This window comes from Bradyrhizobium tropiciagri, assembly GCF_001189845.1.
Taxonomy (GTDB): Bacteria; Pseudomonadota; Alphaproteobacteria; order Rhizobiales; family Xanthobacteraceae; genus Bradyrhizobium; species Bradyrhizobium tropiciagri.
The window spans coordinates 1-53832 of record NZ_LFLZ01000021.1; the positions used below are offsets into that span (position 1 = coordinate 1).

At 63.8% G+C, this 53832-nt stretch carries 64 protein-coding genes and 1 pseudogene (1 of these 65 only partly in view); 30 read left to right on the forward strand and 35 right to left on the reverse strand.

Translation table 11 applies throughout. The annotated features are described in order from the left end of the window. Positions 1-138: 138 nt before the first annotated feature. From AKN84_RS18130 to AKN84_RS18145, 4 genes are all read right to left on the reverse strand, one after another. Positions 139-756, reverse strand: a complete 618-nt coding sequence (locus tag AKN84_RS18130) for a hypothetical protein (protein ID WP_050422137.1) — start codon at positions 754-756, stop codon at positions 139-141. Between the two features lie 11 nt (positions 757-767). Continuing rightward, complete coding sequence (locus AKN84_RS18135) at positions 768-1292, reverse strand: (2Fe-2S)-binding protein (RefSeq protein WP_050422039.1); 525 nt, start codon at positions 1290-1292, stop codon at positions 768-770. Next, positions 1289-4063 carry a xanthine dehydrogenase family protein molybdopterin-binding subunit gene (locus AKN84_RS18140; protein ID WP_050422138.1) on the reverse strand — a complete coding sequence of 925 codons (2775 nt, stop codon included), beginning with the start codon at positions 4061-4063 and terminating at the stop codon, positions 1289-1291. The genes AKN84_RS18135 and AKN84_RS18140 overlap by 4 nt, the downstream gene beginning before the upstream one ends. A gap of 142 nt (positions 4064-4205) precedes the next feature. After that, complete coding sequence (locus tag AKN84_RS18145) at positions 4206-5297, reverse strand: hypothetical protein (protein ID WP_050422139.1); 1092 nt, start codon at positions 5295-5297, stop codon at positions 4206-4208. Positions 5298-5578: 281 nt separating this feature from the next. On the opposite strand from AKN84_RS18145, the gene AKN84_RS18150 reads away from it, so the two are divergent. Then, positions 5579-6283, forward strand: a complete 705-nt coding sequence (locus tag AKN84_RS18150) for a GrlR family regulatory protein (RefSeq protein WP_050422040.1) — start codon at positions 5579-5581, stop codon at positions 6281-6283. A gap of 72 nt (positions 6284-6355) precedes the next feature. Here AKN84_RS18150 and AKN84_RS18155 read toward each other — a convergent pair whose 3' ends face one another. Continuing rightward, a complete protein-coding gene (locus AKN84_RS18155) occupies positions 6356-6799 on the reverse strand; it encodes a DMT family transporter (RefSeq protein ID WP_050422041.1) in 444 nt (147 codons plus the stop codon). A gap of 162 nt (positions 6800-6961) precedes the next feature. Between AKN84_RS18155 and AKN84_RS18160 the strand changes: the two are divergent. Beyond that, a pseudogene (locus tag AKN84_RS18160) lies at positions 6962-8583 on the forward strand (ABC-F family ATP-binding cassette domain-containing protein). 1 nt (position 8584) lies between these two features. Here the strand turns inward: AKN84_RS18160 and AKN84_RS18165 are convergent. Then, the gene (locus AKN84_RS18165) at positions 8585-9217 is read right to left on the reverse strand and encodes a DapH/DapD/GlmU-related protein (protein ID WP_050422042.1); all 633 of its coding nucleotides are present in this window, start codon (positions 9215-9217) and stop codon (positions 8585-8587) included. Between the two features lie 75 nt (positions 9218-9292). Beyond that, positions 9293-10267 (reverse strand): glycerophosphodiester phosphodiesterase family protein, encoded by a 975-nt coding sequence (locus tag AKN84_RS18170; protein WP_050422043.1) that lies wholly within the window; start codon positions 10265-10267, stop codon positions 9293-9295. 254 nt (positions 10268-10521) lie between these two features. Between AKN84_RS18170 and AKN84_RS18175 the strand changes: the two genes are divergently transcribed. Continuing rightward, on the forward strand, positions 10522-11397 hold the full coding sequence (locus AKN84_RS18175) for an MBL fold metallo-hydrolase (protein ID WP_050422044.1): 876 nt from the start codon (positions 10522-10524) through the stop codon (positions 11395-11397). A gap of 30 nt (positions 11398-11427) precedes the next feature. Here the strand turns inward: AKN84_RS18175 and AKN84_RS18180 are convergent, their stop codons facing one another. From AKN84_RS18180 to AKN84_RS18190, 3 genes are read right to left on the reverse strand one after another with little or no spacing between them, the layout of a single operon-like run. Further along, on the reverse strand, positions 11428-11622 hold the full coding sequence (locus tag AKN84_RS18180; protein WP_050422045.1) for a hypothetical protein: 195 nt from the start codon (positions 11620-11622) through the stop codon (positions 11428-11430). Between the two features lie 38 nt (positions 11623-11660). Beyond that, entirely contained in the window at positions 11661-11963 is a 303-nt protein-coding gene (locus AKN84_RS18185) for a PilZ domain-containing protein (RefSeq protein ID WP_050422046.1), read from the reverse strand. 8 nt (positions 11964-11971) lie between these two features. Then, the gene (locus AKN84_RS18190) at positions 11972-12778 is read right to left on the reverse strand and encodes a DUF2336 domain-containing protein (RefSeq protein WP_050422047.1); all 807 of its coding nucleotides are present in this window, start codon (positions 12776-12778) and stop codon (positions 11972-11974) included. Positions 12779-13052: 274 nt separating this feature from the next. Between AKN84_RS18190 and AKN84_RS18195 the strand changes: the two genes are divergently transcribed. Both AKN84_RS18195 and AKN84_RS18200 read left to right on the forward strand, forming a co-directional pair. After that, complete coding sequence (locus AKN84_RS18195; protein ID WP_244485250.1) at positions 13053-14024, forward strand: AraC family transcriptional regulator; 972 nt, start codon at positions 13053-13055, stop codon at positions 14022-14024. Positions 14025-14095: 71 nt separating this feature from the next. After that, positions 14096-14341 (forward strand): PilZ domain-containing protein, encoded by a 246-nt coding sequence (locus tag AKN84_RS18200; RefSeq protein ID WP_050422048.1) that lies wholly within the window; start codon positions 14096-14098, stop codon positions 14339-14341. Between the two features lie 110 nt (positions 14342-14451). Here the strand turns inward: AKN84_RS18200 and AKN84_RS18205 are convergent, their stop codons facing one another. Next, positions 14452-14700 carry a hypothetical protein gene (locus AKN84_RS18205; RefSeq protein ID WP_050422049.1) on the reverse strand — a complete coding sequence of 83 codons (249 nt, stop codon included), beginning with the start codon at positions 14698-14700 and terminating at the stop codon, positions 14452-14454. A gap of 150 nt (positions 14701-14850) precedes the next feature. On the opposite strand from AKN84_RS18205, the gene AKN84_RS18210 reads away from it, so the two are divergent. Continuing rightward, positions 14851-15612, forward strand: a complete 762-nt coding sequence (locus AKN84_RS18210) for a nitroreductase (protein ID WP_244485252.1) — start codon at positions 14851-14853, stop codon at positions 15610-15612. Between the two features lie 227 nt (positions 15613-15839). After that, positions 15840-17003, forward strand: coding sequence for an acyl-CoA dehydrogenase family protein (locus AKN84_RS18215; RefSeq protein ID WP_050422050.1), 1164 nt, complete (start codon positions 15840-15842; stop codon positions 17001-17003). A gap of 154 nt (positions 17004-17157) precedes the next feature. On the opposite strand, the gene AKN84_RS18220 is transcribed toward AKN84_RS18215, so the two are convergent. Next, the gene (locus tag AKN84_RS18220) at positions 17158-19239 is read right to left on the reverse strand and encodes a methyl-accepting chemotaxis protein (protein WP_050422051.1); all 2082 of its coding nucleotides are present in this window, start codon (positions 19237-19239) and stop codon (positions 17158-17160) included. A gap of 164 nt (positions 19240-19403) precedes the next feature. After that, positions 19404-19655 (reverse strand): hypothetical protein, encoded by a 252-nt coding sequence (locus tag AKN84_RS18225; RefSeq protein WP_050422052.1) that lies wholly within the window; start codon positions 19653-19655, stop codon positions 19404-19406. A gap of 177 nt (positions 19656-19832) precedes the next feature. Here AKN84_RS18225 and AKN84_RS18230 point away from each other — a divergent pair, with 177 nt between their 5' ends. Together AKN84_RS18230 and AKN84_RS18235 are read left to right on the forward strand one after the other, a co-directional pair. Next, positions 19833-20423: an NADPH-dependent FMN reductase gene (locus AKN84_RS18230; RefSeq protein ID WP_050422053.1), complete on the forward strand. Its 591-nt coding sequence runs from the start codon at positions 19833-19835 to the stop codon at positions 20421-20423. A gap of 33 nt (positions 20424-20456) precedes the next feature. After that, positions 20457-21239: an SDR family NAD(P)-dependent oxidoreductase gene (locus AKN84_RS18235; protein WP_050422054.1), complete on the forward strand. Its 783-nt coding sequence runs from the start codon at positions 20457-20459 to the stop codon at positions 21237-21239. 13 nt (positions 21240-21252) lie between these two features. Here AKN84_RS18235 and AKN84_RS18240 read toward each other — a convergent pair whose 3' ends face one another. Then, positions 21253-21633, reverse strand: a complete 381-nt coding sequence (locus AKN84_RS18240; RefSeq protein ID WP_050422055.1) for a hypothetical protein — start codon at positions 21631-21633, stop codon at positions 21253-21255. Positions 21634-21873: 240 nt separating this feature from the next. On the opposite strand from AKN84_RS18240, the gene AKN84_RS18245 reads away from it, so the two are divergent. Beyond that, complete coding sequence (locus AKN84_RS18245) at positions 21874-22440, forward strand: L,D-transpeptidase (RefSeq protein ID WP_128970976.1); 567 nt, start codon at positions 21874-21876, stop codon at positions 22438-22440. 74 nt (positions 22441-22514) lie between these two features. Here AKN84_RS18245 and AKN84_RS47400 read toward each other — a convergent pair whose 3' ends face one another. Further along, on the reverse strand, positions 22515-23594 hold the full coding sequence (locus AKN84_RS47400; protein ID WP_050422056.1) for a hypothetical protein: 1080 nt from the start codon (positions 23592-23594) through the stop codon (positions 22515-22517). Between the two features lie 372 nt (positions 23595-23966). On the opposite strand from AKN84_RS47400, the gene AKN84_RS18255 reads away from it, so the two are divergent. The 3 genes from AKN84_RS18255 to AKN84_RS18265 all read left to right on the forward strand — a co-directional run bounded on the left by AKN84_RS18255 (position 23967) and on the right by AKN84_RS18265 (position 26694). Beyond that, positions 23967-24524, forward strand: coding sequence for a septal ring lytic transglycosylase RlpA family protein (locus AKN84_RS18255; protein WP_128970953.1), 558 nt, complete (start codon positions 23967-23969; stop codon positions 24522-24524). A gap of 290 nt (positions 24525-24814) precedes the next feature. Further along, the gene (locus tag AKN84_RS18260) at positions 24815-26383 is read left to right on the forward strand and encodes a serine hydrolase domain-containing protein (RefSeq protein WP_050422057.1); all 1569 of its coding nucleotides are present in this window, start codon (positions 24815-24817) and stop codon (positions 26381-26383) included. Positions 26384-26487: 104 nt separating this feature from the next. Then, on the forward strand, positions 26488-26694 hold the full coding sequence (locus tag AKN84_RS18265) for a hypothetical protein (RefSeq protein WP_050422058.1): 207 nt from the start codon (positions 26488-26490) through the stop codon (positions 26692-26694). 39 nt (positions 26695-26733) lie between these two features. Here the strand turns inward: AKN84_RS18265 and AKN84_RS18270 are convergent, their stop codons facing one another. Next, positions 26734-27462, reverse strand: a complete 729-nt coding sequence (locus AKN84_RS18270) for a class I SAM-dependent methyltransferase (protein ID WP_050422059.1) — start codon at positions 27460-27462, stop codon at positions 26734-26736. A gap of 177 nt (positions 27463-27639) precedes the next feature. Between AKN84_RS18270 and AKN84_RS18275 the strand changes: the two genes are divergently transcribed. Both AKN84_RS18275 and AKN84_RS18280 read left to right on the forward strand, forming a co-directional pair. Beyond that, positions 27640-27825 carry a hypothetical protein gene (locus AKN84_RS18275; RefSeq protein WP_128970955.1) on the forward strand — a complete coding sequence of 62 codons (186 nt, stop codon included), beginning with the start codon at positions 27640-27642 and terminating at the stop codon, positions 27823-27825. A gap of 148 nt (positions 27826-27973) precedes the next feature. Next, positions 27974-28495 carry a DUF1993 domain-containing protein gene (locus AKN84_RS18280; protein WP_050422147.1) on the forward strand — a complete coding sequence of 174 codons (522 nt, stop codon included), beginning with the start codon at positions 27974-27976 and terminating at the stop codon, positions 28493-28495. A 74-nt stretch (positions 28496-28569) separates the two neighbouring features. On the opposite strand, the gene AKN84_RS18285 is transcribed toward AKN84_RS18280, so the two are convergent. The 7 genes from AKN84_RS18285 to AKN84_RS48080 all read right to left on the reverse strand — a co-directional run bounded on the left by AKN84_RS18285 (position 28570) and on the right by AKN84_RS48080 (position 31752). Then, entirely contained in the window at positions 28570-28806 is a 237-nt protein-coding gene (locus AKN84_RS18285) for a hypothetical protein (RefSeq protein WP_021079644.1), read from the reverse strand. Positions 28807-29152: 346 nt separating this feature from the next. Continuing rightward, complete coding sequence (locus AKN84_RS48075) at positions 29153-29326, reverse strand: hypothetical protein (RefSeq protein ID WP_167351858.1); 174 nt, start codon at positions 29324-29326, stop codon at positions 29153-29155. Between the two features lie 9 nt (positions 29327-29335). Then, positions 29336-29566: a DUF6894 family protein gene (locus AKN84_RS18290; protein ID WP_050422148.1), complete on the reverse strand. Its 231-nt coding sequence runs from the start codon at positions 29564-29566 to the stop codon at positions 29336-29338. Positions 29567-29707: 141 nt separating this feature from the next. Then, the gene (locus AKN84_RS18295) at positions 29708-30052 is read right to left on the reverse strand and encodes a tRNA-binding protein (protein ID WP_050422060.1); all 345 of its coding nucleotides are present in this window, start codon (positions 30050-30052) and stop codon (positions 29708-29710) included. After that, entirely contained in the window at positions 30052-30678 is a 627-nt protein-coding gene (locus AKN84_RS18300) for a LysE family translocator (RefSeq protein WP_050422061.1), read from the reverse strand. The genes AKN84_RS18295 and AKN84_RS18300 overlap by 1 nt, the downstream gene beginning before the upstream one ends. Before the next feature lie 17 nt (positions 30679-30695). Next, positions 30696-31568 (reverse strand): pyridoxal kinase PdxY, encoded by an 873-nt coding sequence (gene pdxY, locus AKN84_RS18305; protein ID WP_128970956.1) that lies wholly within the window; start codon positions 31566-31568, stop codon positions 30696-30698. 10 nt (positions 31569-31578) lie between these two features. Then, entirely contained in the window at positions 31579-31752 is a 174-nt protein-coding gene (locus tag AKN84_RS48080; protein ID WP_016840760.1) for a hypothetical protein, read from the reverse strand. A gap of 503 nt (positions 31753-32255) precedes the next feature. Here AKN84_RS48080 and AKN84_RS18310 point away from each other — a divergent pair. The 6 genes from AKN84_RS18310 (at position 32256) to AKN84_RS18335 (ending at position 36690) form a co-directional block, all read left to right on the forward strand. Next, on the forward strand, positions 32256-32501 hold the full coding sequence (locus AKN84_RS18310) for a hypothetical protein (RefSeq protein WP_050422062.1): 246 nt from the start codon (positions 32256-32258) through the stop codon (positions 32499-32501). Between the two features lie 85 nt (positions 32502-32586). After that, entirely contained in the window at positions 32587-33249 is a 663-nt protein-coding gene (locus tag AKN84_RS18315; protein WP_050422063.1) for an FMN-binding negative transcriptional regulator, read from the forward strand. A 564-nt stretch (positions 33250-33813) separates the two neighbouring features. Next, positions 33814-34542, forward strand: a complete 729-nt coding sequence (locus AKN84_RS18320) for an ROK family protein (protein ID WP_050422064.1) — start codon at positions 33814-33816, stop codon at positions 34540-34542. Between the two features lie 130 nt (positions 34543-34672). Next, positions 34673-34933, forward strand: coding sequence for a PepSY domain-containing protein (locus AKN84_RS18325; protein WP_050422065.1), 261 nt, complete (start codon positions 34673-34675; stop codon positions 34931-34933). Between the two features lie 185 nt (positions 34934-35118). After that, positions 35119-36402 carry a cystathionine gamma-synthase family protein gene (locus tag AKN84_RS18330; RefSeq protein WP_050422066.1) on the forward strand — a complete coding sequence of 428 codons (1284 nt, stop codon included), beginning with the start codon at positions 35119-35121 and terminating at the stop codon, positions 36400-36402. 27 nt (positions 36403-36429) lie between these two features. Beyond that, complete coding sequence (locus AKN84_RS18335; RefSeq protein WP_347337347.1) at positions 36430-36690, forward strand: putative quinol monooxygenase; 261 nt, start codon at positions 36430-36432, stop codon at positions 36688-36690. 66 nt (positions 36691-36756) lie between these two features. Here the strand turns inward: AKN84_RS18335 and AKN84_RS18340 are convergent, their stop codons facing one another. Continuing rightward, positions 36757-37107, reverse strand: a complete 351-nt coding sequence (locus AKN84_RS18340) for a zinc ribbon domain-containing protein YjdM (protein ID WP_050422067.1) — start codon at positions 37105-37107, stop codon at positions 36757-36759. 248 nt (positions 37108-37355) lie between these two features. Here AKN84_RS18340 and AKN84_RS18345 point away from each other — a divergent pair, with 248 nt between their 5' ends. After that, positions 37356-38534 (forward strand): S1C family serine protease, encoded by a 1179-nt coding sequence (locus AKN84_RS18345; RefSeq protein WP_050422068.1) that lies wholly within the window; start codon positions 37356-37358, stop codon positions 38532-38534. A gap of 90 nt (positions 38535-38624) precedes the next feature. Here AKN84_RS18345 and AKN84_RS18350 read toward each other — a convergent pair whose 3' ends face one another. Next, positions 38625-39614: an LLM class flavin-dependent oxidoreductase gene (locus AKN84_RS18350; RefSeq protein WP_050422069.1), complete on the reverse strand. Its 990-nt coding sequence runs from the start codon at positions 39612-39614 to the stop codon at positions 38625-38627. A 45-nt stretch (positions 39615-39659) separates the two neighbouring features. Further along, positions 39660-40922: a hypothetical protein gene (locus tag AKN84_RS18355; protein WP_128970957.1), complete on the reverse strand. Its 1263-nt coding sequence runs from the start codon at positions 40920-40922 to the stop codon at positions 39660-39662. Between the two features lie 212 nt (positions 40923-41134). Here AKN84_RS18355 and AKN84_RS47785 point away from each other — a divergent pair, with 212 nt between their 5' ends. The 8 genes from AKN84_RS47785 (at position 41135) to AKN84_RS45655 (ending at position 47306) form a co-directional block, all read left to right on the forward strand. Then, positions 41135-41728, forward strand: coding sequence for a hypothetical protein (locus AKN84_RS47785; protein ID WP_050422071.1), 594 nt, complete (start codon positions 41135-41137; stop codon positions 41726-41728). Between the two features lie 134 nt (positions 41729-41862). After that, positions 41863-42990, forward strand: a complete 1128-nt coding sequence (locus AKN84_RS18365; RefSeq protein WP_050422149.1) for a metallophosphoesterase — start codon at positions 41863-41865, stop codon at positions 42988-42990. A gap of 149 nt (positions 42991-43139) precedes the next feature. Continuing rightward, positions 43140-43424, forward strand: coding sequence for a hypothetical protein (locus AKN84_RS18370; RefSeq protein ID WP_050422072.1), 285 nt, complete (start codon positions 43140-43142; stop codon positions 43422-43424). Between the two features lie 208 nt (positions 43425-43632). After that, entirely contained in the window at positions 43633-43905 is a 273-nt protein-coding gene (locus AKN84_RS18375) for a DUF2312 domain-containing protein (RefSeq protein WP_050422073.1), read from the forward strand. Positions 43906-44158: 253 nt separating this feature from the next. Beyond that, positions 44159-44557 carry a lysozyme inhibitor LprI family protein gene (locus tag AKN84_RS18380; protein WP_244485263.1) on the forward strand — a complete coding sequence of 133 codons (399 nt, stop codon included), beginning with the start codon at positions 44159-44161 and terminating at the stop codon, positions 44555-44557. Between the two features lie 218 nt (positions 44558-44775). Next, positions 44776-45690 (forward strand): hypothetical protein, encoded by a 915-nt coding sequence (locus AKN84_RS18385; RefSeq protein WP_050422074.1) that lies wholly within the window; start codon positions 44776-44778, stop codon positions 45688-45690. A gap of 1136 nt (positions 45691-46826) precedes the next feature. Next, a complete protein-coding gene (locus tag AKN84_RS18395) occupies positions 46827-47072 on the forward strand; it encodes a helix-turn-helix domain-containing protein (protein ID WP_128970958.1) in 246 nt (81 codons plus the stop codon). Positions 47073-47159: 87 nt separating this feature from the next. Continuing rightward, complete coding sequence (locus tag AKN84_RS45655; RefSeq protein ID WP_128970959.1) at positions 47160-47306, forward strand: hypothetical protein; 147 nt, start codon at positions 47160-47162, stop codon at positions 47304-47306. Positions 47307-47420: 114 nt separating this feature from the next. Here AKN84_RS45655 and AKN84_RS45660 read toward each other — a convergent pair whose 3' ends face one another. The 9 genes from AKN84_RS45660 to AKN84_RS48550 form a co-directional block, all read right to left on the reverse strand. After that, positions 47421-47573 (reverse strand): DUF1127 domain-containing protein, encoded by a 153-nt coding sequence (locus AKN84_RS45660; RefSeq protein ID WP_128970960.1) that lies wholly within the window; start codon positions 47571-47573, stop codon positions 47421-47423. Positions 47574-48395: 822 nt separating this feature from the next. Next, a complete protein-coding gene (locus AKN84_RS18405; protein WP_050422078.1) occupies positions 48396-48608 on the reverse strand; it encodes a hypothetical protein in 213 nt (70 codons plus the stop codon). Further along, complete coding sequence (locus tag AKN84_RS18410) at positions 48605-48982, reverse strand: hypothetical protein (RefSeq protein WP_050422079.1); 378 nt, start codon at positions 48980-48982, stop codon at positions 48605-48607. Before AKN84_RS18410 ends, AKN84_RS18405 begins: the two co-directional genes overlap by 4 nt. A gap of 332 nt (positions 48983-49314) precedes the next feature. Continuing rightward, positions 49315-50070: an ATP-binding protein gene (locus AKN84_RS18415; RefSeq protein ID WP_050422080.1), complete on the reverse strand. Its 756-nt coding sequence runs from the start codon at positions 50068-50070 to the stop codon at positions 49315-49317. Between the two features lie 64 nt (positions 50071-50134). Beyond that, positions 50135-50533: a cytochrome o ubiquinol oxidase subunit IV gene (gene cyoD, locus AKN84_RS18420; RefSeq protein WP_050422081.1), complete on the reverse strand. Its 399-nt coding sequence runs from the start codon at positions 50531-50533 to the stop codon at positions 50135-50137. Continuing rightward, entirely contained in the window at positions 50530-51144 is a 615-nt protein-coding gene (locus tag AKN84_RS18425) for a cytochrome (ubi)quinol oxidase subunit III (protein WP_347337349.1), read from the reverse strand. The genes cyoD and AKN84_RS18425 overlap by 4 nt, the downstream gene beginning before the upstream one ends. A 14-nt stretch (positions 51145-51158) precedes the next feature. After that, entirely contained in the window at positions 51159-53147 is a 1989-nt protein-coding gene (gene cyoB / locus AKN84_RS18430) for a cytochrome o ubiquinol oxidase subunit I (RefSeq protein WP_050422083.1), read from the reverse strand. Beyond that, positions 53144-53560 (reverse strand): COX aromatic rich motif-containing protein, encoded by a 417-nt coding sequence (locus AKN84_RS48545; RefSeq protein ID WP_050422084.1) that lies wholly within the window; start codon positions 53558-53560, stop codon positions 53144-53146. Before AKN84_RS48545 ends, cyoB begins: the two co-directional genes overlap by 4 nt. Further along, positions 53557-53832: the 3' portion of a cytochrome ubiquinol oxidase subunit II family protein gene (locus AKN84_RS48550; protein ID WP_050422085.1), read on the reverse strand. It continues 189 nt past the right edge of the window; the window shows 276 of its 465 coding nt (coding positions 190-465); its start codon lies off the right edge, out of view; the stop codon is at positions 53557-53559. Before AKN84_RS48550 ends, AKN84_RS48545 begins: the two co-directional genes overlap by 4 nt.

Below are 53832 nucleotides of genomic sequence, written 5' to 3' on the forward strand. Positions count from 1 at the left end.
CCGCAAACTCGCTATCGCCGGACGTGCGGAGACAGCCCCTCCACCCACCCTCTCCCCATAAGAACGGGGCGAGGGAGCGCAGCGTCACCGGGGTTGCTATTCGATCTGATCTCTTTGTGTTCTAGCTCGGCTGCGCGCTCACGGCGCCGGGCAGGCTGCGCCGGTCTTCACCCAGGCCTCGACCAGCGCGCCGGCCTGCGCTTGCGTGCCCGGTGCCGGCGAGCGGCCGAAGCCGGGATGCCAGGCCCAGCCGACCAGCGTGTCCTTGCCGATATGCTCGATCAGCTCCTCGACCTTGCGGCCGCCATTGCGTGCGGGATCGCGGATCTGGGCGCAGATTTCGCCGACCGTCTTGCCGGCCCACGCCATCTCGCGTGGCGCAAGGTGCCATTCCGGGTGACCCGGCACGCGGCCGGGATCGAAATTGGCGTGCTGGTGGCAGATCGAGCAGCGCATCGCGTTGCTGCCATGGCCATCGGTGCCGCGCGTGACCGGCGGCTGGTGCATGCGGCTGATGTCGCCCTGCCGCGGGCTGTCGCCGGCGGGATGGCAATTGGTGCAGCGCGGATGCGTCAGCACCTTGCCGAGCTCGGTGAAGATCGCCGCGGAGCGCTGCTCGACATTGTCGATGCCGGCAAAGCTTTCCGGCGAGGCAAGGGCGTGGCTCGCGCTCTCCGATGCTGCATAGCCGGCGCACAGGCTGGTCGCGAGCGCTGTCACGACCGCAATGATCCGAAACCGCGTGTCCGATGTCATCGCGCGCGGGCTCACTTGTTGGCGGTCAGATAGCGGTTGGAATCGGCGAGGATCACGTCGCGCACCGCCTGGTGATATTTGATGTAGCCGGTGCAGCGGCACAGATGGCCGTCGAGCGCATCCGCGATGACGGTTTCGAGCTGGTCCCGCGCCACTGGCTCTCTTGCGAGGAGTTCGAGCAGCACCTGGCCCTCGTTGAGGAAGCCGGCCGTGCAGTAGCCGCATTGGAACGCGAAATGGTCGATGAAGGCCCGCTGCAACGCCGAGAGCTCGCCATCCTTGGCGTGGCCCTCAACGGTGCGGATTGCCTTGCCGTCGAAATTCGCCGCCGGCACCACGCAGGTCGGGGTGGTGTAGCTCGTGCCGTCGGGATTATCGATGATGACGGCGCAGCTCAGGCACTGCGCGGCGCCGCAGCCGAACTTGGTGCCGGTCATGCCGAGCATTTCGCGCAGGAAATCGTTCATCGAGAGGTCGTCGCGGACCTCGATCGGGCCGTGCTTCTGGCCGTTGATGGTGAGATTGAGCGTGGTCACGCAAGCGCTCCCTTGAGCAGGCTCGTGGTCACCGGCAATGAGCGGAAGCGGTGGCCGGTGGCATCGTTGATGGCATTGAGCAGCGCCGGCACGATCGGGATCATCACCACCTCGGCCATGCCCTTGGGCGGCTCGTCCGGCGTCAGGGGCGGCAGCATCTCGATCTCGAGGTCGTGCAGTGGCAGGTCGGAGCCGCGCGCGATCAGGTACTGGCCGAGATTCCATTGCCCGTTGCCGGGGCCGCCTTCGAACGGCGGCAGGGTTTCCAGCAGCGCGTAGCCGACGCCCATGGCGAAACCGCCAAGCGACTGGCCGAGCACCACTTCGGGCACCAGCGCCTGGCCGCATTCGAACACGCTGTAGGCCTTGGCGATGCGCAGGATGCCGGTCGCGCGCTCGATCTCGACACGCACCAGCGTGCCGCACATCGAGGTATAGGCGGTACCGATCCGGTTGTTGTCGGTCGGCGGAAACTTGACGCTGACGCGATCGATCCGCTCGAACCTGCCGCGGCCGCGGCGGATCGCCAGCGCGTCGATCTCGGCGCGAAACTGTTCGCCGAACAGCGGGAAGCGGGCGCGCGACCAGGCCCAGCGCGAGAAGCTGTGCGCGACTGCGCCGGTGACGAAGCCGCGCGCATGCGCGGTCGCCGCAAGCTTCGGCAATGGCAGCGGCGCGAGCTCGTCGAGCACGAGCTGGCCGTCCCGCCAGCGCGCTCTGTCCCATTGCCGGGCGCGGGGATCGGCCTTGCCGATGTGCCAGAGCTCGAGCGCCGCCGGCCACAGCCCAAAGCGGAAGATGACGCGCGCCGCCTCGGCCGCCGAATGCGTACCGACATGGGCGCCGATCGACGCACTCGTTGCCGAGCTGATCGCCGGCACCCAGCGCGGGTTCTTCTCGGCGAGATCCTGGGTCTTCTGATCCATCGTGTAGGGGTCACCCGAGCTGACCAGCCCGAGCGCCTCATAGCTGTCGACCCGGGAGACCGCGACCTCGTCGGCCACAGTGCCGAGATAGCCCGCGACCCGGTTGGCGAGCGCGGTGCCGATGCCGTTGCCCATCTCGACGTGATCGCAGTGGATCGCGATCCGTCCCTCCTGATCGATCTCGACGCGGCCAAGCGAGCAATCCGCGCCGGCGCCGTAATCCTTGGTGACGCAGGCCACTCCTGTGCCGACCAGCCGTCCCTCCGCCGCCTTCTGCTTGAACTCGGCGCGCTGCTGCCAGATCGGATGCTTCTCGAGCTTGTCGAGGATCTCAGGCGTGCGCACCGAGACGATGTAGGGATTGCCGGTCATGGTCCGGCCGTTCTGCTTCAGCGCGTTGTTGCGGCGGAACGCGATCGGATCGACCTTGAGCTCGCTCGCCGCCTCGTCGATCAGGACTTCCAATGCGGTCATGGTCTGCAGCGTGCCGTAGCCGCGCATCGAACCGGCGGTGACACCGCGCGAATGCACCGCCACGGTGGTGACGTCGACCTTCGGGATATCGTAGATGCCGATCGCAGCGGTCGCGGCAACGACCGCGACATTGGCGGAGAAGTTGGCGAGCCCGCCGCCGTCGAGCACATGGTCGGCGGCGAATGCCGTGATCTTGCCGCTCTTGCGATCGATGCCGATCTTTGAGCGCATCTTGATCGGGTGACGTTTGATGCCGCCCTGGAATTGCTGATAGCGGTCGTGTGCCAACCGCACCGGCCGTCCCGGAAAGAACATCGCCGCCAGCGCCACGTAGAGCACAAACGGAGTGTGGTCGCGGCCGCCGAAGCCGCCGCCGACATGGGCAAACTGCGCGTTGATGTGCGAGGGGCGGAACGGCGGCCGGGCCTTGCCGAGCATGAAGGCGATCGACTCGGTCGCCTCATACGGTGACTGCACGCCGAGCACCAGTTCGAGGTTACCGCTGTTGTCGCTGTACCAGGCGAGACCGCTTTCCGGTTCGAGGAACATCGGATCGACCGACTGGGTCTCGAACTCGCGGTCGAGCACAAGCTGTGACGGATCGTCCTTGGCGAGCTGGGCGCGGATCGCTTCGCCATGGATTGCGGCCTTGGCGTAGTCGGGCTTGGTCTCCTTGGCGAGCGGCAGCCAGACCGGCAGCGCCGCGTTCTGGATGCGGCTCGGTGAAACCCAGCCGGCCAGGATCGGCGAATAGATGTCGGGCGCATCTGATGTCGCGCCGGCGACGCGCGTGAAGCGGTACGCGCCAAAGTTCGGCAGGACCACCGGACCGGTCTCGTCGCCGAACTTGACGAAGCCGACATCGCGCAGCGCGAGGCGCGCGCGGTCGAAGGCGTCGAACTGCTCGAAGATCAACAGCGCCACCGGTTGCCCGAGATAGAGCGGGGTTTTGCCGACGGGGCAGAACAAATCGCCGGCGTGGAACTCCGGCACCCTTGTGCCGATCCGGTCGAGATCGGCCGCCGTCACGACCACCGATGGCTTCGCCGGTCCATCGAGGCGGGCGAGGTCCATGCCGGCATAGACATGCGTGGCGTCATTGGCGCGGACCAGGATGGCGTGCGACGTGGTCGCGGGCCAGCCCGGCATGTCGGCGGCACGAAAGTCGGAGGCGTAGAGCTTTGCGCCGGTGACCTTGGCCACGCCGTCGACGCGGCCGGCGCCCTTGGCCGCCGGATTGAAATGGTCGCGCCCGGGAAGCGTCTCGCGACTGGCGAAAGCCGGCTCCTTCGCCAGCGCCAGATGCGACAGGCTGACCGAGATGCCGCCTGCCGACAACCACTTCACGAATTCACGTCGCGAAGGCCGCATGGTCTGATCTTTCATCGACACCTCGACGGCATATCGCGCCGGGGTCTAACAGTTTGTGCAATGCACGTGGAAGTATTGCGGCAAAGCGAGCGCAACGGCAATGCCGCAATAGGTCGTAGCCTTCCCACTCGTAGCTTTGGCCTCACTTCAGGTCGGCGATGGTGGCCGGACCCGGAGCCGGCGTGATCAGGGTCGGCCATTGCTTGGAACCGAACGGCACCAGCGGCGGCAGGAACGGCGTCATGCCGCGCTTCTTGGTCTCGGCGATGATCGCCTCGCGCGCATCGCCCCCCATCAGTTCATAGTCCATCAAATGGTAGCTGCCGAAGAACAGCGCGCCGACCGAGCGATCGGCGATGATCCGGGTCAGCGACTCCAGCATGTCCGACGGCGTCGTGGTGAAGGAGATGGTCTCGATCAGCATCAGCCGGCTGTTGATGGCGTCAGGCCCGAAGAACTGCGCCAGCACGCTGAAGATCACATTGTTCTGCCGCGCCACATAGATCGTGTTGCTCGCGCCATAGGTCTTGTCCCAATCGGGGCCGAGCTGGGTCTTCCAGTCGGCCATGACGGTCATCCAGTGCGCGACCTGGGTCTGCGCAGCCCAGGCGACGTTCCTGGCGAGCAGCGGCGCCTGCTTCTTGCCGAATGCCTCGAGCTTCGCGAACGGGATGGCGCCGGCGGCGAGGCATTCGTCCATGAAGGCGATGTTGTTGGTGAGGATGGCGCGGTTGTTGTCGCGCCAGTCGGCCTGCATCGGCGTGGCATCGAGCCCGTCGAGCGCCGATTGCATCCGGCTGCGATAGGCCTGCATCGACCCGCGCCACGACTTGTCGTCGGGATTGTCGACATAGGGGCCGACCACCTCGGCCAGCGCCATCGTGCTGTGGCCGACCGATTTGAGCAGCTGATAGACGACCGGCACCTGTGGCGCTTCGGTCGGCAGCTTGCCCGGCCGGTACAGGATCAGGCGGCCGCCGGCGCCGGAGAACAGGCCGAGGATCACCGGATGCTTGTCGAGCACGTTCTTCTGGAAGATCCGCGCCGCATCGCCATAGAGCTCGAACATGCCGGTGTTGAGCGCGAGCACATCCTTGGTCGCGACATCGGCCGGCGTGGACGTGGTCTTGCCCGAGATCGGTGCCATGTAGTCGGGCAGCAACTGGGCCAGCGCAGCGCCACCGCTGCCGAGCAGCAACGTTAGCGCGGCGGCCAGGCGAAATCGATTGATCATGTGATGCTCCTCGAAGCCTCGCGCCAACGTCGCGGCCGGATGCGGCCGCGCGACCATTAGCGGAATGCGCAAATGCTTGGACGCAATGAACTGGAGAGTAGTGAACAGGGAGTATAGATCCCGCGCGACGCGGCACGCGGACGCCTACAGCTAAGCGACGAATCGGCCGGTGTCCACACCCGGACACTGCCGGGCTTGCCTGCGCCAAAACACCCAATGGTGCGGGTTTCGGCCCGGTGCTATGTGGCGAACAGAATCAATTTTATTTATTGGATTTTTGCGTGCTCAACGGACTTTACAAGGTCGAGTACGGCATCAATGGCGCATTCGGCCGCAGCATCATGTGCCTGCACGACGGCAAGATGATGGGTGGCAATTCGGCGTTCGCTCATCTCGGCACCTATCAGGTGACGAATGGCGAGATCATCGCCGACGTGATCACCGAGCGTCACAACGACGATCCCAATTTCAAGCCGCTGATGGGCGCCGACGTCGCCGTCATCAAGGTACGCGGCCGAACCGAGGGCTCGACCATTCTGCTCGAGGGCAAGGCGGACGCCATGCCTGACGGCGTGTTCTGGGCGAATTTGGCACCGCTCGACGACGAGGCCCTGCCGCCGCGCGGGGAGGTCGGACCGGGCGGCATCGCCAACGGGCTCTATGCGATCCAGCTCCGCGCGCTCGACGGTGTCGACGCCGGCCTCACCGGGGTGATGCTGCTGATGGACGGCCGCATCCTCGGCGGCGACGCGTTCTTCTATTATCTGGGCTCGTATTCGTCAGCGGACGGCCGCTGGCGCGGCGAGATCGTCAACCAGGAACACACGCCGGCGAAGGGCGAACACCCGGTGTTCGGCGGCCATGAGATCGGCATCGGTTTCGCCGGCTCGTGCCGCGAAGACGGCGCCGAGCTCGAGGGCATCGCGCTGGCCGGCAAGCGCAGCCTTCGCCTGTCAGCCGAATTGCGCTTGATGCGCCGGGCGTAGAGCATACTCCGGAAAAGTGCGAAGCGGTTTTCCGACAAGAGGATGCACAAATAGAGCCGTGCGGCTGCTTCCTCAATCCTTGATCAGAAGCACGCCGCCGATGATCAGCGCGATGCCGACCAGTCGTGAGATCGACACCGGATGCTGCGCCAGCCCGAACAGGCCAAAATGGTCCATCGCGATGCCCGCGATCATCTGACCTGCGACCACCAGCGCCAGCAGCGTCGCGGCGCCGAGAGACGGCAGCAGCAGGATCATCAGCAGGATGAACACGCCGCCGAGGATGCCGCCGCTCCAGGCCCACCACGGCACGGCCGTCACCAGTTTCCAGGACGGCACCGGCTCCCGCGTCGCGACCAGCACGACTGCCATCGTCACCAGCCCGCCGAGATAGCTGACCAGGCCGGCCCAGGCGGGGGAGTTGAGGGCGGACCTCAGATTGCCGTTCAGGACCTGCTGGGTGGCGACGCTGATGCCGGCGCCGAGCGCGAGGAGATAGAGAAACCAGATTTGCATGTGACGCCCCAAAACCGATCGCCGAACTATTCCATGTCATATTCGATTGGCAACGACCGTGGCATGCATGGGAGCACGGCGCGAAACCTGCGGAATGGGCTTCCACCCAGGTCCCAGATCGAATAAGAGGCCGCAAACCCTCGGTTCCCCAGCATTAAAAGCATGATCCGCCTCGATAACGTCTCCAAGCAAGTCGGCCACCAGATCCTCTTCATCGAAGCCTCCGCGGCGCTCCAGAAGGGCGAGAAGATCGGCCTCGTCGGCCCGAATGGCGCCGGCAAGACCACGCTGTTCCGCATGATCTCGGGCCGCGAAACCCCCGATGAAGGGCAGGTGTCGCTCGATCGCGGCATCTCGATCGGCTATTTCAGTCAGGATGTCGGCGAAATGTCCGGCCGCAGCGCGGTCGCCGAGGTGATGGACGGGGCGGGACCGGTCAGCGTGGTGGCGGCCGAGCTCCGGGAACTCGAGGCCGCAATGGCCGACCCCGACAAAGCCGACGAGATGGACGACATCATCGCGCGCTATGGCGAGGTGCAGCATCAGTTCGAGGAACTTGACGGCTATGCGCTCGACGGCCGCGCGCGCGAGGCGCTGGCCGGCCTCGGCTTCAGCCAGGAGATGATGGACGGCGACGTCGGCAAGCTCTCCGGCGGCTGGAAGATGCGGGTGGCGCTGGCGCGCATCCTCCTGATGCGGCCGGACGTCATGCTGCTCGACGAGCCGAGCAACCACCTTGATTTGGAAAGCCTGATCTGGCTCGAGCAGTTCCTGAAGGGCTATGAGGGCGCGCTGCTGATGACCTCGCATGACCGCGAGTTCACCAACCGCATCATCAACAAGGTGGTCGAGATCGACGCCGGCCAGCTCACCACCTATTCCGGTAATTATGAGTCTACGAACAGCAGCGCGCGCTCTCCGACAAGCAGCAGCAGGCTCAGTTCGAGCGGCAGCAGGCAATGCTCGCCAAGGAGATCAAGTTCATCGAGCGCTTCAAGGCGCGCGCCTCGCACGCAGCCCAGGTGCAGAGCCGGGTCAAGAAACTCGACAAGATCGAGCGGGTCGAGCCGCCGCGGCGACGCCAAACGGTGGCGTTCGAATTCCAGCCGGCGCCGCGCTCGGGCGAGGACGTCGTCAGCCTGAAGAACGTCCACAAGGCCTATGGCAGCAAGCGCATCTATGACGGGCTCGACTTCATGATCCGTCGCCGGGAGCGCTGGTGCGTGATGGGGATCAACGGCGCCGGCAAATCGACGCTGCTGAAGCTGGTCGCCGGCTCAACCGAACCGGATGACGGCGCGGTCGCGATCGGCGGCAGCGTCAAGATGGGCTATTTTGCCCAGCACGCGATGGACCTGCTCGACGGCGAGCGTACCGTGTTCCAGTCGCTGGAGGATGCGTTTCCGCAAGCCGGGCAGGGCTCGCTGCGCGCGCTTGCCGGCTGCTTCGGCTTCTCCGGCGATGACGTCGAGAAGAAGTGCCGCGTGCTCTCGGGCGGCGAGAAGGCGCGGCTGGTGATGGCCAAGATGCTGTTCGACCCGCCGAACTTCCTGGTGCTGGACGAGCCGACCAACCATCTCGATCTCGCCACCAAGGAGATGCTGATCAATGCGCTCTCCGAGTTCGAGGGCACCATGCTGTTCGTCTCCCACGACCGGCATTTCCTCGCCGCGCTCTCCAACCGCGTGCTGGAACTGACGCCTGACGGCATCCACCAATATGGCGGCGGCTACACCGAATACGTCGCGCGCACCGGGCAGGAAGCTCCGGGCTTGCGGAGCTAGCTCAAGCCCGCCACCGCGCGCAGAACGCCTCGACGTCGCCGGACTGAAACTCCGGCAGGCGCTCCCAGATGGTCTCGGCCGGCCAATTCCACCACGCGATCTGCGACAGCTCGGCCGCGATCTTGCGGCTGAACCGCTCCTTGATCGGCCGGGCCGGCACGCCGCCGACGATGGTGTAGGGCGCGACATCGCGCGAGACCACGGCGCCGGCTGCGAGCACCGCGCCGTCGCCGACGGTGACGCCGGGCAGCACGATCACGCCATGGCCGATCCAGACGTCGTTGCCGATCACGACGCGGTCTGCGCGCCGATCGCTGAAGAAGCCATGATCGCGCTCGGCGGAGGCCGAGTAATATTCGGGGCAGTAAGTGAAGCGATGCTGCGAGGGCCGCTCGACCGGATGGTTCGGCGCGCCGATCCGGACCTGCGCCGCGATCGCGCAGAACCGGCCGATCACGGCGTCGGCGACGATGCAGCCGCTGCCGAGATAGGAGTAGTCGCCGAGCTCGGTGTATTCGATCGCGGTATCGCCGAGGACTTCGCAGCAACGTCCGACCTTCACTTCGCGCAGCTTGACCGTCGGCTCGATGACGGTTTCGGCAAGCTTGGGGCGGGTCGGGTTCGGTTCGGTCATGAATCTGTCCTCGATGCGGCGGGCGGTTCCAGTCGCACGATTTCTATTACGGCCAGATGACAGGCGGCGCCGGATCTACCGGCCGGTGAGGCGAGCAATGCTCTCAATCTCGTTGGTCCAGATGCCGCCGGAATAGTCTTTGGGCAGGCGCCGGAACGTGTCGGCATCGTCGACCCCGGTCGAGAATTCGCCGCCCTGATAGGGGCCGAGGACGAAGACCGCGCTGTTCGCCGCCTCCATCCGGTTGAGGAAACGGTCCGGCCATCCCCATAGCCACGGCGCGGTGTTGATCGGCATCAGCACGATGGCGTTGCGGCAGGCGTCAGGCACGATGCCGCTCCAGCCATAGCCGAGATAGCGGACGAGGCAGCTCTTGATCGCCGCGCGCGAAGTGGTTCGCGTCTCCGGTGCAAGACGCCGGATCGCTTCGATCGGCTCGTCGCCGCCATAGACCATGATCAGCTGGCGCCGGTCGGCGGGGAGCCGGTTCAGCACCGCTGCGAGTTTCTCGCCTTCGGCGGGATCGCGGCTCTTGACGTTGATCAGCAAGCGGCGATCCGGAAAGGTCTTGAGCACCTCATCCGGCGACGGCATCAACCCGATGCCCTTGCCGCGGAATGGAAAGGTCTTGCCGCCATCGGCCGTGTAGCCATAGCCGATGTCGAGCATCTTCAGCCGCGCCATCGGCTGTTCGCGGGTGACGCCCTGGCCGTCGGTCCGGCAATCGACCGTCCAGTCGTGAAACACCGCGAATTCGCCGTCGGTCGTCGGATGGACGTCGAGCTCGACGATATCGGCGCCGCGCTCGAAGCCCGCCCGCATCGAGCGGATCGTGTTCTCGAGATAGTCGTGGGTGGGTGGCAGCATGCGCGCCGCGGTGCAGGTGTCGTTCTTGAGGTCGCGTTCGTCGAAGCGCTGCGCGATGCCGCGATGGGCGAGCAGCGCGGGCTTTCCGTCGGCATGCGTTGCGAGAAGGCTGCTGTTGTTGAGATAGATTCCGGCGGTGACGGCAACGAGCGCCGCTGCCGCGTATTTCCATGTCCTGCCCAAGCGACTCGTTTCCTTGCTGGATCGTCGCTCCGCCTAGGAGCCGTTTTGGGTCGATTTGCGGCGGCCTCTAGTCGTCGACTGCGGCAATCGACCTCACCATCGCGTCCTTAAGTGTGGCGCGATAGTCCGCCGCCGCGTCTTGCGGCATCAGAGTTCCCAGCGATGCAAAGCCGCATGGCACGCTGCGCGGTGCTCGGCTTGTGAGGCCTGGCGCTGGCCGCTACGCTTCAGAAAAAAGCGGGAGCGAGACGGCGATGAAACAGATCAGGATCGGCGACATCACGATCGACGCGGTGATCGAGCGCGAGGGGCCCTGGCGGCGGCCGCAGGATTTCTTCCCGGCCTATGACGACGCCGTGTTCAAGCATCACCTGAAGACGATGGAGCCAGAGGTCTTCGATGCCGCGCGCGGCATGATGATGATCACCTACCAGACCTTCGTGGTGCGGACGCCGCGCTACACCATCCTGGTCGACACCTGCACCGGCGAGGACAAGGGGCACCCGCCGCCGTTCGACTTCGCGGGCAAGGAGCGCTGGCGCAACGAGCTGTTCGCGCTCGGCATCTCCTTTGAGCAGATCGACTACGTGTTCTGCACCCATCTGCATATCGACCACACCGGCTGGAACACCACGCTGCGCGACGGGCGCTGGGTGCCGACCTTCCCGAATGCGAAATACGTCTTCCACAAGGGCGAGTACGCGGCCTGGGAGGCCGAGAATGCCAAGGGCGCCAATCCGCCCGGCACGGTGTTTCGCGACAATTGCCTCCCGATCGTCGAGGCCGGGCAGGCGCTGCTGGTCGACGACGACTATGCGCTCGACGACACTGTAACGCTGACGCCGACGCCGGGCCATTCGCCCTGCCATTGCTGCGTCAACATCTTCTCCAAGGGACAGCGCGCGGTGGTCGCCGGCGATCTGATGCACCACGCGATCCAGTGCCGCGAGCCGGAATGGTCGGCGAAGCCCGATTGGGATCCGAAGCAATCGGCGGTCTCGCGGCGGAAGTTCTTTGCCTCCGTCGCCGGGACCGACACGCTGATCCTGCCAATCCATTTTCCGGCCCCGACCGTCGGCCTGATCAAGGCGGACGGCGAGGCCTTCGACTATCGCTTCAGGCGCGAGTAGGCGGCGCGGGCAGCAGGGAGCTCGGTGGTGTCAGAACCGCGCCGAACGAACCCGGCGCGGGACCTGGGTCAGAAAGCGTTCGAGATCGGCGCAGAGCCGATGGGCGAGCTCCTCGTCGATCTCGAACGTCGCGACCGTCCCCGCGCAGTCGATTTCGATCGTCCCACGAAGCGGCGCGGCGGACACGGTCGATACCGCGATGTCGGTGGCTCTTTGCATGGTCATGTCGTCAACTTCCCCTCGGGCCGGTTTGCCGCCAATCCTCATCTCGGAATGACGGGGCGTCCCTTTCGCTTGCGTTCTTCGATGAATCGCACGCCGATCTCGCTGCCGTCGACGCGAACCAGCTCGCAGCGCCGGAATGCCAGTCCCCGCGAGGACAGCACCAGGAAGAACTCCTGGGCCTTCAACACATCAAGCGTTCCGTCGACCTCGAGCCGGGCACCGCTCTGCGAGACGTCGAGCAGGATGCAGCTTCGTCGCCACGTGCCATCGACGCCCATCAGATTGACGGGATGACGCGTCTCAAGCTTGACGCGCTCCGCCCTGCGGTCACCATACGTCATGACGGTACTCACACTGAAAATGGCTTGGTCATCGCTGTCGCCCGCGCCTTCGCATCGTCGATCGTGGCTGGCGGGTTTGCGGAGGCGCGGGCGGCGCCGGCATCAATGGCGGCGCGAACCGCATCCTTGATGTCGGGGCGTGCAAGCTTCAGCAGTCGGGCCTGCTGGCGCGGCGTGGATCGCATCACGACGTCGGAGAGAACATGGGGTGGCAGGTCGCTGCGCGCGATCAATGCGTCCGCGATGGGCGCGTCGCGTTCGGCCGCGTCGACCATCATGGCAAGGCCTGCGCTGGTCATGTCAGCGCCGCGGTTGCCCGCGAGCACGCGAAGCACACTGCTGTCGCCGCGCATCAGCAGAATATCCGCGAGCTCCTGGCTGACGGCCTTGCGCCCTGCAATCGCGCTGAGGTGTCCCTCGGCGCGCATCCAGGCAATGTCGATCAGATCGGCCTCCGGGATGCATTCGCAGGCCCGCAGGATCGGGGCGGCGACGTCGGCGTCGTCATGGTTGGCTAGGCGACGAGCGAGTTCGCGCGGCACTAGATGCAAATCGGCGAGCGAGCGGCTGAGCGTGGTCAGGGTCCGCAACTCGACGCTCTCGCTCAGGCGGATCAGGATGTCGTCGAACATTTCGACGTGGTGCTCGCTGAGGCGATGCGCGTCCTCGAGAAACAACCCAGCCACCTCCTGCAGCATGCGTGTGCGGAGGTCGGGGGAGCCGGCTTTCAAGACGTGATCGAGCTTGGCAATAAGATCAGGCGAGGCAATGACTGTCATTGCGGTCCTAAAATGTTCCGCGACGAGGAACATCATCGTTCCCAATGCCAACCTGCTCCCCGAATCTTTAATAGGGGTATAGAGTTTAATGGGATCGCCGGTCCCAACGGTGGATATCCCGGCAAACACTATCGAAATTCGGCAGCAGTGATCATTTGCCTGATTGTCCGGTTCGACGAACGACCCGCATTTTTCCTGATTGAATTCGTCAGACGATTCGCATTTGGTGCATGGGCATTATCGATGAGGCGAGCGCGCCAGGCGCGACGCCTTGCAAGAAATTTCAAGAGCAATTCATAGGAGCGGTCATTTGACGGCGCCATTGCTGGTGCCGAGAGTCTTTCGTTTTGACGATGTTGATGCATTCCGGAGTTCGATCCGAAATCTGGATGTTGATTTCACGCCGCTTGCGCGGAAGATTTCGGCCGAGCAGGTCATCCTGAGCTTGCCGGGATGTGAGCTCAATTACACGCAGTCGTTTCCGAGGATCGTCGACGCGCAGCTTGCGCCGCATAGCACCGCGGTCGGCTTCACGATGGACGACGGCGTGCCGATGCGGTTCAACGGCGTCGAACGCGATCGTGCGGTGATCGTGCTTGGCGGCGGTGGTGCGTTCTACACTTCTGTGGAAGAGGCACCCCGCCAATATGCCTCGGTGATCTTCACGCCCGAGATCGTCGACCGCGGTTGGCCGAACCCCGGTCTGCATTTCAGCATTCACGAGATCTCTCAACGCGCGCAGGATCGGTTGCGCGAAGTTGTGAGGCAGGTGTTGCTCGTGACGTCGGACCAGGTGACGATTGCCGAGTTCGCCACGGGTGCGTCGATCAAGGAGACGCTGCTCGCGGTGATCGACAACGCGTTCGCCGAGATCGTGCCGGCGAAGTGGGCGACGCGGGCCAACACGACACGCCAGTTCAAGGTGTTCAACGACGCGCGCGCCATCCTGGCCGGCGACGTCGCTCATCCGATCTACAGCGGCGAGCTCGCGAGGCAAATCGGCGTGTCCGTGCGCACGCTGCACGACGCGATCCAGCGCTACCGGGGCATGAGCCTGCATCGCTATTTGCGGCTGCGCCGGCTCTGGCTGGTGCGCAAGCAACTGCTCGCCGGGGCGCCGAGCGTCAAGGCCTGCGCGCTGGCCTACGGGTTCTGGCACCTCAGCGATTTCTCGCGGAGCTACCGGTCGCACTTCGGGGAAGCGCCGTCGGAGACGCTGGCGGCCTCGCGCCGGCCTGGCGTCATGCGCGCCGATCCGTCAGATGCCAGACATGATTCGTAACAGTCGGTCTGAACGGAATCTTAACGGCCGGCGGTGAATCTGTTGGTACGATTCCACCAGAGGCGGCGTTAATGCATCCCCGACGATTTGCGCGTGTTCGTCCGTCAGGATGCGTGTCCAGCGTGGTCAAGCTCCAGCTCGAACCGAAGGCGCCGCTGATCGAGTGCCGGCTGGTGGACTATTCCGCCGGCGGGGCCTGCCTGGAATTCGCAAAGCCAATCCAGCTGCCGGAACGTTTTGAGATGTTTCACGGCAATACGAAGAAGCGCTGCCGGCGGGTCTGGAGCAAGGGCGTCCGGGTCGGCGTCTCGTTCTGAGCGCCCGCCGAGCTGGGTCTGTCACCCGTGAACAGCCGTTCGGGCCGCGCCATGCGCGACCCGATGGTCGATCCCGATCGAGGGAGGCGAATAAGCGCCGGCGAGGGGGCTCAGGCGCCGCTCTGGCACTTCTTCATGAACGAGGTCTTGGCCGCGCCGGCGAGCTTCTTGCCGTCGGACCCGACCGCCTTGGTCTCGCAGGCATCCATCGTGCACTTCTTCATGAACGAGGTCTTGGCCGCGCCGGCCAGCGCCTTGCCGTCCTTGCCGACGGCTTTCGTCTCGCAGGAGGCGTCCTGTGCAAATGCCGAACCGGCGGCAAAGGTCGCGATCACGGCCGCCAAGAAAATCCGCTTCATCTGGGTTCTCCCTAAACCAAACCAGTGGCCGGATTGGATATCGGATTCTTGGCCCGATCAAGTTCCCACAGCCGATTTTGTCTATAAAATACCCGGATAGCCGCGGGAAAATTCCGTGTGCGGCGCGGAACAAAATGGGGGAAACGCGGAATGGAATTCGAGACGCTGGTACAGACACGCAAAAGCGTGCGCGGGTTCAACAAGCAGCCGGTGTCCCGGGCGACCGTCGAAGAGATCATCGAGGTGGCCAAGCGGGCCCCGTCCTCGATGAACACCCAGCCGTGGCACGTCCATGTCCTGACCGGGAAGCCGCTGGAGGAAGTGCGCCGCCGCAACATGGAGGAGATGGTCGCCGGCGCCAAGGTCAAACGCGACATCGTCAGCCATGGCGAGTACCAGGGCGTGCACCGCGGCCGCCAGGTCGACATCGCCAAGAAGCTGTTCGGCGCCATGGGCATCGCCCGCGACGACAAGCCGATGCGGCAGGACTGGGTGCTACGCGGCTTCCGCCAGTTCGACGCCCCGGTCTCGCTGGTGCTGGCCTACGACCGGATCCTCGATCCCGGCGCGGTCTGCCATTTCGATCTCGGCGCGCTCTGCTACGGCATCGTGCTGGCCGCCTGGGATCGCGGCCTCGGCAGTGTGATCAACGGCCAGGGCATCATGCGCTCCGACATCGTGCGCGAGGTCGCCAACATCCCGGAAGACCAGGTGATCATGACCTGCGTCGCGATGGGCTACCCCGACGACAGCTTTGCCGCCAATGCGGTGCGGTCGGACCGCGAGGCCAACAGCGACTTCGTCCGCTATGTCGCTTTGCCGACTAGCGTAGGGGCAGGATCGCGCATACCTGCATTTGCAGGGGCGACCGCACGCCGTTTCGCGAGCAAGCGACGACGACCGGCGTGCTGATTGTCGATCGCTTCCTCGCTGACAACAATCTCGCGGCGCGATCGATTGCCTGACGCGCCGCCACATCTCGCGCATTTGAGTACGCTGACCGCGCCGCGGGATATTGAATTCCGCACCATGAAACCATCGCGCGACAGTTAGCGTAGGCGCGCGTTTCCGCTATTCCTGCCGACAAAAAATGCGCTACTGGTTTTGTGAAGCGAAACAGCACAGGCGAGGAATCCCAGATGAGCGATGATGAACAGACAGCCATGATCCGCGAGACCGTCGCGCGCTTCGTCGATCGCGAGCTGATCCCGCTCGAGCCGCAATATCTGAAATCGAAACTGCCCGGCAGCGATCATCCCGAGCTCACCTCGGAACAGCGCAAGCGGCTGCGCGAGGTCTCCAAGGAGCTCGGCCTCTGGGGCCTCGATGCGCCCGAGGATCTCGGCGGCCACGATTTGCCGACGCGCACGATGGCGGCGGTGCATGAAGAGCTCGGCCGCAGCTGCGTGCCGTTCGTGCTGCCGCCGGACTCGCCGAACCTGCGCATGCTGCAGGCGGTCGGCACCGACGCGCAGAAGAAGAAATATCTGCAGCCTTACATCGAGGGCCGGATGGCGTCGGCGATCGCGATCTCCGAGCCCGGCGCCGGCGGCGATCCCGCGGGCATGAAGACGCGGGCGTTGCTCGAGGGCGAACAATGGGTGCTGAACGGCCGCAAGATCTGGATCAGCAACGCGCGCGCCGCCGACTTCATCATCGTGATGGCGCGGGTCGGCAACGACCAGCGCCAGGGCGGTATCACTTCCTTCATCGTCGAAAAGGGCACGCCCGGCTTCATCATCGAGCGCGAGATCCCGATGGTCGGCGGCGGCTCGACCTACGAGATCGTGTTCGAGGATTGCCGCATCCCGAAGGACTCGGTGCTCGGTGAGGTCGGCAAGGGCTACGCGCCGATGCAGCTGCGCCTGCGCACGCGGCGGCTCGAGATGGGATCGACCTGCGTCGGCATCACCAAGCGCGCGCTCGACATGATGTGCGAACACGCCAAGCAGCGCGAGACGTTCGGCGTCAAGCTCGCCGAGCGCCAGGCGATCCAGTGGTGGATTGCCGACATCTCGACGCGCATGCATGCGTGCCGGCTGATGGTGCGCGACGCCGCCGACAAGACCGACCGCGGCGAGGACATCCGCCACGAAGCCTCGATGATCAAGGTGTTCGCGACCGAGATGGCCTATGACGCCTGCGACCACGCCATGCAGACGCTCGGCGCGCTCGGCGTTACGCTGGAATTGCCGCTGAATGCGCTGTGGCAGAAGGCCCGCCTGATGCGGGTCTATGAGGGCCCGAGCGAAGTCCATCGCCAGGCCATCGCCCGCCGCGTGCTCGGCCTGCGCGGGGGGTAGGGGCACGAGGCTCCTAGGCCAACCCCGTCATTGCGAGGAGCGACAGCGACGAAGCAATCCATATCTCCACTTGCGGCGCGATGGATTGCTTCGCTTGCGCTCGCAATGACGCGGATAGAGTCCTTGCCAAGCCGTGACTACGGCGTGCGGTCGACTACGCCGCCCGCACGTCGGAGAGGAAGCGGTTGACCTGGCCGGCGAGGTCCTTCGACTGCGTCGAGAGCTGCTCGGCCGCGCCCAGCACCTGGGTTGCCGCCGCACCGGTGTCGTCGGCGGCGCGCTGCACGCCGGAGATGTTGGAGTTGACCTCCTGGGTGCCGCGCGCGGCTTCCTGCACGCTGCGCGAGATCTCCTTGGTCGCCGAGCCCTGTTCCTCGATCGCGGCGGCAATCGCGGTGCCGATCTGGTCGATCTCGGTGATGACGTCGACGACGCTGCGGATCGCCGTCACGGTCTCGTCGCTCGCGGTCTGGATCGCGGTGATCTGCTCGGAAATCTCGGTGGTTGCCTTGGCGGTCTGACCGGCCAGCGACTTCACCTCCGAGGCGACCACGGCAAAGCCACGGCCGGCCTCGCCGGCGCGGGCCGCCTCGATGGTGGCGTTGAGCGCGAGCAGATTGGTCTGGGCCGCGATGCTCTGGATCAGCGTCACGACGTCGCCGATCTTCTGCGCGCCCTCGGCCAGCGAGCGCGCGGTGTCGCCGGTGCGGCGGGCATGGTCGACCGCACGCGCGGCGATCTCGGTCGAGGTCGCGACCTGGCGGGCGATCTCCGAGATCGACGAGGTCAGTTCCTCGGTCGCGCTCGCGACCGTCTGCACGTTGGTCGAGGTCTGATCGGACGCCGCCGCGACGACCGCGGCCTGACGGTTGGTGGCGGCCGCCGTCGCCGACATCGATTGCGCCGTATCCTCCATGACAGAGGACGCCGCCGACAATCCGCCGACCAGTTCGGTGACCTTGGCTTCGAAAGCGCGGGTGAGATCGTCGAGCACCCGGGCGCGCCGCATCTTGACGTCGTTCTCGGCTTCCTTCTCGGTCGCGAGACGGTCGGCCTCGATCCGGTTGTCCTTGAACACCTGCACGGCGGCGGCCATCGCGCCGATCTCGTCGTTGCGCGCGGCGCCCGGGATCGCTTCGGCGACTTCGCCCGCGGCGAGACGCGACATCCGGCCGGTGAGGGCGGCGATCGGGTTGAGGATACGGCGGCGGACCATGACGATGAGGCCGGCGCTGACGGCGATGACCGCGAGCAGCCCGATCACTGCGATCACGAAGCTGAAGCGCGCCGACGAATAGGCAGCGGAAAGCACCTGTTCGGCATTCTCGTAGAACGCGTCGCGTACCGTGATGATGGCGGCGAGGCCGATCTGCGATTCCGGATAGTAGGTGTCGAGATCCTGCTCGTACTTGCCGGTCACGGCGCCTTCCTTGGCGAACTTCAGCGCCTTGCCGAAGCGCTCGACGTAGTCGGCCTGCATCTTGCCGAGCGCCGCCATGACGTTCGCTGGCGTCGCCGGATTGTTGCGCAATTCCTGCAGCGTCGAGAGGATCTGCTCGGTGCGGCCGGTCGAGCGGTAGAGCTCCATCTTCTCCGGCTCGGTCGCGACGCGCTTGGCGCCGACCAGCGCCTTGTGCAGGCTGGCATTGAGGCCGCCGGTATCGCGCAGCATCCAGGCGACGTTCGCGTAGCTGGCCTGGCGGTAGGCATTGCCGTCGAGGCCGGCGAGGCGGCGCACCTGCTCGTCGAGCAGCGTGGTGACACCGGCGTTGAACACGGAATTGTCGGCGACGATCTTGCCGGCGGCGGCGCGGCGGGCCTCGGCCGGACCGGCGATCGCAGCGGCAATGGCGTCGCGCAGCCCGGCAAACTTCACCTTCAGCGCATCGATCTCGCGCGCGACCGCCTCGCCGTCGTCGAGCGAACCCGGCAGGGTGGCGCGGACCTGGTTAACCTTGGCGAGGGCGCCGTCGGTCAATTGACGCTGGCGGTCGAGCTCGGCGATCTGCTTCGGATCGATCGTGGCGCCCCCAAGCAGCAAATTGGTGGCGTAGCCCCGCTCGGGGTTCATGTAGCGCGGGATATCGCCGACGGCGCGGACGATCTCGAGCCGGCTCTGCGCGGTCGAGACCTTGTCCATGGTCTGGTACTTCGTGACCGCGACATAGGCCGCCAGGCCGCCGCCGACCGCGGACAACGAGACGATCGCGGCCGTCAGGAGAGTACCGATCTTCATGGGATGCGCGCCATTTCTTGACGGGAGAGGGAGAGGCCTCAACCGTACCGGGCGCGCATTAAGCGAGGGTTTATGATACGGAGCCGCGGCGGTCCCGCACATCCATATTGTCCGAAAGTCGAGGGGGCCGCACCGCCGGCCGCGCGTGGCGGCGGGCGCGCGGGTCAGTGCTCGTCGCCGTCCGCGCCCTTGGTCGCGGCGCGGTGTTGCGTGGCGCCGCCCGCGCCCGCTTCGCCGCAGGGAAGCTGGTTCCAGGTGCCGTCGGCGGCCTGCTGGTAGGCCTGGCAGCCGGCCGAAGTGGTGGCTGTGGATTTCTCTTCGGCTTTCTGCCGCTCGGTGCTCTTCGCCAGCGCTGGCGTGGCCAGGACAGCGATGGCTGCAAGCGAGCTTGCGAAAACCAGCTTTGCGATTCGCATGTCGGGTTCTCCTTCTCGAAGCAAAGCCATATCCAGAAAAGAAATCTGGCGATTTTGGGCCGCGGCGACGCGCCTGCGACCAATTGCTTAATGCCGTGAAAACGGGCCGGAATGCCGGTTAACATCTGCGCGCCGCGCCGCGGGACGGCTGTCGCAGTGCCGTGGTAGGATCGCGCCATGACCCACCGCATTCTCGTTCTCTACGGCTCCTATCGCTCGGATCGCATGGGCATCCGGCTGGCGCATTTCGTCGTCGACGGCCTCCGCGGCCGCGGCGGCGACGTCGAGTTGATCGACGCCAAGGAGGTCGGCCTGCCGATGCTCGACCGGATGTACAAGGAGCACCCCAAAGGACAGGCGCCGGCCGTGCTCGAAACGCTCGCCGGCAAGATCCGCGACGCCGACGGCTTCCTGTTCGTCACCGGCGAATATAATTGGGGCATGCAGCCCGGGCTGAAGAACCTGACTGATCATTTTCTCGAGGAATGGTTCTGGCGTCCGGCGGCGATCGCAAGCTATTCGGCCGGACGGTTCGCTGGCGCGCGTGCCGCGACCGCCTGGCACGGCACGCTGTCGGAGATGGGCATGGTGGTGATCTCGAGCACGATCAGCGCGGGGCCGATCGCGCAGACGCTGTCGGCCGAGGGTAAGCCGATCGGCGAGGGCGGCAAGTCGCTCGAACGCGCCTTTCCACGCTTCGCCGACGACTTCACCTGGTGGATCGAAGCCGCCAAGGCGCAGCGGGCGCGCAAGGCGCCGCCATACTGAGCGCAGGTCTGCAGGTCCAGGAGATCGGGGATCATGAGCCTCTTCACATCGCCCTTCGATCCCGCGCGCGAGACGGCCTTAGTGACCGGCGCCGGCAACGGCATCGGGCGCGCCATCGCGCAGGCCCTGGTCGGCGAGGGTGTGCGCACCGTGTTTGCAGACCTGCATGAGGACAGGGTGTTGGCCGCGATCAAGGCCGCGCCGCATCCGGAGCTGGCGTTGCCCTGGGTCGGCGATCTCGCGCAGCGTGGCGCGTGCGATGCCTTGCTCGCGTATGCGCAAGTCACGCTTGGGCAGGTGACGCATTTCGTCCACAGCGCATCGCCGCCGCGCCGCGAGGCCGATCATGCGATGGCGGTCGACGAAGAGACCTGGCAGCAGATGCACGCGGTCAATCTCGATGCCGGCTTTCATCTGTCGCGCGAACTGGCGCGCAAGCTGATCGCGGCGAAGACGCCGGGCTCGTTCCTGCTGCTCACCTCGCTGCATGCCGGCACGCCGCGCAACCTGCCGCATTACTCGACGGCGAAGGCCGGCATGGCGATGCTGGTGAAGGAGCTTGCCAAGAGCTGGGGCCGCCATGGCATCCGCGTCAATGCGCTGGTGCCCGGCGCGATCGCGGCCGGCGGCTTCGTTGCCGATCCTGCGCTGGCAAAGCACATCCCGCTCGGCCGGCTCGGTCAGGCGGACGATCTTGCGCCGATGGCGCTCGCCGTGCTCTCGCACAAGCTCTCCGGCTACGTCACCGGCGCATCGATCGTGGTCGATGGCGGATTGTCGCTGACCAACTGGTTCGCGCCGCCGGAGCTCGATTGAGAATTGAAGTGGATTACTTGGTCCTGATGTAGCCCGCGAGCCGCGTCTTCTGGTCCTGGCACCAGGTCGTCATGCTGCCGGCGCGGCGTTGATCGAGATCGGTGGTCTGGGTTGCGATCGCAACTTCGGTCATCAGGTCGTCGGCCTGCTTCTCGCCCATCTTGCCGCCAGTATGCATGTAGGCGATCGCCTTGCGCACCTGCTCGGTGGTGCCGTCGGGCAGGTGCATGTCCTGCGCGCGCTGCACGAGGTCCTGATAGACCAGATCGGTGCCGGGGCACTCGACCTTTGCCGCGAAAGCCTGCAGCACCATCGTGACATAGGCCGCGCGCGGATCGGCGTGGGCCGGTGTTGCCGCGACGATCAGGCCGCCGATCAGCAGAGCGTAACGCATCGAATTCCTCCCGAGGTTTTAGACATTTTGCCGCAAGGCTAGCGTCCGCGGGAACCGACTGCAACCGTAAGGACACACTTGCCGAGGGAACCGATCAAACAGCCGTGTTCCAATCGGGGCTGCCACGATTTCAGCACGATTTCGGCAGCAAGTGCCACAAGTTGACGCAGGGGGAGATTGATCGTGTCGAAGTTGGGGCTTGCTGCGGTGCTGGTGGGTTCGCTTGCACTTGGCGGCTGCATGCAGGCGACGCTGTCGCCGGTGACGGATGCCGCGATGACGCCGCGCGATCGGCAATTGTTGGCGCATCCGCCCTATGCGGAGGCCAGGATCCCGGATCAGTTCCAGCGCCACATTGTCGATTACAGGCGCAAGGAACAGCCGGGGTCGATCCTGGTCGATACCGACGCGCGCTACCTCTATTACGTGCTGCCCGGCGGCAAGGCGATCCGCTACGGCGTCGCCGTCGGCGAGGAGGCGATGGCGTTTTCCGGCGTGGCCACGGTCGGCCGTCTGGCCGAGTGGCCCGATTGGGTTCCGACCCAGGACATCCAGGAGCGGCTCGGACCGTATCCGAAGCGGGTCGCAGGTGGACCGGCCAATCCGCTGGGTGCCCGGGGCATCTACCTCTACCAAGGCAACAAGGACACGCTGTACCGCATCCACGGCACCAACCAGCCCGAATATATCGGGCAGGCGATCTCGTCGGGCTGTATCCGCATGAACAATGCCGACGTCATCGATCTCTACCAGCACGTCAAGCCGGGCGCGACCGTGGTCGTGCTGCCGCCGGGACAGAGCGCGTAATTCGCACTCGAAATGCAAAGCGGCCGATCGCGCCATCGCGACCGGCCGCTTTTTCTTTGGCCGTTGGTTAGCCGTCAGCGCAGCGGCATCGGCGGCCGAACCACCGGGCCGCCATCATCGGCATCGACGATATTCGACTGTTGCTGCGGTTGCACCGGGCGCGGTGCGGCAGCCTGCGGCGCAGCGGCTACAGGGGGCGGCAGCGGTGCTGCTGATGCCGACGGAGGCGGCGGCGGGATATAGGCCTGCGCCGGCCGACGGATCGGCGGAGGAGCAGCGGCCGCGTGCGGCACTGCCTGAGGCGTGACCGCGGCGCGCGGACGCGGCGCGACCGGCCGAGGTTCGACGGCCCTGGTCTCGGTCGTCCGGGCAACACGCTGCGCCAGCTGATCCTGGCTGGCCTTGAGCTGATCGATGCTGGTCTTGAGCTGCTCGATCTGCTGTCCCATCGACGCGAGATCGCGCGCCATCGACTGCAGCAACTGCGCCTGGTCAGGCGCGGCTGCGGCTGGCGCCGGCGCTGCCGGCGTGGCGGGTGCGACCGGCGCTGCGACGGCAGCCGGTGCTGCGGCGGCAGGAGCGGGCGCGGCCGTGGCAACGTCCTGCGGCGGAGCCGCCGGAGCGGCCTCGGCTGGCTGATCAGCGGCCGCTTGCGCCACGGGCGGGCTCGCCTGGTCGGGAGCGGCGGTCGATTTGCCGGGCAGCAGCGATGTCAGGGCCTCGACCTGCGGCACGTACTCGGCCGCCAGCTGCTTGACGCGATGTCCGTAGTGTTGCCACGCCGCCGTGCCCATGGCGCCGACGATCGCGAACACGAACCAGAAGGCGCGGATCGCCCACTTGTTGGTGGGGCGCGGCGCGCGCTCCAGCCGGATGTCGTCCAGCCGGCCGTCATGGCTTGCGGCGCTATACTCCGGCGCGGCCGGCGGCACCGGGATCGGCGCAGCCGGCGGCACAGAGGCGGCCGCCGCCGCGTATGCGATCGATGGCGTGGACGCGGGCGCGAGACTCGGCCCGAAATAGGGCTCGCGTTGCCCAGGCGCTGCCTTGCCGGCAGCTGCCGGTGCGGCGGCATTGTCCGGGCGGGCCGGAGCGAAGCTGGGTTCGATCGCGAAAATATCGTGCGGATCAGCGTCTTTCAGTGTGGATTGCATGGCGGTCCCCGTATCAGTCCAAGGTCAAACCGCAAATGGGCGGCCGGCAAATTTCGCTCTGTATCGATCCCTGGCCCTGTCCCCACAACTCCAGCCGGGTTTGACCAAAGCAAGGCGAGAGGGTGGAGAGGTTGGGGAGTTTCGGGAACCGGAGCGGGCTGCCGAGGCTACGGGAATGGACGCCCCGGCGGCAGCTGCATTTCCGGGGGAATCTCCTGAGTTGTGTGGCGTATCCACCACACCCGAGGGGAAATCGCACAGTGCGCGGCGGGTCTGACAGCGGTCCGCCACCGTTCTGCCCCGATTGGATTCGGCTCATTAGGCGGGTGTTGGATTTTCGGCTTGGGCTGGGGCGCGAGTTGGGGATGCAACATGTCACGCGACGATGCAGTCATTTCGTACGTCGACGTTATCGGCCGTGCGCGCGGTGCGGTGCCCGCGGCGCGAAAGCCGCTGCGGCTGTTTGCGGTCGTGATCGGCGCAGCGTCGCTTGCGGCCTGCGCACAGTCCTCGGTCGTCAGCCAGCGCTCGCAGGCGCTCGCGAGCCGGCCGGAGCCGACGCGGGCCGCATCATCGGCGACGCGCACACATGTCGCAGCCGCGCACCGGCATGCGCCCTACGCCGCGCGCAAGACTGCGGACAGCAAGATGGCGTCGCAGGGCGTTGCGAGCTTCTACAGCGACGAGCAGGAGACCGCGAGCGGCGAGAAGTTCAATGCGCACGAACTGACTGCCGCGCATCCGACATTGCCGTTCGGCACCAGGCTGCGCGTCACCGACGTCAAGACCGGCCGCTCGGTGACCGTGCGCGTCAATGACCGCGGCCCCTACGTGCCCGGACGCATCCTCGACGTGTCATATTCCGCGGCACAGTCGCTAGGCATGATCGGCAAAGGCGTCGCGAATGTCAGGCTCGACGTGGTGCAGTGAGCTGCGCCGCACAGGCCGCGTTCGGGATTTTTCGTCGGACGGATCGGGAAAAACTCCCGGCGTTGCGCGCGCTTTAATCCTGTTGTCCGAACCACCCAGCCCAATAGAATTAGCGCCGCTACTTCCCCGCGCGGGCATTTTCCAAGCGTGTGGATTTCTACCCAACGAACCTTTCCCCGCCTTGGAGTGTCCCGCCAAGGCGGGTTTTTTTGCTTGCGGCCATGCGTGCCCGATCCGTTGACAGCGCGGGCCGGAGCCATAACCTCCGTTCCGCTTTCGGAGGACGGCCCATGCCCAACAACAATCAGGAAATTGACGGCGTCGCATCAGGCCGGCCGTCACGGCGCGGAGCATTGCAGCTGTTCCTGGGTGGCGCCGCCGTGCTGCTTACGCCGGACGGCCGCACTGGCACGGTGACGGTGGCGCTGGCCGAGACCGCCTTTGCCGATGGACTGTCGCGCAGCCGGCCGGAAGAGCAGGGCATCGCGCCATCCGCGATCCTCGACTTTCTCGACGAGGTCGACCGCCAGGGTTACGAGCTGCACAGCTTCATGCTGTGGCGCAACGGCCAGGTGGTCGCGGAGGGGTGGTGGTCGCCGTATAGCGCCGACCGCAACCACATGATGCATTCGCTGACCAAGAGCGTCACCGTCAGCGCGGTCGGGCTCGCCATCGCCGACAAGCGGTTCGGTCTGCAGGACAAGGCTGTCTCGTTCTTCAAGGACAAGCTGCCGCCGGTCGTCGACGACAAGCTCGCGGCGATGACGGTGGAAGACCTCCTGACCATGCGCACCGGCCACGCCTCGATGACCTCGGGGTCGGCGTGGCGGCCGATCAAGACCAGCTGGGTCGCCGAGTTCTTCAAGATCCCGGTCGTCTACCAGCCCGGCACCAAATGGGTCTACACCTCGGCCGCGACCTATCTGCTGTCCGCGATCGTCACCAAGACGACCGGCGAGACTGTCGCCGACTATCTGAAGCCACGATTTTTCGATCCTCTCGGAATCTCAGGCTATGAATGGCCGGTCGGGCCGGAAGGCATCTCGCCCGGCGCCAACGGGCTGAGCTGGAAGACGGTCGATTGCCTCAAGCTCGGCATCCTGTACGCGCAGAACGGCATGTGGAACGGCAAGCAGGTGCTGCCGGCCGACTGGGTGGCGGCGGTGCAGCAGCCGCACGTCAAGGACACCTACGGCTATCAATGGTGGATCGGACCCGAGACGTTCTACGCCGACGGCCTGTTCGACCAGCTCAGCTTCGTCTTTCCCAAGCACAATGCGGTGCTGGCGATCACCGCCGGCATTCCGCAGCGCAGTGGTTTCAACAAGCTGGTGTTCCGGCATTTCCCGGCGATGTTCTCCGGTAATGTGACGAAGAACGATGGAGATGCCGAGAAGCTGACGGCGCGGACCGCGGCGTTGCAGCTGCTACCGCCATTGGTGCCGGCATCGTCGCCGGTCGCGGCGCAGATTTCAGGCAAGACCTGGCAGATGCCGGAGAACACCGACGCGATCAAATCGGTAAGTCTCAGCTTCGCCGACAAGACCTGCACCTTCACGCTCGAGGACGGCAGAGGCACGCACACAATCGAGGTCGGTCTCGACGCGCCGCGCGAGGGCACCACGACGATGACCGGCAACAAGCTGCATCACGAGTACCAGCCAGATGTGATGCGCGTGGTCGCGAGCGGCACCTGGCGCGACCTGCGCACCTTCGTGATGACCTGGACGTTCGTCGAATCGGCGTTCCGCGACACCGTGACCTGTACCTTCGAGGGACCGCAGATGCGATTCGCGCGCAGCGTCAATGTCAACTCGTCGGCGCTGGATATGCCGACCTTGATGGGCAAGCTGGCGTAGCCGCGCCCGCAAATTGCGCACTGCCGCATCTTGCGGTGGGCTTCCACCAAATTGTCACAGTCCCAGCGAAATGCAGCCCAAAGCCGCTGCCAACACACCGCCGGATGGACTATGTCGGCGAGGGACAAGCGTTGGCCTACAAGATGATCGCAGAACGCGAGAACGAAACGGTCAGGATCGAGCGGGAGAGCACCTTCATCATCATCGCCAAGGCCAGGGTCTGGGCCAGCGAGGGATGGCAGGTGGTGATCACCGACAAGGACGGAAAATCATACCCGCCCGAGGAATTCGACAAGCTGCTCGCGGCATGATGCTAGAGCGCTACGAGTCTAGCTCGAACCATCATCGCGCTAGCGCTGCGCTGACACCAGCAGCATCATCGGCCGTTCGAGTTCGTCGGCGAGTTCAGGCATCGCCTTGATCTGCTCGCGCGTCGGGGAGAATTCCTCGACACGGCGCAGCGTGAAGCCGGCGCCGATCAGCGCGTTGAGCGTGGTGCCGATGGTGCGGTGATATTTCAGCACGCCCTGCACATACCAGTCGGTGCGGCGTTCGCCTTCGATGAAGTAGCGGTTGACCGGCCAGATCTTGCGGCCGTCCTGGTCCTGTCCCCAATCCGGATGGGCAGCCGCCATGTAGATCGGGTGCTCGATGGTGAAGACCAGATGCCCGTCCGCGACGAGCGTGCGGTACAGCATGCGCGCCAGCCGATCGAAGTCCCTGATGTAATGGAAGGTGAGGGCGCTGTAGGCGAGGTCGAATGTGGCCTTCGGCAGCTCCAGCGTTTCGAGGTCGGCGATCTCGTAGGTGATGGCCGGATCCTGCGTCATCGCGGTGGCGCGGGCGATCATGGTCTGCGACAGGTCGACGCCGAGCACGTCGGAGGCGCCTTGCTCGCGCATCCAGCGCGCCACCCAGCCGAAGCCGCAGCCGAGATCGACCACGCGCTTGCCCGCGACCTCAGGCAGCATGGCGCGGATCGCGGGCCATTCCGGCGCGCCGAGCAGCCCGCGGACCTGCCGCGGGAGCTGGCTGTAGCCGGCGAAGAAGCCGGGATCATCGTAGATGTTTTGCGCCATGGCACGGCAACTCGGCAAACGGATGGAGTTCGTCTCTGTAACCGCCGCCGCGCCGCGTGGGAACCGCCGATTGCATCGCGCGCGGGAACCAGAGGCGGCATTCGGCGGTTTCTGATGTCAGCGCCGCGGGATGCGCATTCGCCCGTCCGGCGGCGGTCGACAGCCGAGGAGAGCGCCATGATAGCCGAGATGCAAATCCACACCATCGCGCGGCAGATGCTGCTGAAGCACGGCCCGGAGGCGATTGCGCAAGCGGCGCAGAACGCGGTGGCCTGCGAGCGCAAAGGCGAGACCGAAGACGCCCGCGACTGGCGCCATATCGAGGACGCCCTGAAGATGATGCGCGGACCGCATCAGAGCTGACCGCCGGCAGCCACGATGGTCGAGCGATTCGGCGCGTCACGCCGGATCGCTCGATTTGCGAACTCCCCGGAGCCGCTTGCCTTCGCCGGAAATTCCGGGAACTCTGTTCGTGCAAGCGGCAGACAAATTCTATCTGGGGGAATTCGCCATGACCTTTTCACTCTACGACGCGACGGTCGCCAACTATCTGCAGATCCTTGGCTCCGCCTCGGGTTTTCTCGAGAAGAGCCTCGCGCATTTCAAGGACAACGGCATCGATCCGGCCGAGATCGTCGAGACCCGGCTGTTTCCGGACATGTTGCCGTTCCGCTTTCAGGTGGTCTCGCTCGCGCATCACTCCCGCGGCGCGATGGAGGCGGCGAAGAACGGCGTGTTCGTCCCGCCGTCCGGCAAGCCCGATCTGGATTACGCCGCACTGCAGGCGCTGGTGAAGGACGCGCACAGTGAATTGTCGGCCCTGACGTCGGATGCGGTCAATGCGCTGCTCGGGCACGAAGTGACGTTCAAGGTCGGGGATCGGTCGATGCCGTTCACGGCCGAGGGATTCCTGATGTCGTTCTCGCTGCCGAACTTCTTCTTTCATTCGACAACGGCGTACGACATCCTCCGCCACAAGGGCGCGCCGCTTGGCAAGCGCGACTTCATCGGCCGCTTGAACCTGAAGAAGTAACCGGTCGCCGCGCGCAGCAAGACCAGGAGCGCGCGGCAACAAGCGCGATCGTCAGAACCTGAGGCCTGCCGACGCTAGCCGATCCTGCGCCACCGCGGCACGGGATCGAGCGGCGTCCGGTAGAGCTCGCGCCGGTCGATGTCGGTGACCCGTACGGCGCAACCGCGCGCCTTGAGCTCCGGCTTGACCTGCGACAGCTCGTTGGCGAGCTGATCGGCGCGATCGGAGGCGAGGCTGATGTCTTCGAGGATGATCGTTCCTTGATTACGGAACTCGTCCCCCACCACGAGATCGAAGGTGTAGTACGGCATTCCGAAGATCTCCGTTTCGGTTTGCATCACAGGGTAACACTGAGTCGTGCGTTCCCTAAGATGCATGGCGCACAATCGTCGAGCGATCCGCACAAAAACGATGTGCAGCGGGTCAGGCACGATGAACGATCAAACACGCGCGGCACGGCGAAGAAGTCTTTGATCCAGCTCACCGCCATGCCGTTAAGATTTGATTAAAACTGTCGGCGCAAGCTTGAGACCAAGTGCATCGCGGCGGAACCGGACTCCGGGAACCGGCAGCTGCAGGAGAAGGCCGGTGGCGTAACGCCCGCCGGCCTTTTCTCGGTTGCGGACGCACTTGGTGCTCCTTGGCGTTCCTCGGGCGCTAGTCGCGCAGCAGGGCCTGGCGCCTGGCGCGGCATTTCGGGCCGGGCCCGCGCATGTAATACAGCTCAGGGCGATAGGGGTTGACGACGCCGTCGAGCAGCGCGACGCAGCGCGCAACCAAGCGGGCGAGGCGGCGGCGCAAGGGCTGCAGGGCGAGTTCCATTGCATTCATGGCACGCCCTCAGTGCAATTCGCCGAGGACGGCGGTGAACGGCAGCTCGAAGATCTCGGTCCCGATGTCGTCGGTGACGTGGACCGCCCAGTTGCGCCAGTCCTCCGCGCTCGGTGTCATGACAAAGCTGCGCGCCAGCTGCTCCGCGTGCACCCGTGCTTCCGAAAGGTCCATGGCGACGCCGATGCGATCCAGGATGACGTGCTTGTCGTCGGAGCAGTGAAAGAAAACTGCAGACATCTTCCGATTCCCATGCCGAAGCGATTCTCGCGCGATGGAATAGCAGCGCGCGCGGGCATCGAGAATCCGGATCATCCCCCATCGGTAAACTACGGGGATTTCAGACAATTTGAATCACGCGGCCGTGATGGGCGCGGGCCGTCAGAAGATCGGCTCGCCGACCGCAACCTCACTGCGCGGGCCGAGCACGATCACCTGGCCGCTGGCGTCCCTGGCGCCGAGGATCAAGAGTTCCGAGGTGAAACCGGCGATGTTCTTCGGACCCAGATTGCAGATGCACACCACCAGCGCGCCGACCAGGGCCGCCGGCTCGTAATTCGTGATCTGCGCGCTCGACCACATGATCCGCCCGGCGCCGACATCGACGCCGACCTTGTAGGACGGATTGCGGGCGCGCGGAAACGGCTGCACCTCGACGACCTTGCCGATCCGGATATCGAGGCGGGCGAAGTCGTCATATGTGGCTTGCGGCTTGAGCGGAGACATCAGCGCTCCTGGAATGCGAGGCGGATGCCGAGCGCGATGTAGATGGTGCCGACCACGCGGCCCTGCCATTGCCCGATGCGGCGATGCCGCCGGATCCACGGGCTGATCTGGCCGGCGGCGAGCGCGAGCAGCGACGTGTAGGCCGCGCTCATCGCGACGAAGATCAGGCCAAGCGTCGCGAATTGCGCGACGGCCGAGCCGTGACCGGGATGCACGAACTGCGGCAGGAAGGCGAGGAAGAACAGCGCGGTCTTCGGATTGAGCATTTCCGCCCAGATCGCCTGCCGGAACGCGCGCCTGGGATCGACCGGCTGCGCCGTGGGCAGATGCAGGTCGTCATTCCTCTCGAACAGGGCGCGGACGCCGAGCACGATCAAATAGATCACGCCGGCATATTTGACGATCGAGAATGCCAGCGCCGAGGTCATCAGCACCGCCGACAGGCCGAACGTCGCCATCGCGGTGTGGACGAGATCGCCGAGTGCGATGCCGAACCCGGTGGCGACGCCGACGCGCGGTCCGCCGGTCACCGAGCGCGCGAGCACCAGCAGCACCGCGGGCCCGGGGATAAGGAACAGGCCGAGCACGACGGCGGCGTAGGTGAGGAGGGTGGTGGTGTCGATCATGAAATGTGTCCCGGATGTCAGGATGCAGGGATCGCGACCGCCGCGAAACGCGGCTTCGGATCCAGCATCACGCCAGCGCTTTCGACGATGCGCATTTCCTCGGTTCCTCTCTCCGCCGTGCGCACCAGCACGCCGTGAATGCCTGACGCGGCGTGGCTGAGCGCGTCCGGCGTCGCCAGGCCACGCACGCGCGCGGCAGTGAACAGCCCTGCGAACAGGTCGCCAGTGCCGGACGGACTGATCGGCACCCGCGGGGTGCGTACACGCCAGGCGCGAATGCCCTCGGATGCTGCGCGCTCGATTGCCAGCGTCTCGATCTCGGTCGCTGGCGTGCCGGCCAGCTCGGCGCTGGTGATGACGATGGTTGCAGGACCTCGCGCCATCAGCGCGCGGCCCCTCGCGACGACCTCATCGATCGTCGTCACGCGGGCACCGCAGAGGAACTCGAACTCGAAATGGTTTGGCGTGATGATGTCGGCCAGCGGGCAGAGCTGATCGCGCACCAGCGGCGGGATGTCCGAGCGCACGAACATGCCGCGGTCGCGGTCGCCGAGCACCGGATCGCAGCAATAGAGCAGGGCCGGGTTCGCCGCCTTCGCGCGGGCGACGAAGTCGGCGACATCAACGCCGATATCGGCCGAGCCGAGATAGCCCGACAGGATCATCCGGGCCCCCTCGACCGCGCCGCGCTCCTCGATGCCTTGCAGGAGGTCGGCGACCAGCTGCACGTCGAGCACCCGGCCGCGGATGGTCGGATAGCCCGGCCGGTTGCTGAGCAGCGTGGTCGGCACAGCGACGACGTCGATGCCGTGCAGCTGGATCGGAAAGGTGGCGGCGCTGTTGCCGACATGGCCGAAGGCGACCTGTGACTGGATCGAGATGACGGTCATGGTGTGCGCATCATCCGAACAGCGCGGCGTAGATCACGTAGAGCCAGCCCAGGATACCGTGGATGATCGCCCACAGGATCGAATGGTTCTTGGTGTAGGAGATCGCAATCGCCAGCGCCGAGCCGAACCCCACGCCGTATTTCGCACCCTCGACGCGGACGCCGTAATACCGATTGCCGTTCATGGTGATCCTTCCAGCGGGAGGGCGGGAGATTGGCCACAGCGTAACCCGCCGTGTGCCGCCAGTTCAACGGGCCGAACACCGCTGCTGAGATCGAAGTGAGCCTCCCTCCGCACCGTCGTCCCTCGAAAGCAGGGACCCATAACCACAGGGCTACATTGTTGAAACGCGCTGTGGCCCCAGCGTCACGAAACAATTGAGAGTCGGGGTAATGGGTCCTGGCTTCGCCAGGACGACGGCGGTGGATGGTTCCCGCTTCAAGATGTCAAACAGGCAGTGTCATCACCCGCGCATGCGGACGGTTACAGCTGCGCCCCACCCATCCTGCAGGCACCGGACACTCACGCTCCGATCAACCGAACGTGTCGAACTGGGCCGCAGGACACGAAAATTAGCTGCGCCTTAGCGGAATAATCGGACAGCGGCGCCCGTCATGGTTACAGCGAAAATGCTTCAACAGGCCGGCGCGATGGTCCGATCCTGTTGAATCCAACAGGAGAAGCTCAATGACCACGATCAAGTGCGTCCAGGCGGGGCTGGTTGTGCTCGTCATGCTGACGGCATCGGCCATGGCGCGCGAGGTCCACGCGGCCGGCCCATCCGCATTCGCAAAGGGACATGCCGCGGCCACCGGCCGTTGGGGCGGCGGGCCGCCGCGCATGGTGGCGCCGCGCTTCTGCGAGTTCGAAACGCTGCCGCGCGACCAGCCCGGCGGCGTCTGCGACCACGGCGACAACGCCATGATCTGCTGAGCCGGACAGTGCATGGCGGTGATCTCCGGCAAAACTTGCGCTAGCTTCGCTGGGTCGTCTCCCTCCAGCCGCGAGCGCCGCCGCCATGCACATCCTCCGTCCCCAGTTTCGCATCGACGACGACCACGCACTGGCCTTTGCGGCGACGCGCGGCTTCGGCGCCATCGTCGCCGCCGATGCGCGCGGCCCGAGGGCGTCCCATGTTCCCTTCGTGATCGTGCGGCGCGACGATCGTGCGATCGTGCAGCTCCATCTCACCGCGAAGAATCCGCTTGTCGAGCTCGCCGACGGCATCAGGCGCTTCCTGCTGATCGTCTCGGGTGACGATGCCTACATCTCGAACGACTGGTACGTCTCGCGTGACAACGTCTCGACCTGGCTCTACGAGGCGGTGCATCTGTCCGGCGTCGCGTATCTGCGCGATCACGGCGACAACCGAAGCCATGGTGACGCGCTGCTCGCGGTCTCCGAAGCGCGGCTGCCGAAGCAGCCCTGGGACCTCACGCAGATGGAGCCCGACAAGCGCGAACAGATGCTGGCGTCGATCAGGGTGATCGATCTCGTCGTTGACGAGATCGAAGGGCAATCGAAACTCAACCAGCACAAGAGCGATGTCGACTACGTCGCGCTCGTCAACCGCCTCGCGTGCGCGGAAGAGACGGCAAGCAGGAGGCTCGCGGAGAAGATGCGCGCGCTGCGGCCGGAGCTTGCGTATGCGAAGTCGCATCTTGCCGATAATGGCGGATGACGCTTGCGGCTAATTCGCCGCGGCGTTCCTCCGCATGGGGAATCGCAAACGTGTTGTTAAGAATCGCTTCGTGCTGATTTGTCCGATTCCGATTCGTTCTTTGCGAACAGAATGGAGTCGAATGAGGAACGGATCGCGATGCGCGGAGCACGGCGCGCGGGTCAACAAAAACGACATGCAGGCGCCTCGCTCGAGTCGTGCAAATGTGTTGTTAAGAATCGCTTTGCGCTGATTCTTCGATTCCGATTCGTTCTTTGCGAACGAAATGGAGTCGAACGGAGAACGCGGCGATGGTGCTGCCTTGCGCTCGATCCGGGAAGCCGGCACGTGCCGAATGGCCTGAACGGCGTGGCGACGTTGCGCAGTGAGCGCAATAATCCCACCATGGCACAACATCGATCGCTCGGTTGTCCTCTGTGCACGCACATTGTTAACGCCTGAGCTGTGCCGATTTTCTTGATTCCGATTCGTTCTTCGCGAACAAATTGGAATCAGACAAAGAACGCGGTTGTAGCGCGCAGGACGTTTCTCTGCTCCACTCGGAGGGCATGAGAGAGCGGATTGATGGCCGGCAAGACAAAGAAGGCGAGCAAGACAGCAAAAAGGCCGGCGTCGCGGCGGACGGTGCTAGCGATCGACATCGGCGGCACGCACGTGAAGCTCATGACCGACAAAGAGCGCATCAAGCGCGAATTCGAGTCAGGTCCAACGCTGTCCGCCACCGAGATGGTGCGGCAGGTCAAGGCGCTTACCAGGGACTGGTCCTATGACGTGATCTCGATCGGCTATCCCGGACCGGTGGTTCACAACCGTCCGCTGACCGAACCGCACAATCTCGGCCGTGGCTGGGCCGGCTTCGATTTTCAGAGCGCGTTTGGCCGGCCGGTGAAGGTCGTCAACGATGCGCTGATGCAGGCGATCGGCAGCTATCAGGGCGGCCGGATGCTGTTTCTCGGCCTCGGCACCGGACTCGGCTCCGCGATGATCGTGGAGGGCGTGTATGAGCCGATGGAGCTCGGTCATTTGCCCTACCGCAAGGACGCGACATTCGAGGACTATGTCGGCGCCGCCGGCCTCGAGCGGCGCGGCCGGAAGAAATGGCGCAAGAGCGTCGACGACGTCATCGCGCGTCTGTCGGCTGCATTGGAGCCCGACTACATCGTGCTCGGCGGCGGCAATGCCGACAAGGTCGACAACCCGCCGCCCAAGGTGAGGTTCGGCGACAACGCCAACGCATTCGAGGGCGGTTTCCGGATGTGGAAGAAATCGCGCAAGGCGAGCACGCGTCGATGAAACCGGAACTGCCACCAAATTGCCGCGACTGCCGAAGTTTCGTGCTGTTCCGTCGTCGCTGTTCCTGGAACTGATCGGGTCTGCCGCTCGTTTTATGCGGCATGACATCCCGTTCCATGAGGAGTGACCGATGCGAAGCTTCATTATCCCCGCCATTGCGGCGTTGGCGATCGGCGCAGCGACGCCGGCGATGGCCTATGATTCCGGCAGCCAGATCTCGATGGAGGCCGCCCTCGACGTCGCGACCAGTATCGGCGTCGTGACCGTGTCCAACACCCAGTTCCTCGGCGACGAGTGGGAGGTCGAGGGCCGTGACCGGCTCGGCCGCTGGATACAGGTCGATGTCGACGCGCGAACCGGCGAGGTGCGCAACGTGGATCGCGGCTGGTAGCCCGCGTCTTCACCGCGGCGTGAGATTTCCGGACGGCCGGCGGCGCAGGGCGCACGTCGGCCGTTCGTTATCCAGAACTGCGTGATGCCGTGCTTTGGCGGAATGGCACAAAGCTGGGGTATGCTGGTCGCATCATTTTCGGGAATCGCCGCCGGCGCGGCGGTCTCGCGAACAGGAGACCGGCCATGACAAAACCGTTTCCGTCCAAAACCCATATCGGCAACCATCTGCTGCATCCGGAAACCCAGATGCTGAACTACGGCTACGATCCGCAATTGTCGGAGGGCGCCGTCAAGCCTCCGGTATTCCTGACCTCGACCTTCGTGTTTCGGACCGCCGAGGACGGCAAGGACTTCTTCGATTTCGTCGCGGGCCGGCGTCAGCCTCCGGAGGGCATGGGGGCGGGGCTGGTCTATTCGCGCTTCAATCATCCGAACAGCGAGATCGTCGAGGACCGGCTTGCGATCTATGAGCGCACCGAGAGCTGTGCGCTGTTTTCCTCCGGCATGTCGGCGATCTCGACCACGGTGCTCGCCTTCGCGCGGCCCGGCGACGTGATCCTGCATTCCCAGCCGCTCTATGGCGGCACCGAGACGCTGTTCGCCAAGACGCTGGCGGCGTTCTCGATTGGTGCCGTGGGCTTTGCCGATGGCCTCGACGAAAGCATCATGCGCGCTGCCGCCGACGAAGCGATGAAGAGGGGCCGCGTCGCGATGATCTTCATCGAGACGCCGGCCAATCCGACCAACGGCCTGGTCGATATCGCGCTGACCAGGCGCGTCGCCGACGCGATCGGCAAGACAAAGGGCTTTACCCCGATCATCGCCTGCGACAACACGCTGCTCGGGCCGGTGTTTCAGCGCCCGATCGAGCACGGCGCCGATCTGTCGTTGTACTCGCTGACCAAATATGTCGGCGGCCATTCCGACCTGATCGCGGGCGCGGCGCTCGGCTCCAAGAAGCTGATGAAGGACGTCAAGGCGCTGCGCGGCGCGATCGGCACCCAGCTCGATCCGCATTCCTGCTGGATGATCAGCCGTTCGCTGGAGACGCTGAGCTTGCGGATGGAAAAGGCCGACCGCAATGCGCGGATCGTCGCCGACTATCTGCGCGACCATCCCAAGGTGGCGACGGTGCATTATCTCGGCCATCACGACGCGGCTTCGCCAGCGGGGCGTGTGTTCGCCAGCCAGGGCAGCGGCGCCGGTTCGACCTTCTCGTTCGACATCGTCGGCGGGCAAGAGGCCGCGGAGAAATTCCTCAACAGCCTGCAGATCTTCAAGCTCGCGGTGAGCCTTGGCGGCACCGAGTCGCTTGCGAGCCTGCCGGCGACGATGACGCATTCCGGCGTGCCGGCGGATATCAGGAAGAAGATCGGCGTGCTCGATACGACGATCCGGCTGTCGATCGGGATCGAGCATCCGTCCGATCTCGTGGCGGACATCGCGCAGGCGTTGAGCCGGGTGTGAGTGAAGGCGTAGGGCAGGAGAAGCGGCATGTTGACGATCACGGCGGTCATCCGCGCCAAGAAGGGCCACGACGCGACGATGCGGCAGGCGTTGCTCGACGTCGTCGCGCATGTCCGGGCCAACGAGCCATCGACCGTCGGCTATCACGTCTCGCAGGATGCCGCCGACGTTTGCGTGTTCGCGACCTATGAGCGATATGTCGATCAGGCCGCCATGGACCGGCACAACAATTCGCCGGCCGTGGCGCGATTCTTTGAGGTGGCGAAGCGATCCTCGATGGCGATGTGATCCTGGTCTCGGCGAACGAGATCGCGAGCAAATAGGCGGACGGTCGGCTGGTGCGCCCGGTGCGTGCTAGGCTTTCTTGACGAACTCGGACTTCAGGTTCATGGCGCCGATCCCGTCGATCTTGCAGGCGATGTTGTGTCCGTCGCTGCCTTCGGTGAGGCGGATGTTCCTGACTTTGGTGCCACCCTTGACGACTGACGACGAGCCCTTGACCTTGAGGTCCTTGATCACGATGACGCTGTCGCCTTCGGTCAGCGGGTTGCCATGCGCATCGCGCACGCCCGCATCCTGCAAGGTCGCGGCAGTTGCAGTCGCCTCCGCGCTCCATTCATGGGCGCATTCCGGGCAAACCCAGAGCGCGCCATCCTGATAGGCATGCTCGGAATTGCATTTCGGGCAGTTCATTGCGGCGTCCATTGCTCGACATCATCTCCATCATGACCGGGCGCACCGTAGGGTCGCAGACGGGGAACGCAAGGGAAAACCCGGCGATTCGTCGCGAAAAAACGGCAGATCGAATGCAGGGCGGGCGAGTTTGCTGCCGCGCGCAGATGCCGGTGGAACAGTCTGCCCGGCTATCTGTTGCCATTCGTCGCTCGGCATTGCCGACCCACGCCTGCGGGGAGCGGCCCGCAGACGGCTAATCCAAACCATGGACGCGGAAGATGATGCACGGAAATTCGACTCTCGCCAGGCTTCGCACGTCGGTCACCAGCGCCGCCTTCTCGTCGGCACTGCTGGCGATGACAAGTCTCGTTTACGCGCAGCCGGTGCATTCAGGTGGGGACCATGTCGAGGCCGGGCCCGGAGGGTTTGCCGACCTCGCGGAGAAGGCCGGGCCGGCCGTGATCGGCGTGAGCGCCACGGTGGCTGCGGCAGACGACGATGATTCCCCCGGGCACTCCCTTGGGCCGGACGGATCCGATCAGGACATGCCGGGGCAGGTTGTTCCGGGGCCCGACCGGCGCGGCGGGGGCAACATGCCGAAGCCGACCGAGACGTCGATCGGTTCGGGCTTCTTCATCTCCGCCGACGGCTATGCGGTGACCAACAATCACCTGCTGGCGGGCAGCGACACGGCCGATGTCCGCACCAACGACAACAAGGTCTACAAGGCGAAAGTCCTCGGCAAGGACTCCGTCAGCGATCTGGCGCTGCTCAAGGTCGATGGGCGGACCGACTTCAGCTATGTCAAACTCGCGGACCAATCGCCGCGCGCCGGCGATTGGGTGCTCGCGGCGGGGAATTCATTCGGGCTCGGAAACACCTTCAATGCGGGGATCGTCTCGGCGCGTGCGCGCGACCTCGAGACGGGGCCGTCGGAGGATTTCGTCCAGATCGATGCGCGGATCAACCGCGGCGATTCCGGCGGGCCGAGCTTCAACGTGCAAGGCGAGGTGATCGGTGTGAACAGCATGATCGTCTCGCCATCGGGCGGTTCGGTCGGCGTCGCCTTTGCGGTCCCCGCCGATACCGTGAAGACGGTGGTGCCACAGCTGAAGGAGAAGGGCGCGGTGACGCGCGGCTGGATGGGGGCCCAGGTTCAATCGGTCACCCCCGATGTCGCCGAGAGCCTGGGCGCGAACAATCGGCGCGGCGCGGTCGTGGTCGGCGTCCAGAGTGGCGGCCCGGCGGCGAAGGCCGGATTGAAGCGAGGCGACGTGATCACCTCGGTCAATGACGAGCCGATCAAGAGCGCCAACGAGCTGACCAAGAAGGTCTATGCGGCCGCCCCGGGCAGTTCGGTCAAGCTTGCGATGGTTCGCGACAATGCGCCGAATTCGCTGAACGTCACGGTTGGCAAGCTCGCGCAGTCGCAGGCGCCGGTGGGGCTGCCCAAGTGAGCGCGAGCGAATGAAGCGATACCCATCATTTTTGTCCGCATGGTGAGACGATGGGTATCGCTGCGCTCCACCCATCCTACAAGGCTATGCTTACGGCGCGATCCCGCCGGCTTTCGCGATCAGCTCGAACGAGCGCAGCCGCTTCTGGTGATCGTAGACATCCGACACGATCATCAATTCGTCGGCGCCGGTCTCGGCGACCAGCGCATCGATCCCTGCGCGCACCGTCTCGGGCGAGCCGATGATGGAGCGCTCCAGCATCCGCATCGCCTGGACTCTCTCCTGCGGCGACCAATAGGTCTCGATGTCGTCGATTGGCGGCTGGCTGAGGCCGCGCGCGCCGCGGAAGATGTTGGTGAACGACATCTGCTGCGTGGTGGCAAGCCGCCGCGCTTCCGCGTCGGTATCGGCGGCGATGATGTTGACGCCGACCATGGTGTAGGGCTGCGCGAGCTGCTCCGACGGCTTGAAGCGCGCGCGATAGATCTGCAGCGCCTGGTTCAAGAGCTGGGGGGCGAAGTGCGAGGCGAAGGCGTAGGGCAGGCCGAGCTCGCCGGCCAGCATCGCGCCAAAGTTGCTCGAGCCGAGAATCCACAGCGGCACGTCGGTGCCCGCGGCCGGCACCGCCTGGATGCGCTGGTTGGGACCGGCGGCGGCGAGGAAAGCCTGCACCTCGAGCACGTCCTGCGGAAAGTTCTCGGCGGATTCGGGCGTGCGGCGCAGCGCGCGCAGCGTCAGCTGATCGGTGCCCGGCGCGCGGCCGAGGCCGAGGTCGATCCGATCGGGAAACAGCCGCGCCAGCGTGCCGAACTGCTCGGCGATGACATACGGCGCGTGGTTCGGCAGCATGATGCCGCCGGCGCCGACGCGGATGGTGTTGGTGCCCGCCGCGATATGTCCGATCACCACCGAGGTCGCGGCGCTGGCGATCCCCGCCATGTTGTGGTGCTCCGCCACCCAGATGCGGCGATAGCCAAGCGCCTCGGCATGGCGAGCGACATCGCGCGCATTGTACAGCGCGCCGCGCGCGTCGGTTTCCTCGGTGACGCGGACGAGGTCGAGGATGGAGAGGGCGGCCACGGCGGCTCCGGAACGAGAGGAGGGACATCAAGGACCCAGCCGGTATCAGGCTGTGTCCTGGTGAGGCGAAACGGCGGGGAGCAGCCGATTCATGCAGATGCATATGGATACGGTCGACATGCCAGTCAATCCGCCGACCAGAAGCGTAGCTCGGCCCGACCGCTCTATCACCGTCACCCTGAGGAGCGCGAAGCGCGTCTCGAAGGGTCGACGGCCCGGCTGGTGCCCGTGCATCCTTCGAGGCTCGCTGCGCTCGCACCTCAGGATGACGGAATTGGCTTTGCACTCTGCCCTACGCTCGCTGAAGCGACGAGCAGCGGTAGTCACCCCAAAATATCGAAAACAACCCCATGCAAAGGAGCGGTCGCCGCCGGCACTCGGAGAAGCGACTTGACGCGTCGGGCAAATCAGCGGTATTTTTCCATTATTCCGAAATTGCGCAAGCGCCCGCTCGCCGGCGAAGCGTCGCGTCACGCCCCAGACAATTGCGGCGGTGGCTGCGGTTGCGATCAGGTGCTTCAAGGTGTGTCCGCTGACGAAGCCAAGCGTGTTCGCGATCTGACGGTCGAGCACCTCGGTGAGCTTGGCCAGGACGTACAGCCCCATCGCGGCGGCGAACGCGATGCGCTCGGTGCGTGGCGCGCGATGGATCGACTGCCAGAGCGGGATCAGGATGAGCGGCAGGACTTGCAACAACAGATACGGCCGCAGGTCGCCCGCACCATGCCGATCTGTGTAGACCCACCACGCGACGCCGGCGGCGGCGTAAAGCCCGAGACCGATCGCTTCGATGTTCGCCTTTGATCCGTCCTGCGTGTCGCCGCGGACGCCGACGAGCAGGCCAGCGCCGGCAAGCGCGATCGGCAGCATGTCCCAGGTCAGCCGGTCATTCCCGGGGGCGAGGTGAAAGAAGGCGGAGCCGAACGCGGTCAGGAACAGTCCGACCAGGAACAGGCGATAGCCCGGCCATCCGGCGCGGAGCTGATCGCTGTTGCGGTGAGGCCAGAGCGTCAGCCAGCCCCAGATCGCGACCAGCGCGAAGCCTGCGTTCGACAAGACATCGCCTGCGTGGGGGATGCCGAACAGGGCCGAGTGGTCGGCGAAATCATTGTAGTTGGCCGGCTGCGCGATGCGTCCGTGCACCGCGAACGCCGCAATGATGCCGATCGTGATGATCGCCGGGGTGACTTTCATCCACGGTTTCACGGGCCGCGCTGACCCGGTCAGTCTGTCCATCCGGAAGGTCGTTTGCATTGTCGGCTCCAACAAAAATGAACAATGTTCAATAATAGTCAAAAGATTGAGCAATGTTCAAGTTCTATTTTGTGAGGAGGCTTTGGCCAGCCTGGATGGGCGAGATGGGCTCAATTGAGCCATAGGCGAAAGGCCGCTCGTTGCGGCCGTCTCTGTGATCTCAGTCGGCTCGGCCTGCGAAAGCATTGCACTCGATGGCTGGCGCTCCACATCTTGGTGAATTGAGCGGCGGATCGTGCAGGTAGCGGAGCGTCGAAAGGCAACCGATGAGGCTGGCGGATTTCCTCGCCAAGAGAAGGCCGTCTTTCGCCGAAATCGCCACATCGGTGGTGGCTTACGCTTGTGGCGAGGCGTTGGTATACGCCGGCGCCTTTCTGATCTTGTTGGCGGGTAGCTTCAATATCTGGGCTGGCCTGGTCGTACTTTTATGTTGCGCGCTGCTTGTCACGCTGATTGTGCGCCGAGAACTCAAGCTGGATATCAGAGCCCTCGATGATCCCAGCGACAATCCCCGTGCGAACCGATTGATCGGCGCTGCCTCCGCCAGCGCCTCGATCGGAACGCATCGGAGCGCGCGTCGCGCTGCCGCGCCTCGTCCGAACAGTCGGATGACCCGCGCGCTCGCCGCCCTGGAGGATATGGCAGTTCGATTTGCGATCGAATTCTTTAAAGTGGTCACCATCATCATTGCGCTGACGCTGGGCATGGGCGTTGTCGCTACAGTGGTCGCGTTCGCTTTGTCCGACCGGGATGTGAGTGGCGCCTTTGGGTCTGGTCTGGCCGGAGTTGCCGGCGGCGCCCTTGGCTTGGTCCTCGGCATCGTAATCGTGCTCAGGCGCATTGCGGATATCGAAGACTGATCGGCGCTTCCGCAGGGCGTCCGAGCGAACCGCCACATGCCGAAAATGTGCTGATGGCGGCGCTTACGCCTGCGGCCGATCCACCCTACCTTCGCCCTGCACAGCCTCAACCGATCCGATCCGGAGCGAGACCTATTCCCCAACTCATTTTCGGCCTGACCAGCCTCTTGATCCTGGCCCGCTTCATCTGGCCGCTCGACTGGCCGCTCCCGGCAAAGATCGTCGCAGCGTTGCTCGTGCTGGTCGCCTTGCAGTTTCACCGCTGGAACAGGCTGTCGTCGGGATCGGAATTCTCACCGGAGTTTCCGCGTCCGGTGGTCGTGCTGTTCAACTGGGCGTTCGGTGCGATCATGCTGCTGGCGCTGCTGCAGCTGGCGCTCGATGCCGGGCTGGTCGTTGCCGCGGTGATCCACGGCGGCGTCGTCGGCGCGCCTGACGGCGTCCGCTACGCAATTGCTGGCGTCGCGGGCATAGCCGCCGCGATCGGCGTCCAGCAGGCGATGCGCATTCCGCCGTTGAAGGATATCGAAGTCGTCATCCGCGGACTTCCGCCAGAATTCGACGGCTACACCATCCTGCACCTGACCGATCTCCATATCAGCCGGCTGTTTCCCGCATCATGGGCGCGCGAGGTCGTCGCGCGGTCGAACAAGCTCGGCGTAGACTTGATCGTGATCACCGGCGATCTGATCGACGGCACCATCGATGCCCGGCGCAATGACATCGCACCTCTGGGCGACCTGATAGCCGCCGACGGCGTCTACGTGATCTCGGGCAATCACGAATACATCTTCGGCTATGACGCCTGGATGGCACACTACGCATCGCTCGGCCTGCGCTCGCTCGAAAACCGGCACATTGTTCTCGCGCGCGGCGAGGGCAGGCTGGTGATCGCGGGGATTACCGACCGCGCGTCGCGCCGCAGGGCGCATCCGGTCCGCGACCTCGCCGCGGTGCTCGACGGCGCCCCCAAAGGCGCGCCCATCATCCTGCTCGATCACCAGCCGAGCGACGCGCGCAATTCCGCTGCGCTCGGCGTCGCCCTGCAACTCTCCGGACACACCCATGGTGGATTGATCATCGGGATCGACCGCCTGGCCGCGCCCGCCAATGCCGGCTTCGTCTCCGGCCGCTACGATGTTGATGGCATGACGCTCTACGTCAACAACGGCACCGCGCTGTGGCCGGGCTTTGCCTTGCGGCTCGGGCGGCCGTCGGAATTGACGCGGATCACGTTGCGGGTGGCGGGGAAGCCTGAGTGATCGATTGCGATGACGTTGTGACGCTTGCGAGCGCGCCGCGAGCAAGGCGGGTTACGGAACCAACGTCGCAATCGATAAACTTCGATCTGCTCGGCAAGTCTTTCTTTGGAGCGAGCCGATAAAACCTTCAGGCACGAAGGATTATGTCCATGTACTTCCTTGCTGCCTGCCTGATCGTGGTCGTCTTGAGTGCCGCGATGTCGTATCGTCGATCCAGAACTCTATCACGGAACCCTCAGGGACGGCTCGCGGCGTTTTTGCCCGCATTCTGCGCGGCAGCCTTTGGGCTAGGGCTAATCGGGTTTGATCGCATTCAAGGCACGCAAGAATCCGGTCCCTCCGCAACGACCGATCTTCTCATGCTGGTTGTCTCCTTTTTTGGCGGTTGGTTTCTTGGCATCATTGTCGGATTGCCCAACAATAAGCTGCCATGACGTTGGCATCATTGGTGCCACAGACGAAAATCGATGGGTTTCGCGGAGTTTATCATCGGGCCGCGCGTTGCGCGGACCCGGTGGCTCTACCCATCCCACGCTACCTCACACAAATACCTCCGCGATCGCGACGCCGTGACCTCGCACGGTTAAGACAATGGTCATCTCTTTGCTCGCATTTTCACGACCTCATTCAGCAGGAGGCACCATGTCCGACATCACCATTCCCGGCGGAAAAATTCGCTCCTTCGTCGAGCGGATCGAGAACCTGGACACTGAAATAGGGGAATTGAGCGAGCAGAAGAAGGAAGTCTTCTCGGAAGCGAAGGGCGAAGGCTTTGACGTGAAGATCCTCAAGGAGATCATCAAGCTGCGCAAGCAGGACCAGGACGAGCGCGACGAGCGTGAGAGCCTGCTCGATCTCTACATGCGCGCGATGGAAACCGCGCCGGCGGAAGACAAGACCGCGAAGGCGGCGTGAGGGCTGCGTAATCCGCTGAGACTGTTGCAGGCGAGGCAGCGGATTACGTCGGAGCAAGTAGCCCGCATGAGCGAAGCGATATGCGGGACCGGCCTTGCAACATGCGCGTCTAGTCCCGGATGTCGCTTCGCTCATCCGGGCTACGCTTGAGCAGCCTCGCAAGATAGCCAACGCATCAATCTCCTGATCTCATTTCGGACGCTTTTGTGCGGCGATGGTTGTCGAAAGACGCAGCCAGGGTGATTTGGACGTGATGATGCTTTCGCGAGCGCCTGTCATTGTTGCTTCCATGCTCGCGCTCGGGATTTTGTCAGCCCGCGCGCAGCAAAGCGCCGAGTATGATGCGTGCATGGACAAGGCCGAAGGGGTGTCAACCAAGATGCTCGATTGCGGCAAGACCGAAATCGAGAAGTGGGACACGAGGCTCAACACCGCCTATCAAGCCCTTCTCGCCGGGTCGAAAGGCGAGGCGCACGCGCAATTGCTGACCGAGCAGCGGGCCTGGCTGAAGCATCATCTCAGCGAAACCCATCGCCTCGCCGCGGACCCGGGCAACGGGTCCGTCGCGTTCCTCGACTCCCAGGCGTTCGAATTGAAGGACATCGCCGACCGCACGCTGCTTCTCGAAAAGCGCGCCCACGCCTCGCGGTAGACGGTACCTTTTTGGTGATCAGCGGGCAGGGCGGGTGAGCGACTTGTCCGCAGTAGCTCATTGAGCGAAGGCGGGAGCGTAACCGCCGAGACTGTTGCGGGCGAAGCGGCGGATACGTCCTCGGCCAAATCCGCGCTACGCTAGCTTGATTGAGGTCAATGTAGCTTCTATCTACAATTGAGCTCGGATTTTCGACTTCATAATAGGTCGAACATTTTATGAGCGAACAACTACGTCAAAAAGGTAGGCAGTTGGCAGAAGCTCTCACCTCTGCTTCTGCAGAAATGAAGGAGGGATACGACCAGCGTTTGCGAGCGGCTGTGGAGTCCGAACACGCTGAGTTCAAAAAGGCATATGCCAATGGAAGTTGCTATTTGTGCGGTGACTGCCTGACGTCGTTCGACGAGAGCAAGCCGTGCGCGCATTGGCTTTTGAATCCGGCAGGGTTTCGCAAGAAAAAGCACTTCGAACTGGTCACTTCAAAATATGGATTCCATCAACTCCAAAGCTTCTTGCGGTGGCTAGCCAACGCAGACGGTGGCCCTAAGAACATCAATGACCTCCCAGAGGAAGGTACGGGAAAACTGCGGGAGGTGACGATTCGATACAAAGACTTAGAATGGGCATTTTCAAGTACTCTGAACGACTTCCACGGTCACGGATCGGGTACGCATCGGTCGCCGCATTACCATTTTCAAATGCGACAGGGTACGAGCATAGTTATCAGATACAACGACTTTCATGTTCCGTTTTCCGAAAGAGATATTCTAGAAATTTCCGCGGAAATGGCAGAGCCCGATCTAAAGCGCCGCTGGAGCCACGGCGAAGGTATGAAGGAGGCATTTCGCGAAGATGTAATCGAGGCGATGCTTGAACGTGGCGGATTTAAATCGACTGGTGATGGCGCAGGTGATGTGAAGTTTGATCATTTTATCACTGCCGACGAAGGAACGACGATAAAGGGCGAGGATATCTTGGCTCTATACGAGGAAGCCAAATCGAGCGGCGTTCCGATTGCGACGCTCCTCAAGCAAGGCAAGCTTTCGAATGTATCGGTGACTACTATTGCCTCTCCCGGACCCGGTGTCGTGGAGCAGAAAACCCGGTCGGGACGAGGAGGCAAGGCGACGTGAGCGAATCGGACTGGTGATTGCGAGAGCAGGTAAGTTCAGCAAGCGGGGCGATTGGCGAAGCTGGTCTTGGAGACGGTGGATTGCGCGCCTTCGCCAATCCGCCCTACGTTTGCTTAGAGATACGGAGTATGATCAGGAACTAGCTGCGCGTCCTTTGGATGCCGCTTCAGTATTCGGCCAGCTTGTGCTTTGACGGATTGAGGAAGCTTTTCTTTCGGGTACTTGAGTGCCCCCGATAGTGACCGGACGACAACATTGAACGGCACGCTAAATAGGGGCGGTATCGGGCCATCGTCGTCTACCGACTTCAGCAACAGGAAGAGTAGTCCTGTCTGATATCCGAGGGCATAAGCAGCATTCCAATGATCTTTGCTCTTCGATAGCTCCTCTATTCGATGCTCGTAGCTGTGTATTCGCCGCACGATTAAGCTGATCGCCCAGCAAATCGGCCGCGGCTTGGCTGACGACATCGTGCTGATGACAGAACTCGATTTCTCGGCGAACGAGAGATTCAACGCGGAGTTAGCGCATGAAACGAAGCGCTGCCCCGCTCCCGCTCATGACCAACAGGTCCGCGAGCTCGCGTCCGAAATCCAGGGCGTTGTAACGATCGATGACATCGTGGCACGTAGCGGCCTCGGCGCCGAGGGCTTCCGATCCACCGTACGCTTGATTGCTGGCGGATACTTCCAACTCGCTGATCCGGACATCCGCAGAAGAAGCGTCCGAAGGATTCGAATATCGCCGCGGCGAAGGCTCCTTGGCCTCCTTGTCCTCCACCAGTGAAGCGGTGATACCTCACGCGGGAGTGTCCGAATTGTGCTGATTTGCTCACTGTGATGACGGAGATGCATGAGTGTCCACCAACTGAGATTCACAAGCGACAAGCGGCCACTATTGGTCCGCGGTGATTGAGAGGGTCCTAGGCGGGTTATTTGAATCCTTAGGCGTCGTTGTTGCCGGTCACACGGTTCTTCGGCTTGCGGCGGGTAAATTTCCCGGCAAGGATTCGAATCTAGGATTCTGGATTGTGATTTCTTTGCGCGACGCGCCCTGGAGGGCGTTCGTTAGCTGTTGGTTAAAGAATACCTCGTCGGACGCCGTTTGTGAACCGCTAGAACCAGGAGTCCATAAACGTGGTTAACGACGGCCCGGAAATTTCACCCGCTCAGCTTCGCGCCGCCAGGGCTTGGTTGAACTGGAGCCAAGCGGAGTTGGCCAAGGCGGCTGGCGTCGCCAAGACCGTAGTAAATCGCTACGAGCAGGGGTACTCCGTGCCCCATGCGGAAAGCCTAAGGAAAGTGCAGGGGGCTCTCGAGGCTGCGGGTATTCGGTTCGAGTTTGACGGAATGAAAGGCACAGGGGTTAGCTTCAGCAGCTAATCGCTCGAACCGCTATAAGATCAAACGAGGAGCGCCGCTATCGCGGCTTCCTTGTTTCGCGCCTCCAGCTGCGGTCGATTGCATCCGATGGGCGGCGTCGAGCTGCGCATCGTCGATGTCAACGGTCAGGCGATGCCGCAAGGCGAGGTCGGCGAGATCGTCTGCCGCACACCGGCTCTCCACTTGTTGGCGCGGGCTCTCTTTCGGTTTGCGATTCCTGTCCGGCGGTCATGATCAACCGAACCTCTGTTTTCATGGCGGACGGCGCTCAGGCCGGTGCTAATCCGCTCCGCTCCCATATTGAGTTGGGGATAGGCGGGCCGAAACGTCTGGTTGGGGAACGGCGGATCAGCCGTTATAGTTGCCCGCTGCTACGCGGAGAATATCCGAGCGATGAAGGCCGATGTCGGCCAATTCGCGATCGCTGAATTGGGATAGCTCGGCGATATTGCGCCGACGGTCCCTGAACGCCTTGATCATGCGGATGAGCGAAAGCAACATTGGTAAGTCTCCTTTTCGTTCGATTCAGCTCTCGGAGAATGCGGTTTTCCAACACATGCAGCTTAAAGACGATCGTGATCAGCGGTTCAATTGGACGCCGGTGGTCGTCGGACACACCGAATCGGAACGGAACGATACAAAAATTTATGACACTCCCTGCTGGTCGTAGCCGCGCACCGACGTTGTTCTCGGCGATCAATGCCACCGCTGATACGACATCGAGCTGGAACGAAAACGCCGCCGCCATGCGCAAGGTCGCGGCGCTCGTGCGATGCGGTTGAGCCTAACGCCTGCCGTGCTGGTCTTGATCGTGGGCCTGCAGCAAGCGGACAAAATCGGCCATGCTGGATTGATCCCGACTTTCGATCACAGCCGCAACCCGAACATCGGACGCGGGTTGGCTCCCTTGCCAAAACCGGATTAGGAGATCGGCGATGTTTCTGATGGCGTACTCTCCGCAGCCAACTGTGGCGGTAGCACCAATTGCTGGAGCGGCGACGCGGGCTCGATCAGGAGAAAGGTCGGCGGGCGCTACGCCGCCGGCCTTGTCCTGCAACTGCCGGCTCGCAGGCCGGTTCCGTTGCGCTTCACTCCGAATTCCTGGATAGCAGCGCGTACCTGATGGAGCCATTGCGCGCGGGTATGAAGCGATCGGACCAAGGAACGCTCGGGCTAGTGCATCGGTATAAATCGACTAGACGTTGGTTTAGTCCCAGGTTCACCTGGCATGCTCGGCCGCGCCAACCGGGCGGCAGAGCGCCGTAACGAACCGCTTTGCCGCAAAGGTCTCCCGCCGCCAATCCGCGCGTTTTTATGCCGCGCTCATAAGGCAAGGTCCAAATCAGACTCGCATTCCGACGCCGCGGTAGGCACTTGCATTTGGTTGGTGGCGAAGGAAGGGAATGCTGGCGTGAGATTTGCGGCCGTCAGCGGCGGCGCGACCCAGTTGTCGATCACCGCGCCGCCGTAGGCGTTGTTTGGCTTCTCCGCTCCCAGCAGGTTGCGCGGCGTATGACAGGCGCCGCAGCGGCTCAAGCCCTACGCGAGGTAAGCGCCGCGATTCCACTCCGCACTCCTGGTGACATCCGGTTCGAAGCGCCCGAGCCGGAAAACAGCAGCTTCCATCCCACCTGCAGGTAGCGGATGTTGAACGGAAATGGGATGCCGCTCGGCTGCCGCGTCACATGGACTGGAGTTCTGGTCATGAAGTAGGCGTAGAGAGCGTGTACGTCATCATCGGAGAACTTGGCGAAATGGTCGTAGGAGAACACCGGAAAGAGATGCGAGCCGTCACGTGAAACGCCCTTCTGCATCGCGCACGCGAAGGCCGCTTCCGACCAGGTGCCGATGCCGGTCTCCGGATCGGGCGTGATGTTGGTCGAATAGATCACGCCAAACGGGGTTTCCATTCCGTAGCCCCCGGCGAACCTCTCTCCACCCTTCCGCGTGTGATAGGCTGCGCAATAGCCGCCTCTCCCAAGAGCTTGCGCCTTCGCGACCAATTCTGGCGCAAAGCTTGCCGAACCGGGAGGGGCGACCGGGACAATGGCCGGTCGCCACGCCAACGGGCCAAATCCTGCAAGTGGCGACATTCGTGCGCGCGAGCTCGATCGCCCGCCGGCGATCGTTGCCGCAGGCGGCGTAGAACTCTGCAGCATGGTCCGCAAAGGCGAGCAGATGCCCCTCAAGAAGCTGATCGAAGCCGGACCGCGCTGCGCACGATCGCGGTGCCGATCTTCGATCAAACGGGTGCAGCGATCGCTGCCGCTGAGATCAATTGGATCGCTTCATCGCCGGGTCGATCGTTCTGACCATCGTGGCGCCGGCCGGACGGAGGGCGGCGGATTCTGCGCCGCCTCAGCGGACCAATTTGTGCCGCTCCGGCGGCGCGTTGCTCGGCCCTGGTCATTGGGAAGGTGAGAAGAAAGGACGATCCTTCCTCGCCGCAAGACGTATGAATGCGGCCGCCCAGACGGTTGGCTAACTCGCCGATGATGGTTAGTCCACGACCTCGTCGAACAGCTTCAGGTGCCGAGCCATTATCAGAAACCTTGCACTTAGCGACGTTGTCAGCAAAACTTAGTTCGACTCGCACTGCTGGACTCCTACTGTCGAACTGTGCATGTCGTGCCACATTGGTCAGCAGCTCGGATACAATCAACCCAAGCTTCCAGGCGCGTTCTTTCTCGAGCAGCAGATCGTCCGCTGAAAACATCAGACGAATCGTCAAGGGCGCCAGTCGGCACTTCGTGATCGAGACGCAAAGCTGCTGAAGGTAACGCGCGGCATTGGCAAGACGCCCTCGATTCGGCGTGTGCAATGCGCCGTGAACGTCGGCGTATTCATGCAGAAGGTCCACGACGTCGAGGAGGGCTACCTTGACCGCAACGTTATCTGATTCAATCGCTTTCGCCGAAACCGCGCAGATCGCAGATGTGAGATCGCTATTTATCCTGTGATTCAACTCGCGAAGAAGCAAGGATTCATCGGGGTACATTTCGTGCTCCTACAGGTCTTTCTCTCGCTCAAGTCGTAGCCAGGCGCTGGGTGATATCCCCTGGTCAGCGCGGCATCTGCAGATTCATCAACTCGGAATGGCCCATCATATTCTCGTTCAGATTGGCCATGATCACGAGCGAGCCCGCGAGAACCAGGAAGACGATGAGCACGCCAAAGGCGAGCGCCAGCACGTTATTGGTGCTATCGGGTCCAGTCGTGATGTGAAGGAAGAAGACCAGGTGCACTCCCATCTGAGCGATGGCGAGGACGGCGAGCCCGGCTGGTACCCCGGGTGCCCAGATTACCGAGGTGTTTGCCACCCAGAAGGACGTGACCGTCAGGATCACGGCAAGCAGCAGTCCGATCGTGTACACAAGGAAACCAGAAGACGCTTCTTGCTCCGACGCGGGGATCGTCGGTCGCTCTCCCGGTGCAACGTCCCAATGTGTTTCGGTGGTCATGGAAGGACTCCCATCAGATAGACAACGGTGAAAATAAGAACCCAGATGATGTCGAGCGCGTGCCAGAACAGGGAGAAGCAGTGCAGGCGGCGCACCACGACGTCCTGAAAACCTCTCAGTGACAGCTGAACCATCATGAGAACCAGCCACGCCAGTCCGACCGTCACGTGCAGCCCGTGACTGCCGACCAGCGCAAAGAATGCGGAAAGAAACGCGCTGCGTTGGGGCGTCGCTCCCAACGCAATCATGCCCTGGAACTCGTTGAGCTCGAGAGCAAGAAATGCCGATCCCAGAAGGAACGTCACCGCGGCGCCAAGGAAGGTCGCGAGATAACGCTGCGAGTTGATGGCCAAGGACATCATTCCACAGCTGTAGCTGGAGAGCAGGAGAAGGGCGGTCTCTATTGCGACGTTGCGCTGGTCAAACAGTTGACCACCGGTCAGGCCACCCGCGCTCGCCTTTGCAAGCACGGCATAGGCCGCAAACAGCGCCGAGAACATCACGATGTCACTCAGCAGGAAGATCCAGAACCCAAAGCCGGCGATGATCCGCTTGGGTGCGGGACCCGCCTCGCTGATATCAAGCAGTTCGCCGTGGCGGACTGCATCCATCTCAACTGCGACGTTCATAACGAAACCTCCACCGGGTGCGCGCGATCGAACAGAGCGACCTCATCTGCGGGGATCTCGACTTCGTCCTTCGCGCGGAACATGAAGGCGAGCAATGTCACGGCCGCGCCGAGAGCTCCGAAGCCTGCCATCCACCAGATATGCCAGATCAGAGCGAAGCCGGTGACCACTGCGAAGAACGCGGTCACGAAACCGACAGGACTGTTCTTGGGCACTTCGATCGGCCGGTACGTGTGCTGCCGTGCGGGCAACTCCTGCTTCGCAAGCACGCGCTGCTTGTGCGCCCAGAAAGCATCAAGCCCATCAACTCGTGGCAGGACTGCAAAATTCCAGGCCGGGGGCGGCGACGCGGTAGACCATTCGAGGGTGCGGCCGTTCCAGGGATCGCCTGTCGTGTCGCGCAGTTGCTCACGGTGGCGAATGGACACCACGATCTGGACGATCTGACAGATGATTCCGGCAAAAATCACCATTGCGCCTGCCTCGGCGACCAACAACCATGGTTGCCAGGCGAGAACATCGGAGTGCTGCAGGCGGCGGGGCATGCCCATCAATCCTGTCACGTAGAGCGGCATGAAAGCGAGGTGGAAGCCGATGAACCAGCACCAGAAGGCTGCCTTGCCCCACCGCTCATCCAGCTTGAAGCCGAATGCCTTGGGAAACCAGTAATTGTAGCCGGCTATCGCCCCGAACAGGACGCCCGGGATGATGACGTGATGGAAATGGGCAACCAGGAAAACGCTGTTGTGGACCTGCCAATCGACCGCCGGCAACGCCAACAGCACGCCGGTCAAGCCGCCGAACACGAACGTCACCATGAAGCCGATCGTCCACAACACCGGCACCGTGAACCGGACTCGACCGCCGTACATTGTGAACAACCAGTTGAAGACTTTGACGCCCGTCGGCACACCGATGATCATGCTGGTGATGCCGAAGAAGGCATTGACACTCGCGCTGGCGCCCATCGTGAAGAAATGATGCAGCCAGACCGTGTAGGACAGTACGCAGATCGCCATCGTGGCGAGCACCATCGAGCGATAGCCGAATAGCGATTTACCCGAAAACGTGGCGGCGACCTCGGAATAGACGCCAAATGCAGGGAGGACCAGGATGTAGACTTCGGGATGACCCCAAATCCAGAACAGGTTCACATACATCATCACGTTGCCGCCGGCATCCACGGTAAAGAAGTGAAAGCCAAGGTAGCGATCGAGAAGAAGCATTGCGAACAGCGCGGTGAGGACGGGGAACGCCGCCACAATCAGCAGGTTCGAGGCGAGCGCCGTCCAGCAGAAAACCGGCATGCGCAGGTAACTCATGCCAGGAGCCCGCATCTTCAGAATCGTGGTGACAAAGTTGACGCCGCTCAACAAGGTCCCAATGCCCGAGATTTGCAACGACCAGAGATAGTAGTCGACGCCGACTCCGGGTGAGAATTGCAGCTCGCTCAGCGGCGGATAGGCGAACCAGCCGGTCTTTGCGAACTCGCCGACCGCGAGCGACATGTTGGTGAGGAGAACACCGGACGCGGTGAGCCAGAAGCTGATCGAGTTCATCGTAGGGAACGCGACATCGCGGACGCCGAGTTGCAGCGGCACGACAAAGTTCATGAGCCCGATCACAAACGGCATGGCCACAAAGAAAATCATGATCGTGCCATGCGCCGAGAAGATTTGGTCAAAATGCTCTGGCGGCAGGTACCCTTGCGCTCCGCCGACTGCGATGGCCTGCTGCGTGCGCATCATGATGCCATCCGCGAAGCCGCGCAGCAGCATGACCAGCGCCAGGACGATATACATGACGCCGATGCGTTTGTGGTCGACGGAGGTGATCCACTCGCGCCAGAGATAGGGAACGTAACCCTTGAGCGTGACCCACGAAAGGATCGAGCCGATCGCGACGATCATGACGCCGACCGTGCCCATGATGATGGGCTGATCGAACGGGACAGCACTCCAGTCCAGCTTACCAAGTAGAGTCATTTCTCTGCCCTCATCGATGTGGGATAGCTGCGGCACAAGGCAGCGTCGGACTGCATTGAGGTCGTCCGGATGGTGTCAAACAGACCGGGCGCGACCGAGTGATAGGTGAACGGCGTCACGGCGGCGCTAGGCTTGGCGAGATCGGCATAGCTCGTCGAATCCAGCACCGGACCAGCGCTGCGGGTCGAAGAGACCCACCGCGCAAAGCGTTCGGAAGGCATCGCGTCGACGTTGAAGTGCATATCGGCGAAGCCGTCGCCGCTGAAATTAGCCGACAAGCCCCGATACGTTCCCGCGTAATCGGCTCGCAAGTTCAGCCGCGTCACCATCCCAGCCATGGTGTAGATCTGGCCGGCAAGCTGCGGCACGAAGAAGCTGTTCATGACACCCGAGGAAGTCAGCTCGAAGCTCACTGGCGTGCGACGGGTATCGCCAGGTGATTGACGCTCGCGACACCCAGCTCTGGATAGATGAACAACCATTTCCAGTCGAGCGAGATAGCTTGGACCTTGATCGGCTTCGTCGAAGAGGCAATCGGCTTGGGCGGATCGAGATCGTACGCGCCAATCCAGGCCACAGTGCCGGTGAGCAAAATGGTCATCAGCGGGATCGACCAGACGAGCATCTCGAGGCGGCCAGAATAGACGAAATCCGGCCGATAGCGCGCGTGGTCATTCGATGCGCG

Excerpts from the sequence above, each read along its gene's own strand:
- AKN84_RS18130 (WP_050422137.1), bottom strand. The coding sequence starts at position 756 with ATGACATCGGACACGCGGTTTCGGATCATTGCGGTCGTGACAGCGCTC.
- AKN84_RS18140 (WP_050422138.1), bottom strand. The coding sequence starts at position 4,063 with ATGCGGCCTTCGCGACGTGAATTCGTGAAGTGGTTGTCGGCAGGCGGC.
- AKN84_RS18145 (WP_050422139.1), bottom strand. The coding sequence starts at position 5,297 with ATGATCAATCGATTTCGCCTGGCCGCCGCGCTAACGTTGCTGCTCGGC.
- AKN84_RS18155 (WP_050422041.1), bottom strand. The coding sequence starts at position 6,799 with ATGCAAATCTGGTTTCTCTATCTCCTCGCGCTCGGCGCCGGCATCAGC.
- AKN84_RS18165 (WP_050422042.1), bottom strand. The coding sequence starts at position 9,217 with ATGACCGAACCGAACCCGACCCGCCCCAAGCTTGCCGAAACCGTCATC.
- AKN84_RS18175 (WP_050422044.1), top strand. The coding sequence starts at position 10,522 with ATGAAACAGATCAGGATCGGCGACATCACGATCGACGCGGTGATCGAG.
- AKN84_RS18180 (WP_050422045.1), bottom strand. The coding sequence starts at position 11,622 with ATGACCATGCAAAGAGCCACCGACATCGCGGTATCGACCGTGTCCGCC.
- AKN84_RS18185 (WP_050422046.1), bottom strand. The coding sequence starts at position 11,963 with ATGACGTATGGTGACCGCAGGGCGGAGCGCGTCAAGCTTGAGACGCGT.
- AKN84_RS18190 (WP_050422047.1), bottom strand. The coding sequence starts at position 12,778 with ATGATGTTCCTCGTCGCGGAACATTTTAGGACCGCAATGACAGTCATT.
- AKN84_RS18200 (WP_050422048.1), top strand. The coding sequence starts at position 14,096 with ATGCATCCCCGACGATTTGCGCGTGTTCGTCCGTCAGGATGCGTGTCC.
- AKN84_RS18205 (WP_050422049.1), bottom strand. The coding sequence starts at position 14,700 with ATGAAGCGGATTTTCTTGGCGGCCGTGATCGCGACCTTTGCCGCCGGT.
- AKN84_RS18210 (WP_244485252.1), top strand. The coding sequence starts at position 14,851 with ATGGAATTCGAGACGCTGGTACAGACACGCAAAAGCGTGCGCGGGTTC.
- AKN84_RS18215 (WP_050422050.1), top strand. The coding sequence starts at position 15,840 with ATGAGCGATGATGAACAGACAGCCATGATCCGCGAGACCGTCGCGCGC.
- AKN84_RS18220 (WP_050422051.1), bottom strand. The coding sequence starts at position 19,239 with ATGAAGATCGGTACTCTCCTGACGGCCGCGATCGTCTCGTTGTCCGCG.
- AKN84_RS18225 (WP_050422052.1), bottom strand. The coding sequence starts at position 19,655 with ATGCGAATCGCAAAGCTGGTTTTCGCAAGCTCGCTTGCAGCCATCGCT.
- AKN84_RS18230 (WP_050422053.1), top strand. The coding sequence starts at position 19,833 with ATGACCCACCGCATTCTCGTTCTCTACGGCTCCTATCGCTCGGATCGC.
- AKN84_RS18235 (WP_050422054.1), top strand. The coding sequence starts at position 20,457 with ATGAGCCTCTTCACATCGCCCTTCGATCCCGCGCGCGAGACGGCCTTA.
- AKN84_RS18240 (WP_050422055.1), bottom strand. The coding sequence starts at position 21,633 with ATGCGTTACGCTCTGCTGATCGGCGGCCTGATCGTCGCGGCAACACCG.
- AKN84_RS18245 (WP_128970976.1), top strand. The coding sequence starts at position 21,874 with ATGCAGGCGACGCTGTCGCCGGTGACGGATGCCGCGATGACGCCGCGC.
- AKN84_RS47400 (WP_050422056.1), bottom strand. The coding sequence starts at position 23,594 with ATGCAATCCACACTGAAAGACGCTGATCCGCACGATATTTTCGCGATC.
- AKN84_RS18255 (WP_128970953.1), top strand. The coding sequence starts at position 23,967 with ATGTCACGCGACGATGCAGTCATTTCGTACGTCGACGTTATCGGCCGT.
- AKN84_RS18260 (WP_050422057.1), top strand. The coding sequence starts at position 24,815 with ATGCCCAACAACAATCAGGAAATTGACGGCGTCGCATCAGGCCGGCCG.
- AKN84_RS18265 (WP_050422058.1), top strand. The coding sequence starts at position 26,488 with ATGGACTATGTCGGCGAGGGACAAGCGTTGGCCTACAAGATGATCGCA.
- AKN84_RS18270 (WP_050422059.1), bottom strand. The coding sequence starts at position 27,462 with ATGGCGCAAAACATCTACGATGATCCCGGCTTCTTCGCCGGCTACAGC.
- AKN84_RS18275 (WP_128970955.1), top strand. The coding sequence starts at position 27,640 with ATGATAGCCGAGATGCAAATCCACACCATCGCGCGGCAGATGCTGCTG.
- AKN84_RS18280 (WP_050422147.1), top strand. The coding sequence starts at position 27,974 with ATGACCTTTTCACTCTACGACGCGACGGTCGCCAACTATCTGCAGATC.
- AKN84_RS18285 (WP_021079644.1), bottom strand. The coding sequence starts at position 28,806 with ATGCCGTACTACACCTTCGATCTCGTGGTGGGGGACGAGTTCCGTAAT.
- AKN84_RS48075 (WP_167351858.1), bottom strand. The coding sequence starts at position 29,326 with ATGAATGCAATGGAACTCGCCCTGCAGCCCTTGCGCCGCCGCCTCGCC.
- AKN84_RS18290 (WP_050422148.1), bottom strand. The coding sequence starts at position 29,566 with ATGTCTGCAGTTTTCTTTCACTGCTCCGACGACAAGCACGTCATCCTG.
- AKN84_RS18295 (WP_050422060.1), bottom strand. The coding sequence starts at position 30,052 with ATGTCTCCGCTCAAGCCGCAAGCCACATATGACGACTTCGCCCGCCTC.
- AKN84_RS18300 (WP_050422061.1), bottom strand. The coding sequence starts at position 30,678 with ATGATCGACACCACCACCCTCCTCACCTACGCCGCCGTCGTGCTCGGC.
- pdxY (WP_128970956.1), bottom strand. The coding sequence starts at position 31,568 with ATGACCGTCATCTCGATCCAGTCACAGGTCGCCTTCGGCCATGTCGGC.
- AKN84_RS48080 (WP_016840760.1), bottom strand. The coding sequence starts at position 31,752 with ATGAACGGCAATCGGTATTACGGCGTCCGCGTCGAGGGTGCGAAATAC.
- AKN84_RS18310 (WP_050422062.1), top strand. The coding sequence starts at position 32,256 with ATGACCACGATCAAGTGCGTCCAGGCGGGGCTGGTTGTGCTCGTCATG.
- AKN84_RS18315 (WP_050422063.1), top strand. The coding sequence starts at position 32,587 with ATGCACATCCTCCGTCCCCAGTTTCGCATCGACGACGACCACGCACTG.
- AKN84_RS18320 (WP_050422064.1), top strand. The coding sequence starts at position 33,814 with ATGGCCGGCAAGACAAAGAAGGCGAGCAAGACAGCAAAAAGGCCGGCG.
- AKN84_RS18325 (WP_050422065.1), top strand. The coding sequence starts at position 34,673 with ATGCGAAGCTTCATTATCCCCGCCATTGCGGCGTTGGCGATCGGCGCA.
- AKN84_RS18330 (WP_050422066.1), top strand. The coding sequence starts at position 35,119 with ATGACAAAACCGTTTCCGTCCAAAACCCATATCGGCAACCATCTGCTG.
- AKN84_RS18335 (WP_347337347.1), top strand. The coding sequence starts at position 36,430 with ATGTTGACGATCACGGCGGTCATCCGCGCCAAGAAGGGCCACGACGCG.
- AKN84_RS18340 (WP_050422067.1), bottom strand. The coding sequence starts at position 37,107 with ATGGACGCCGCAATGAACTGCCCGAAATGCAATTCCGAGCATGCCTAT.
- AKN84_RS18345 (WP_050422068.1), top strand. The coding sequence starts at position 37,356 with ATGATGCACGGAAATTCGACTCTCGCCAGGCTTCGCACGTCGGTCACC.
- AKN84_RS47785 (WP_050422071.1), top strand. The coding sequence starts at position 41,135 with ATGAGGCTGGCGGATTTCCTCGCCAAGAGAAGGCCGTCTTTCGCCGAA.
- AKN84_RS18370 (WP_050422072.1), top strand. The coding sequence starts at position 43,140 with ATGTACTTCCTTGCTGCCTGCCTGATCGTGGTCGTCTTGAGTGCCGCG.
- AKN84_RS18375 (WP_050422073.1), top strand. The coding sequence starts at position 43,633 with ATGTCCGACATCACCATTCCCGGCGGAAAAATTCGCTCCTTCGTCGAG.
- AKN84_RS18380 (WP_244485263.1), top strand. The coding sequence starts at position 44,159 with ATGATGCTTTCGCGAGCGCCTGTCATTGTTGCTTCCATGCTCGCGCTC.
- AKN84_RS18385 (WP_050422074.1), top strand. The coding sequence starts at position 44,776 with ATGAGCGAACAACTACGTCAAAAAGGTAGGCAGTTGGCAGAAGCTCTC.
- AKN84_RS45655 (WP_128970959.1), top strand. The coding sequence starts at position 47,160 with ATGGGCGGCGTCGAGCTGCGCATCGTCGATGTCAACGGTCAGGCGATG.
- AKN84_RS45660 (WP_128970960.1), bottom strand. The coding sequence starts at position 47,573 with ATGTTGCTTTCGCTCATCCGCATGATCAAGGCGTTCAGGGACCGTCGG.
- AKN84_RS18410 (WP_050422079.1), bottom strand. The coding sequence starts at position 48,982 with ATGGAAACCCCGTTTGGCGTGATCTATTCGACCAACATCACGCCCGAT.
- AKN84_RS18415 (WP_050422080.1), bottom strand. The coding sequence starts at position 50,070 with ATGTACCCCGATGAATCCTTGCTTCTTCGCGAGTTGAATCACAGGATA.
- cyoD (WP_050422081.1), bottom strand. The coding sequence starts at position 50,533 with ATGACCACCGAAACACATTGGGACGTTGCACCGGGAGAGCGACCGACG.
- AKN84_RS18425 (WP_347337349.1), bottom strand. The coding sequence starts at position 51,144 with ATGGATGCAGTCCGCCACGGCGAACTGCTTGATATCAGCGAGGCGGGT.
- cyoB (WP_050422083.1), bottom strand. The coding sequence starts at position 53,147 with ATGACTCTACTTGGTAAGCTGGACTGGAGTGCTGTCCCGTTCGATCAG.